The 57,671-nt window shown below is 39.8% G+C and carries 49 protein-coding genes (1 of these 49 running past the window's edge); 33 read left to right on the top strand and 16 right to left on the bottom strand.

Going from position 1 to position 57,671, the window contains the following annotated elements; genetic code table 11:
• The 3 genes from F8B77_RS14050 to F8B77_RS14040 form a co-directional block, all read left to right on the top strand.
• On the top strand, positions 1–84 hold the 3' portion of the coding sequence (locus F8B77_RS14050) for an argininosuccinate synthase (protein WP_130047191.1). The gene continues 1,128 nt to the left of window position 1, outside the view; the window shows 84 of its 1,212 coding nt (coding positions 1,129–1,212); the start codon falls outside the window, past its left edge; its stop codon occupies positions 82–84.
• Between the two features lie 267 nt (positions 85–351).
• Positions 352–2,226 (top strand): argininosuccinate lyase, encoded by a 1,875-nt coding sequence (gene argH, locus F8B77_RS14045; protein ID WP_151655935.1) that lies wholly within the window; start codon positions 352–354, stop codon positions 2,224–2,226.
• Positions 2,227–2,460: 234 nt separating this feature from the next.
• Positions 2,461–2,955, top strand: coding sequence for an FUSC family protein (locus F8B77_RS14040; RefSeq protein WP_151655933.1), 495 nt, complete (start codon positions 2,461–2,463; stop codon positions 2,953–2,955).
• 12 nt (positions 2,956–2,967) lie between these two features.
• Here F8B77_RS14040 and F8B77_RS14035 read toward each other — a convergent pair whose 3' ends face one another.
• The 3 genes from F8B77_RS14035 to F8B77_RS14025 form a co-directional block, all read right to left on the bottom strand.
• Entirely contained in the window at positions 2,968–3,246 is a 279-nt protein-coding gene (locus F8B77_RS14035) for a DUF3624 domain-containing protein (RefSeq protein WP_151655931.1), read from the bottom strand.
• Between the two features lie 103 nt (positions 3,247–3,349).
• Positions 3,350–4,816 (bottom strand): dihydrolipoyl dehydrogenase, encoded by a 1,467-nt coding sequence (locus F8B77_RS14030; protein WP_151655929.1) that lies wholly within the window; start codon positions 4,814–4,816, stop codon positions 3,350–3,352.
• 180 nt (positions 4,817–4,996) lie between these two features.
• A complete protein-coding gene (locus F8B77_RS14025; RefSeq protein WP_151655927.1) occupies positions 4,997–5,725 on the bottom strand; it encodes a glutathione peroxidase in 729 nt (242 codons plus the stop codon).
• Positions 5,726–5,905: 180 nt separating this feature from the next.
• Between F8B77_RS14025 and oxyR the strand changes: the two genes are divergently transcribed.
• Positions 5,906–6,802 carry a DNA-binding transcriptional regulator OxyR gene (gene oxyR, locus F8B77_RS14020; RefSeq protein WP_151655925.1) on the top strand — a complete coding sequence of 299 codons (897 nt, stop codon included), beginning with the start codon at positions 5,906–5,908 and terminating at the stop codon, positions 6,800–6,802.
• A 71-nt stretch (positions 6,803–6,873) separates the two neighbouring features.
• On the opposite strand, the gene F8B77_RS14015 is transcribed toward oxyR, so the two are convergent.
• Positions 6,874–9,372, bottom strand: a complete 2,499-nt coding sequence (locus F8B77_RS14015) for a penicillin-binding protein 1A (RefSeq protein ID WP_151655923.1) — start codon at positions 9,370–9,372, stop codon at positions 6,874–6,876.
• A 138-nt stretch (positions 9,373–9,510) separates the two neighbouring features.
• Here F8B77_RS14015 and pilM point away from each other — a divergent pair, with 138 nt between their 5' ends.
• The 17 genes from pilM to F8B77_RS13930 all read left to right on the top strand — a co-directional run bounded on the left by pilM (position 9,511) and on the right by F8B77_RS13930 (position 26,444).
• On the top strand, positions 9,511–10,509 hold the full coding sequence (gene pilM / locus F8B77_RS14010; protein ID WP_151655921.1) for a type IV pilus biogenesis protein PilM: 999 nt from the start codon (positions 9,511–9,513) through the stop codon (positions 10,507–10,509).
• Positions 10,494–11,063 carry a PilN domain-containing protein gene (locus F8B77_RS14005; RefSeq protein ID WP_151655919.1) on the top strand — a complete coding sequence of 190 codons (570 nt, stop codon included), beginning with the start codon at positions 10,494–10,496 and terminating at the stop codon, positions 11,061–11,063. The genes pilM and F8B77_RS14005 overlap by 16 nt, the downstream gene beginning before the upstream one ends.
• Complete coding sequence (locus F8B77_RS14000; RefSeq protein WP_151655917.1) at positions 11,056–11,634, top strand: type IV pilus inner membrane component PilO; 579 nt, start codon at positions 11,056–11,058, stop codon at positions 11,632–11,634. The genes F8B77_RS14005 and F8B77_RS14000 overlap by 8 nt, the downstream gene beginning before the upstream one ends.
• The gene (locus tag F8B77_RS13995) at positions 11,631–12,146 is read left to right on the top strand and encodes a pilus assembly protein PilP (protein WP_151655915.1); all 516 of its coding nucleotides are present in this window, start codon (positions 11,631–11,633) and stop codon (positions 12,144–12,146) included. The genes F8B77_RS14000 and F8B77_RS13995 overlap by 4 nt, the downstream gene beginning before the upstream one ends.
• A 20-nt stretch (positions 12,147–12,166) precedes the next feature.
• Positions 12,167–13,888 carry a type IV pilus secretin PilQ gene (locus F8B77_RS13990; protein WP_151655913.1) on the top strand — a complete coding sequence of 574 codons (1,722 nt, stop codon included), beginning with the start codon at positions 12,167–12,169 and terminating at the stop codon, positions 13,886–13,888.
• 224 nt (positions 13,889–14,112) lie between these two features.
• Complete coding sequence (gene aroK, locus F8B77_RS13985; protein WP_012551169.1) at positions 14,113–14,631, top strand: shikimate kinase AroK; 519 nt, start codon at positions 14,113–14,115, stop codon at positions 14,629–14,631.
• A gap of 38 nt (positions 14,632–14,669) precedes the next feature.
• Positions 14,670–15,758 carry a 3-dehydroquinate synthase gene (gene aroB / locus F8B77_RS13980; RefSeq protein WP_151655910.1) on the top strand — a complete coding sequence of 363 codons (1,089 nt, stop codon included), beginning with the start codon at positions 14,670–14,672 and terminating at the stop codon, positions 15,756–15,758.
• A 3-nt stretch (positions 15,759–15,761) separates the two neighbouring features.
• Entirely contained in the window at positions 15,762–17,261 is a 1,500-nt protein-coding gene (locus tag F8B77_RS13975) for an SPOR domain-containing protein (RefSeq protein WP_151655908.1), read from the top strand.
• An 83-nt stretch (positions 17,262–17,344) separates the two neighbouring features.
• Positions 17,345–18,175: an adenine-specific DNA-methyltransferase gene (gene dam / locus F8B77_RS13970; protein WP_130047183.1), complete on the top strand. Its 831-nt coding sequence runs from the start codon at positions 17,345–17,347 to the stop codon at positions 18,173–18,175.
• A gap of 148 nt (positions 18,176–18,323) precedes the next feature.
• Complete coding sequence (gene rpe, locus F8B77_RS13965; RefSeq protein WP_151655906.1) at positions 18,324–19,001, top strand: ribulose-phosphate 3-epimerase; 678 nt, start codon at positions 18,324–18,326, stop codon at positions 18,999–19,001.
• Between the two features lie 5 nt (positions 19,002–19,006).
• A complete protein-coding gene (locus F8B77_RS13960; RefSeq protein WP_151655905.1) occupies positions 19,007–19,690 on the top strand; it encodes a phosphoglycolate phosphatase in 684 nt (227 codons plus the stop codon).
• A 106-nt stretch (positions 19,691–19,796) separates the two neighbouring features.
• Positions 19,797–20,813 carry a tryptophan--tRNA ligase gene (gene trpS, locus F8B77_RS13955; protein ID WP_060992628.1) on the top strand — a complete coding sequence of 339 codons (1,017 nt, stop codon included), beginning with the start codon at positions 19,797–19,799 and terminating at the stop codon, positions 20,811–20,813.
• 84 nt (positions 20,814–20,897) lie between these two features.
• Entirely contained in the window at positions 20,898–21,476 is a 579-nt protein-coding gene (locus F8B77_RS13950; RefSeq protein ID WP_151655903.1) for an aminodeoxychorismate/anthranilate synthase component II, read from the top strand.
• Positions 21,477–21,784: 308 nt separating this feature from the next.
• Positions 21,785–22,999, top strand: coding sequence for an aspartate aminotransferase family protein (locus F8B77_RS13945; protein ID WP_130088140.1), 1,215 nt, complete (start codon positions 21,785–21,787; stop codon positions 22,997–22,999).
• Between the two features lie 151 nt (positions 23,000–23,150).
• Entirely contained in the window at positions 23,151–24,167 is a 1,017-nt protein-coding gene (gene astA, locus F8B77_RS13940; protein ID WP_130047179.1) for an arginine N-succinyltransferase, read from the top strand.
• A 12-nt stretch (positions 24,168–24,179) separates the two neighbouring features.
• The gene (gene astD / locus F8B77_RS13935; RefSeq protein WP_151655901.1) at positions 24,180–25,637 is read left to right on the top strand and encodes a succinylglutamate-semialdehyde dehydrogenase; all 1,458 of its coding nucleotides are present in this window, start codon (positions 24,180–24,182) and stop codon (positions 25,635–25,637) included.
• A gap of 12 nt (positions 25,638–25,649) precedes the next feature.
• Positions 25,650–26,444 carry a DUF1338 domain-containing protein gene (locus F8B77_RS13930; protein ID WP_151655899.1) on the top strand — a complete coding sequence of 265 codons (795 nt, stop codon included), beginning with the start codon at positions 25,650–25,652 and terminating at the stop codon, positions 26,442–26,444.
• 233 nt (positions 26,445–26,677) lie between these two features.
• On the opposite strand, the gene crp is transcribed toward F8B77_RS13930, so the two are convergent.
• A complete protein-coding gene (crp, locus tag F8B77_RS13925; protein ID WP_005421074.1) occupies positions 26,678–27,310 on the bottom strand; it encodes a cAMP-activated global transcriptional regulator CRP in 633 nt (210 codons plus the stop codon).
• A 245-nt stretch (positions 27,311–27,555) separates the two neighbouring features.
• Between crp and F8B77_RS13920 the strand changes: the two genes are divergently transcribed.
• Positions 27,556–27,957: an OsmC family protein gene (locus F8B77_RS13920; RefSeq protein ID WP_151655897.1), complete on the top strand. Its 402-nt coding sequence runs from the start codon at positions 27,556–27,558 to the stop codon at positions 27,955–27,957.
• Positions 27,958–28,036: 79 nt separating this feature from the next.
• On the opposite strand, the gene hslU is transcribed toward F8B77_RS13920, so the two are convergent.
• The 5 genes from hslU to priA all read right to left on the bottom strand — a co-directional run bounded on the left by hslU (position 28,037) and on the right by priA (position 34,260).
• Positions 28,037–29,371 (bottom strand): HslU--HslV peptidase ATPase subunit, encoded by a 1,335-nt coding sequence (gene hslU / locus F8B77_RS13915; RefSeq protein WP_151655895.1) that lies wholly within the window; start codon positions 29,369–29,371, stop codon positions 28,037–28,039.
• 18 nt (positions 29,372–29,389) lie between these two features.
• Complete coding sequence (hslV, locus tag F8B77_RS13910; protein ID WP_005421069.1) at positions 29,390–29,914, bottom strand: ATP-dependent protease subunit HslV; 525 nt, start codon at positions 29,912–29,914, stop codon at positions 29,390–29,392.
• A 190-nt stretch (positions 29,915–30,104) separates the two neighbouring features.
• Entirely contained in the window at positions 30,105–30,680 is a 576-nt protein-coding gene (locus tag F8B77_RS13905) for an SPOR domain-containing protein (protein ID WP_151655893.1), read from the bottom strand.
• 176 nt (positions 30,681–30,856) lie between these two features.
• The gene (gene cytR / locus F8B77_RS13900) at positions 30,857–31,864 is read right to left on the bottom strand and encodes a DNA-binding transcriptional regulator CytR (protein ID WP_151655891.1); all 1,008 of its coding nucleotides are present in this window, start codon (positions 31,862–31,864) and stop codon (positions 30,857–30,859) included.
• 194 nt (positions 31,865–32,058) lie between these two features.
• Positions 32,059–34,260: a primosomal protein N' gene (gene priA / locus F8B77_RS13895; RefSeq protein WP_167512826.1), complete on the bottom strand. Its 2,202-nt coding sequence runs from the start codon at positions 34,258–34,260 to the stop codon at positions 32,059–32,061.
• A 238-nt stretch (positions 34,261–34,498) separates the two neighbouring features.
• On the opposite strand from priA, the gene rpmE reads away from it, so the two are divergent.
• Together rpmE and F8B77_RS13885 are read left to right on the top strand one after the other, a co-directional pair.
• Positions 34,499–34,717 (top strand): 50S ribosomal protein L31, encoded by a 219-nt coding sequence (gene rpmE, locus F8B77_RS13890; RefSeq protein WP_122033730.1) that lies wholly within the window; start codon positions 34,499–34,501, stop codon positions 34,715–34,717.
• A gap of 198 nt (positions 34,718–34,915) precedes the next feature.
• Positions 34,916–36,163: a malic enzyme-like NAD(P)-binding protein gene (locus F8B77_RS13885; RefSeq protein WP_151655889.1), complete on the top strand. Its 1,248-nt coding sequence runs from the start codon at positions 34,916–34,918 to the stop codon at positions 36,161–36,163.
• A 91-nt stretch (positions 36,164–36,254) separates the two neighbouring features.
• On the opposite strand, the gene lamB is transcribed toward F8B77_RS13885, so the two are convergent.
• Together lamB and metJ are read right to left on the bottom strand one after the other, a co-directional pair.
• Positions 36,255–37,508, bottom strand: a complete 1,254-nt coding sequence (lamB, locus tag F8B77_RS13880; protein WP_151655973.1) for a maltoporin LamB — start codon at positions 37,506–37,508, stop codon at positions 36,255–36,257.
• A gap of 382 nt (positions 37,509–37,890) precedes the next feature.
• Positions 37,891–38,211, bottom strand: a complete 321-nt coding sequence (metJ, locus tag F8B77_RS13875) for a met regulon transcriptional regulator MetJ (protein ID WP_045101132.1) — start codon at positions 38,209–38,211, stop codon at positions 37,891–37,893.
• 184 nt (positions 38,212–38,395) lie between these two features.
• Between metJ and F8B77_RS13870 the strand changes: the two genes are divergently transcribed.
• The 7 genes from F8B77_RS13870 (at position 38,396) to F8B77_RS13840 (ending at position 50,006) form a co-directional block, all read left to right on the top strand.
• Entirely contained in the window at positions 38,396–39,562 is a 1,167-nt protein-coding gene (locus F8B77_RS13870; protein WP_151655887.1) for an O-succinylhomoserine (thiol)-lyase, read from the top strand.
• On the top strand, positions 39,562–41,979 hold the full coding sequence (locus F8B77_RS13865; RefSeq protein ID WP_151655885.1) for a bifunctional aspartate kinase/homoserine dehydrogenase II: 2,418 nt from the start codon (positions 39,562–39,564) through the stop codon (positions 41,977–41,979). Before F8B77_RS13870 ends, F8B77_RS13865 begins: the two co-directional genes overlap by 1 nt.
• 346 nt (positions 41,980–42,325) lie before the next feature.
• The gene (gene leuO, locus F8B77_RS13860; protein WP_151655882.1) at positions 42,326–43,315 is read left to right on the top strand and encodes a transcriptional regulator LeuO; all 990 of its coding nucleotides are present in this window, start codon (positions 42,326–42,328) and stop codon (positions 43,313–43,315) included.
• Between the two features lie 247 nt (positions 43,316–43,562).
• Complete coding sequence (locus F8B77_RS13855) at positions 43,563–45,413, top strand: AMP-dependent synthetase/ligase (protein ID WP_151655880.1); 1,851 nt, start codon at positions 43,563–43,565, stop codon at positions 45,411–45,413.
• A 348-nt stretch (positions 45,414–45,761) separates the two neighbouring features.
• Positions 45,762–47,483 (top strand): acetolactate synthase 3 large subunit, encoded by a 1,722-nt coding sequence (locus F8B77_RS13850; RefSeq protein WP_151655878.1) that lies wholly within the window; start codon positions 45,762–45,764, stop codon positions 47,481–47,483.
• The gene (gene ilvN, locus F8B77_RS13845; RefSeq protein ID WP_151655876.1) at positions 47,483–47,977 is read left to right on the top strand and encodes an acetolactate synthase small subunit; all 495 of its coding nucleotides are present in this window, start codon (positions 47,483–47,485) and stop codon (positions 47,975–47,977) included. The genes F8B77_RS13850 and ilvN overlap by 1 nt, the downstream gene beginning before the upstream one ends.
• Positions 47,978–48,110: 133 nt before the next feature.
• On the top strand, positions 48,111–50,006 hold the full coding sequence (locus F8B77_RS13840) for a sensor domain-containing diguanylate cyclase (protein WP_151655874.1): 1,896 nt from the start codon (positions 48,111–48,113) through the stop codon (positions 50,004–50,006).
• A gap of 369 nt (positions 50,007–50,375) precedes the next feature.
• Here F8B77_RS13840 and F8B77_RS13830 read toward each other — a convergent pair whose 3' ends face one another.
• The 4 genes from F8B77_RS13830 to F8B77_RS13815 all read right to left on the bottom strand — a co-directional run bounded on the left by F8B77_RS13830 (position 50,376) and on the right by F8B77_RS13815 (position 55,084).
• On the bottom strand, positions 50,376–51,038 hold the full coding sequence (locus tag F8B77_RS13830; protein ID WP_151655871.1) for a GntR family transcriptional regulator: 663 nt from the start codon (positions 51,036–51,038) through the stop codon (positions 50,376–50,378).
• A gap of 219 nt (positions 51,039–51,257) precedes the next feature.
• Positions 51,258–52,670 carry a pyruvate kinase PykF gene (gene pykF, locus F8B77_RS13825; protein WP_130043919.1) on the bottom strand — a complete coding sequence of 471 codons (1,413 nt, stop codon included), beginning with the start codon at positions 52,668–52,670 and terminating at the stop codon, positions 51,258–51,260.
• A gap of 384 nt (positions 52,671–53,054) precedes the next feature.
• Positions 53,055–53,456, bottom strand: coding sequence for a hypothetical protein (locus tag F8B77_RS13820; RefSeq protein WP_130047163.1), 402 nt, complete (start codon positions 53,454–53,456; stop codon positions 53,055–53,057).
• 83 nt (positions 53,457–53,539) lie between these two features.
• Positions 53,540–55,084, bottom strand: coding sequence for a long-chain-fatty-acid--CoA ligase (locus tag F8B77_RS13815; protein ID WP_151655869.1), 1,545 nt, complete (start codon positions 55,082–55,084; stop codon positions 53,540–53,542).
• A gap of 649 nt (positions 55,085–55,733) precedes the next feature.
• Between F8B77_RS13815 and F8B77_RS13805 the strand changes: the two genes are divergently transcribed.
• Both F8B77_RS13805 and F8B77_RS13800 read left to right on the top strand, forming a co-directional pair.
• The gene (locus tag F8B77_RS13805) at positions 55,734–55,883 is read left to right on the top strand and encodes a hypothetical protein (protein WP_151655867.1); all 150 of its coding nucleotides are present in this window, start codon (positions 55,734–55,736) and stop codon (positions 55,881–55,883) included.
• Positions 55,884–56,233: 350 nt separating this feature from the next.
• Positions 56,234–57,577: a tyrosine-type recombinase/integrase gene (locus F8B77_RS13800; protein ID WP_151655865.1), complete on the top strand. Its 1,344-nt coding sequence runs from the start codon at positions 56,234–56,236 to the stop codon at positions 57,575–57,577.
• Positions 57,578–57,671: the final 94 nt, after the last annotated feature.

Raw genomic sequence — 57,671 nt, 5'->3', positions numbered from 1 at the left:
GAAGTGTATGACCAAAGTCATGCTGAAGGCTTTATTCGTCTTTACTCACTATCAAGCCGTATTCGTGCATTGAATAGCAAATAATTTTCATGTTCAGTAACAATACTTAAACAAATTGATTTACACTAATCGAAGTGCATTTAATAACTAAATGCGCTTCGATTTTTTTTATCTAAACATTAGTACTTAGGGTAATGTGTGTACTGATGAATAAGTATGTAAATAAAGTGAATTAAACCTTTATTTTTACCAAGAATTACCGTAAGTTTGAACTATCAAGAAAAATACTGAATTGAATCAGAATTAATATTTGCAAAAAGCAGTGAGCACTGTGCATTTAGGAGAGACACCATGGCATTATGGGGCGGACGTTTTAGTCAAGCAGCAGACACAAGATTTAAACAATTTAACGATTCACTTCGTATCGATTATCGCCTTGCAGAACAAGACATTGTCGGCTCTATTGCATGGTCTAAAGCATTACTTTCTGTCAATGTGATTAATGAACTTGAACAGCAAAAACTTGAATTAGCTTTAAATGAACTTAAGCTTGAAGTAATGGAAGATCCAGAGCAGATTTTATTATCTGATGCGGAAGATATTCATAGCTGGGTTGAAACTCAGCTGATTGGTAAAGTGGGTGATTTAGGTAAAAAATTACACACAGGCCGTTCGCGTAATGATCAGGTGGCGACGGATTTAAAATTATGGTGTCGCCAACAAGGCCATCAACTGCTTCGTACTCTTGATTTACTTCTCAATCAACTCGTTACTGTCGCAAGCGAACATCAAGCAACGGTATTGCCTGGCTATACGCACTTACAACGTGCGCAACCGGTAACATTTGCTCACTGGTGTTTAGCTTATGTTGAGATGATTGAACGTGATTACTCTCGTCTTGAAGATGCGGTTAACCGTTTAGATACTTGTCCATTAGGCTCTGGTGCCTTAGCGGGTACGGCTTATCCAATGGATCGTGAGAAACTGGCTCGTAACCTTGGCTTTCAACGTGCAACGCGTAACAGCCTAGATTCTGTGTCGGATCGTGACCATGTGATGGAGTTAATGTCGATTGCTTCAATCTCAATGGTTCACTTATCTCGTCTTGCAGAAGATATGATTTTTTATAACTCTGGTGAATCAAACTTCATAGAGTTGGCAGATACGGTAACCTCGGGTTCCTCATTAATGCCACAAAAGAAAAACCCAGATGCGTTAGAGCTTATTCGTGGTAAATGTGGCCGTGTATACGGAGCATTGGCTGGCATGATGATGACAGTTAAAGCACTGCCTCTGGCCTATAACAAGGATATGCAAGAAGATAAAGAAGGCTTATTTGATGCGTTAGACAGCTGGTCTGATTGCATTGAAATGGCTGCACTGTGCTTTGAAGGCATTAAAATTAATAGTGAGCGTACCCTTGAAGCGGCAAAACAGGGCTATGCAAACTCAACAGAATTAGCGGATTATTTAGTAGCCAAAGGCATCCCATTCCGTGAGGCGCATCATATTGTCGGTGTTGCTGTTGTTGGCGCAATAGAGAAAGGGTGTGCACTAGAAGAACTTTCTATTGCAGAGTTAAAAGCATTCTCTGATGTAATAGAGGAAGATGTATATCAGATCTTAACCATTGAATCTTGTCTTGCTAAACGTTGTGCTCTTGGTGGTGTTGCACCAGAGCAGGTCGCTTATGCTGTAGAGCAAGCAGGTAAACGTTTAGAAGAGCGTGATTCAACGGGAGTGAAAGTACGTCCTGCTCGTTTAACTGATTTAGATGCATTAGAAGGAATGGTTGCGTATTGGGCTGGCCTTGGTGAGAACTTACCCCGTAATCGTAATGAATTGGTGCGTGACATCGGCTCGTTTGCTGTATCAGAGCATCACGGAGAAGTGACCGGCTGTGCATCTTTATATGTATACGATTCTGGTTTAGCTGAGATTCGCTCGTTAGGTGTTGAAGCAGGTTGGCAAAGCCAAGGTCAAGGTAAAGCGATTGTTCAACACTTAGTTGAGAAAGCTCGTGAAATGGCGATTAAGAAAGTATTTGTACTGACTCGTGTTCCTGAGTTCTTTATGAAGCAAGACTTTATTCCAACGTCTCGCTCACTGCTGCCTGAGAAGGTTTTAAAAGATTGTGACCAATGCCCTCGTCAACACGCATGTGATGAAGTTGCACTTGAGTTTAACCTTCAAGAGCAAGTGATCATAAAAACCTATGTTGCTTAATGAATGTTACAATAGTTATGCGATACGCTTAGCTATTTAGTCAAAATAAAAAAGAAAAAGTGGTGAACTTTTTCATTTGATACTAGTCTTATGAATACTGCTTTTTCTTAGAAAGATTCTAAGAGGCCCTGACATCTACATTGATGTCAGGGCTTTATTTTTATCTGAATTCCCATATATTCAGCACCACGCACTATAATAATTATTACGGTTATTAATTTGAAAATTAAGATAATGAATAATTTATTTATATTAATACGTTACACTCTAACAGTTTTCCTAGCATACAGCGCAGGATTTTATTTCAGTGATTTCTTTATGCCAGAAACTGCAATGATTGGTGGTTTATGGGCTGTAATCTCAGGATTTATTTTAGACGAAGACTTAAACAAGGCGACGTTATTTAATACTGCAAAAAATCGAATTGTAGGCACAGGGATCGGTAGTGTGCTATCTGCCGTTTATCTTTTATACATTCCCTTTAATGTGTTGACATTTACTGTATTGATAATGGTTTGCTCTTTTGTTTGCCTTCTTTTTTCATATAACCAATATATCAAATTAGCTAATATTACTATTGCTGTTATTGTGATCGTTTCAACCGTAACCGACGCTAATCCAATCATGAACTCTTTTTTACGTTTCATTGAATCAACTACAGGTGTTTTATCGGGAATTATTGCCAGTTTGATTTGCTTTTATTTAGTAAAAATAAAGTTAATTAGATAATCATATCGATATTTAAGTTGCGTCGTGATGAGTTGTTGACTTATTTTTTCTAGTCTTTTTAGTTATTAGTCGATAGTACCTCATCATAAAAAAATGCAAGATAAGTAAACTGCTAAAAAGAATACTGGCAATCAAAATTGCAATCGCTTCGATTTGGTAAGGCGTTGCTTGGAAGAATTCTAGCCATGTGAGCCAACCGCCAATAGAGAGAAAAGTAAGTTGTTTCATGCAACGGGGGCAACGACCAAGCTTTTGTTTAAAGATGTCTGAACGACAAGTTTTACATGACATGATGATAGATTCTTAGACTAATACGCAATGCTCTGAACTTTAAATGCAAAAAGACCAATGCGCAAACATTGGTCTTCTATTTTTTTAAAGGTTATTTTTTTGATTAACAGCCAGGGCCACAATCCATGCAGTGTTTGATCATTTCAGGACCTAAATGTAATTTGGCATTTAAATCACGAAGTGCAGTACGAACACCTTCTTCGATTACTGGGTGGTAGAAAGGCATATCTAACATCTCTGATACCGTCATCTTATTTTGGTGTGCCCAAGCCAATAAATGCGCTAAATGCTCAGCATTTGGTCCCATCATTTCTGCACCTAGGAAGCGACCAGTTCCTTGTTCTCCGTATACATGAAGAATCCCTTTATTACGTAGCATCACTCGTGAGCGACCTTGGTTTTCAAAAGAGACTTCGCCTGTTGCGAAACAACCACAAGTGCCTAAACGTGTTGTAATTTCTTTATACGTTTCACCAACCATCGCAATTTGTGGGTCAGAGAAAACCGCTGAGATTTTCGAACGGCGAAGGCCTGCACGGATCTCGGGGAAACGACCAGCATTATCACCAGCAATACGTGCTTGGTCTGCGGCTTCGTGCAATAACGGCAGTTGGTTACTTGCATCACCTGCAATAAATACGGTTGATAGTGACGTTTGCAGTGTGTAATGGTCTGCCGTTGGTACCCCACGAGCATCTAGTTCAAGAGAAGTATTCTCTAGACCTAATTTATCAGTATTTGGGCGACGGCCTGTTGCGGCTAATACATATTCAACAAGATTAGTTTCTAGTTCACCTTGTTTGTTGATGAATTTAATTTCAACGCGATCTTCACCTGACTCAGTAGTAATACGTTTCATGCTTTCTACTTTTACATCAGCATCAAGATAAAACTCTTCATTGAAGGCTTTGTTTGCATAAGCCATTACTTCTGGGTCTGTGACAGGACCAACTTGGCCACCTAGACCAAATAGCTTGGTTTCAACACCTAAACGGTGAAGAGATTGACCAAGCTCAAGGCCAATAACGCCAGGGCCAAATACCGCGACTGATTTTGGTAAATCATCCCAATTAAATACATCATCATTGATGATCAAACGATCACCTAACTCATTCCATACTGCAGGGTAAGCAGGGCGAGAGCCTGTTGCGATAACAATGCGCTTTGCAGTGACGATAGTGTGGTCGTCAACTTGTAACGTGTTGTCATCTAAAAATTTAGCGTAGCCAGAGATTTTATCTTCTGCTGGTATTTCATCAACGCCTTCTAAAACAAAGCCAACAAAACGGTCACGTTCAAATTTTACTCGGTCCATGACTTCACGGCCATTAATCACGATCTCACCTTGAGGGTGAATACCAAATTGAGGTGCTTTTTCAATTTGGTGAACGCTTTCTGCTGCTGCAATTAATAGCTTTGATGGCATGCAACCAACACGAGCACAAGTGGTACCGTAAGGGCCGCCTTCGATCATGACAACACTGTCAGTATGTGCTTTTGCTGCACGGTAAGAGCCTAAACCTGCTGTACCACCACCGATAACAGCTACATCTACATTGACTTGTTTCATAATAATTCTCTCGTAATCGCTTTATTTTGAGTGAACGAACCCCTCCGACTTTTATTATTATTTTTAAGTCAGTCAGATAATAGGTTAGTTTGAGTGTTTGGCGTTGCTGTGTTTTCTAATCTTTGAAGTGATTAACTAGCCCACAAAGTGGTGGGCTAGTTGATGGTCTATCTTAAGAGATTAACCTAGGAACGTTTCTAGCTCTTCGCTGCCACCGATGTGTTTACCGCCAATGAATACTTGAGGAACGGTAGTGCGACCAGAGATTGCACGTAGACTAACTGTTGTCGCGTCTTTGCCTAGTACCACTTCTTCATAGTTCAGACCTTTATCGATTAGGTTCTGTTTCGCTTTCATACAGAAAGGGCAGCCTGGTTTAGTGAATACTGTGATTGACTCTTGCTCTTTGTGTTCAGGAGCTAGGTAGTTCAGCATAGTATCAGCATCAGATACGTTGAACGGGTCGCCTGCTACGTCTTCTTCGATGAACATTTTTTCTACCACGCCGTTTTTCACTAGCATACTGTAACGCCATGAACGCTTACCAAAACCAAGGTCATTTTTCTCAACTAGCATGCCCATGCCATCTGTGAATTCGCCGTTACCATCTGGGATGAAGGTGATGTTTTCAGCTTCTTGGTCTGCTTTCCATGCGTTCATTACAAACGTATCGTTTACAGAAACACATAAGATGTCATCTACACCATTTTCTTTAAATACAGAATGCAGCTCGTTGTAACGAGGTAGGTGGCTTGAAGAACACGTTGGAGTAAATGCACCTGGAAGGCTAAATACGATAACGGTTTTGTCTTTAAATAGTTCTTCTGTTGTTACGTTAACCCAAGCGTCGCCTTTACGTGTAGGAAAAGTAACTTGAGGAACTGATTGACCTTCTTTAGATGTAAACATAATGATGTCCTTTAAATTTTAATTAATTTTAATTTCTTATTCGGGGTCTTCCCGGTTGATGTAGCTATTATGCAAAACCTTTCTTGATAGTTCTAATCGTTTGGTGTTATCGTTTCAATCGTTAAAAACTATCAAATAGTAATGTCATATTATGAATCAAAGCTATCAGGAGTGTAATACATGAATATCCGTGATTTTGAGTACTTGGTCGCACTTGCTGAACATAAACACTTTCGTAAGGCGGCAGAGTCTTGCTTTGTTAGTCAGCCTACGTTAAGTGGACAGATAAAGAAGCTAGAAGAAGAGGTTGGATTAACCTTATTAGAAAGAACCAGTCGTAAGGTGTTATTTACCGATGCAGGCTTACAATTAGTAGCTCAGGCTAAGCGAATCTTAACTGAAGTTAAGCTGTTTTCTGAATTAGCTAACCAACAAAGTAAGGGTATGTCTGGGCCATTGCATCTTGGCTTTATTCCTACGGTTGGCCCTTATGTACTGCCTTGGATCGTACCAACATTAAAAGAAAGATTTCCAGACTTAAATCTCTACCTACATGAGGCTCAAACGCATCAATTAGTTAAAATGTTAGAAGAGGGCAAGATTGATTGCATGATATTGGCCTCTGTTGATGAGACAAGCGCATTTATTGAAATACCAGTTTATGACGAGCCAATGGTGCTTGCGGTTCCAGCAGATCATAAATGGGCGGATGAAGGGACAATAGATATGTCTCGATTAAGTGGCGAGTCAGTTTTAATGTTAGGGGATGGGCATTGTTTACGTGATCAAGCATTAGGTTTTTGTTTTGCTGCTGGAGCTAAGGATGATGATCATTTCAAAGCAACCAGTCTAGAAACTCTGCGCAATATGGTTGCCGCGGGCAGTGGAATTACATTAATGCCTTACCTTTCAGTACCTAAAGAAAAAGTGCGTGATGGAGTGTGTTATTTGCCAGCAAAAGATCCTGTACCACATCGACAAATCGTATTGGCTTATCGTCCTGGTTCACCACTGCGAGCTCGCTATGAAGATTTAGCTAAAGAGATTGAAAAGAAAATGACAGAGGTTATAAGCTAAGTTGTATTGAGCGATAAGAAACAAAAAGGACGCTAAATTAGCGTCCTTTTTTATTGCTGTTAATAGCTAGGTTAGAAGAGAGTTTCGTCTTCCATTCCGTCGCCATCCGCATCATTCGATGAGTAGATTGTGTCTCGAAAATCTTGTTCTACGTACTCTTTCGGCTCAGTGCCGGCAGCAAAGTATTCCCACATACTAGTTTCATCATTTTTGTTGGTTAATAGGCCTGTTTCACGGTCTATTTTGACTTTAATGATGTTTGCTGGAAGGCGTTGCTGTTCTTCTGTCACACCTTCAAGCGCCACTTTCATAAAGTTGATCCATGCATAGATAGCCGTTTTACCACCCGCTTCACCACCAAAGGACATTTCTTCTTTGGCCATGTTGTCATTTTTTGTGGTGTAACCTAATCGGTGTGATGGATTATCAAAACCTACCCATGCTGTTGCGACTACATTTGGTCCATAGCCGTTATACCAAGCATCAACAGAGTCATTGGTTGTCCCTGTTTTACCACCAATATCACGACGTTTTAATACTTGTGCTCGCCAGCCAGTGCCGTTCCAGCCTGTACCTTTACGCCAGCTACCACCACCCCAAATATTGCTGTACATCATTTCCTTAGTTAAGAATGCATTTTGTGCAGAAATCACTTTCTTTGCATAAGGCGAGTCTTCATCATTTTGATCCGAGCAATCTGTTTGGCAAATGGTTTTTGGTGTCGCTTTATATACTTCATCACCAAAAGGACCGATGATATGGTCAATATAATAAGGTTCTACGTAATAGCCATTATTGGCAAATACAGCGAAACCTTGTGCCATTTGAACTGGTGTTAAGCTGCCTGCACCCAGAGCGATGGTTTCAGAACGAGGGATCTCTTCTTTTTTAAAGCCAAAGCGAGTGAGATAATCAATGGTTTCATCTAAGCCAACTTCACGTAATACACGAACGGCCATTACGTTTTTAGATTGAGCTAAACCAATACGTAGGCGCGCAGGGCCAACATAAGTTGGGGGCGAATTTTTTGGTCGCCATGCCGTACCTTGGCTTTGATCCCAAGTATTGATCGGGGCATCATTTACTAAGCTTGCTAATGTTTTACCGTGGTACAGCGCAGCAGAGTAAATGAATGGCTTAATACTAGAGCCGACTTGGCGCACAGATTGCGTTGCACGGTTAAACTTGTTATGAACAAAGTTGAAACCACCCACTAGTGATGTTATTGCGCCATCTGTTGGGTCCATGGCAACAAAAGCGGTATTGGCAGCAGGTACTTGGCTTAGTTTCCAAACCGTCGTTGTTACGTCATCGGTAGTTTCTTGGCTTAATGGGCGAACATACACTTGCTCTCCTGCCGCTAAAATATCTGCCGCACGATGAGGTGCTGGACCTTGACGTTTGTCTGTTTTAAAGCGACGAGCCCACTTTAAGCCATCCCATGGAATGGTAGCGATACCGTTGTTTTTAATATCAAGCGTTGCTGTTTTTCCTTTAACAGATAAAACAACTGCAGGCATTAGCTCACCATAAGAAGGTTCATTTCTTAAATGTTTAGCAATTGCATCTTCATCTAATGGTGTCGCTTTTGGTTCCCACACTGTTTTCACTGCGCCACGGAAGCCATGACGTTCGTCATAAGCCAGCAGATTATCAATTGATGCTTTGTTTGCTGCCGCTTGCATTTTTGAATCGACAGTCGTGTAGATATTCATGCCAGAAGTATAAGCTGCCTCCTCACCGTATTTATTTACCATCCATGCACGGGCGATTTCTGCAATATAAGGCGCTTGAAGCTCGATTTCGGCACCGTGATATTTAGACATAACAATTTCGGCTCTTGCGTCATCAAATTCTTGCTTGGTTATGTAGCCTTCATTAAGCATACGAGAAAGAACAACGTTTCGACGAGTAGTGGCGCGATCAACTGAGTAAATAGGATTCATTGTTGATGGGGCTTTTGGTAAACCTGCGATAATCGCAACTTCACCTAATGTCAGTTGGCTTACTTCTTTACCAAAGTACACGTGCGCTGCGGCGCCTACACCATAAGAACGGTAGCCTAAATAGATTTTGTTTAAATACAGCTCAAGAATTTCTTGTTTGGTGAGCAGTTGTTCAATATGGACAGCAATAAAGATTTCTTTAATCTTTCGCATTATTTTCTTTTCATTAGATAAAAAGAAGTTTCGAGCTAGCTGCTGAGTAATGGTACTCGCCCCTTGTTTTGCTGAGCCTGAAGCTAGAACAGCAAAAGCAGCACGAGTAATACCGATAGGGTCAAACCCATAATGGCTATAAAAACGACTGTCTTCAGTCGCGATAATTGCTTCAAGCAAATGAGGAGGCATCTCTTCTAATGTTAGAGGAATACGACGCTTCTCGCCAAATTGAGCAATTAATTTACCATCGCGGCTATATACCTGCATTGGTGTTTGTAGTTGTACATCTTTCAATGTTGCCACGTCTGGTAATTCTGGTTTCACATATTGGTAAAAACCAAAAATTGTTGTGACTCCAAGAATAATGCAAACCAATGTCGCTATAAGCAGTGCCTTTATGAACTTCACCTGATAATTCCCGTTTACTTTAATCTGTATTGTCGTTTCTAACCCATAACTGAGTAGTATAAATATAACACGACAAAAAATAACGCAAATTAACGCTTAATTTTGAGATATTTATTTATTACTTGGAGTTAAATCAGGATGATTTATCCCACTATCACAGGCTTGGATATCGGGCATCATAGCATTAAAGCTGTGTCAGCGAGGTTAAAACAAGGTCAATTAGAATTAATTGATAGCCATGAGGTATTACTGCCCGAATCTGCTTTTTTAGATGTTAATACTTTACATATCGAAGAGGTAATCCCTTACTTATGCCATTTAAAAAAGGGAATCAAACGAAATCAAAAAAAGGTCGCTTTTTCAATTCCTGATAACAGCATTATGAGTAAGGTTATCCAAGTGGATAGTCAGCTTGATGAAAAAGAAACTGAATTCACAGTAATGCATACATTTGAGCAGCAAACGCCTTTTTTGGCCGAGGAGCTGAACATTGATTTTGTTGCAATGGATCAGAAAGGGGTTAATAGCGAGCAAATATCAATGTATCAAGTTTTTGCAGCAAAAAAAGATTTGGTTGAGAGTCGTGAAGGGTGTCTAAAGAGAGCGGGTTTTTTACCTGTGCTTGCTGAGGTTCATTCCCATGCCTTATTAGCGCTGTGGCAACAAAGTATCACTCAATCTCCGAGTAAAAAAAATTGGATGTTGATTGATATTGGCCATTGTCAAACCACCTTCTGTATTACTTCTCCTAATCAGCACACTTATAGTAAACAGCTTTTGTTTGGGGCTTCACATCAAAAGAGTGGTATTGAATTATCCCCATTAACACCATTAAATGAAGAAAAATACACTCAATTTATTGCGTTATTGGCTGAGCATATTCACCGCCAACTCACGCTATATTCCTCTATTCATAATCATAAAGTTGAGGGGGTTTGGTTAACGGGAGGAGGTTCAATGCTCCCTGAATTATCGAATTTATTGAGTTATGAACTCTCTCTGCCGACAGAGCAGCTCAGTATTATGTCTTTATTTCATGGTACGAAAAGGCGAGAGGCTCAACTTAATACATTAGAAAATCAATATGCATTAGCTGCAGGGCTTGCATTAAGAGGTGTTGAGTGGCTTACCAAATAAACTTATTAGCTTGGCGTGAGAAAGAAAGAGAAAAGTACAAGCGTCGCTTTTTATTGATCTTATCCTTTGGGGTACTTTTATCAGTATCTTTTCAATGGGGATGGGCTAAGTACTTAAGCTTACAGCACTCAACTCAAATAAACCGTAATCAATCATTAGATACTCATATCAATTGGTTAAATAGCGAATTAAAAGAGCTGAATGAGATTGGAAAACAACACGAAGCAATACTAACTCGATTGGCGGTTGTTGAAGAGTTGCAACAAAATAGAAATAAAACGACGCAGTTATTAAATCTTCTTCCTGGGATTGTAACGGAAGGTATTTATTTAAATAAGGTGCGAATGCACGCAAGGTCGATTGAAATAAAAGGCTTTAGTGATAGCAATGCACGTTTAGCCACTATATTGGATAAATTAGAACGTTCGCTCGACATTGAGTCAGTAGAAATGCATTCAATTGTCTCTGGTAAACAGATATTTGGTCATGATGTAAGTAGCTTTGAACTCTCATTTAAATTACTTCCAATGGGTAAGGGTGACTCGCATGAGTGATTGGAGAGATCTTGAGTTAGATGAAATTACTGAGTGGCCATTGCTTCCTCAGTTATTAGTTATTGTTATTTTATGTTTTGTAGTTCAAGGGATGGGCTATTGGTTTTGGATAAAACCAATGATTCAAGATATTGAACAGCTAAAGCAAAAAGAGCTTAGCTTAAAAAGCACGGTGAAATATAAATATAACCAAGTGGCAGCAATGCCAAAAATGGAAAACCAACTGAATGAATTGAACTTGCGTTATGAATTTTTAGCACAACAACTTCCTGCTCAAAAAGAGCTAGCGAGCATGCTTTCAGGTATTAACCAAGTTGGGATTCAAAATAAATTAACATTTACACGAATTGATTGGGGTGAGAAACAAAATAAAGCTTTCCTTTATAAGTTGCCACTGAATATTGAGTTAACCGGTCAGTATCACGATATAGGTTCATTTTCTGAAGCAATGGCTGATCTTCCAAGGATCGTGAGTTTGGAAAATATTGATATGCAACGAGTCAGTACAGAGAGCAGTACATTGCATTTTCGCGTAATGGCTTATACCTATCAATTTAAGGGGAAGGAATGAGAAATCGGTGCTTTATAGCAGTGATGGTCTTTCTATTGGTTGGATGTAAAGCCAATACCGACCCACTTGATGTCTTTTATGTAGAGGCTAAAAAGCAAGGAGATGCAGAGGTTAAACAGCTTGAGGAGGTGACATTATTTGCGGTGACTCCTTATGCTCAACTCACTGGGCGATCGCCATTTGTCTTGCCAAAACAACCTGAAATTGCAACACAGCCAATAAAGAAAAAATCATGTTGGCAACCAAAATATAGAAAAAAAAATGGGTCACTTGAACGATATGCGTTGAGAAAATTACGATTAAAAGGCGTGATGGGCTCAAACGATAATATTACTGCATTAATACAAACGCCAAAGGGAAGCGTAGTGAAAGTTCATAAAGGGCAATACATGGGAAGCAATAATGGTCAAGTGGTTGATATTAAACCACAGTACATGACATTAAGGGAAACCTTGCCTGATGGCATGGGATGTTGGCAAAAAAGATACGTTAAATTAGCTCTAAAACATTAACGGGATACCAAGGAATACGTATGTTGCTAGGATGCAAAATAAGCAGTAAATTACTTTCTATTCAGCTATGTTTGCTGTTTATATTTAGTTTTTTCAGCCACTCTTCGTTTGCAGAAGATATAGAACTTAACCAACTCGTTAATGTGAACTTTCAGTCGACAAAGAAAAAAGAAGGAGTGATTTCGGTTGTTCTTGCCTCGGCAGCAGCCACGGTTGATTTACGAAAAGAAAAAGGGAAATTATTGATAGAGCTGCATGATACGAAAGTCAGTAATGACAAGTTGGTTATTTTAGATGTTGAAGATTTTTCGACATTGGTGTCTCGAATTGAAACCTTTCGAGAGTCTAAAAGTACATTGCTTTCAGTCGATATCAAAGGTGATTTTCAATATGACTACTTTTTAAAAGATCGTTCTTTACAGGTTGTGATTTCAAAGCCACAGCTTAGCGCAAAAACAACTAACACCCCTGATGCTCAAGAGAGCAAACCTATATCGATTAACTTTCAGGACATCCCGGTTAGGCATGTATTACAATTAATCGCGGATTATAATGACTTTAACTTGGTCGTCGCTGATTCTGTGAAAGGTAACTTAACGTTGCGATTAGACGGGGTACCTTGGCAACAAGTATTGGATATTATTTTACAAGTTAAAAACCTAGATAAGCGAGTGGAAGGTAATGTTGTTTTAGTTGCGCCTAAATCAGAGTTGGATGCACAAGAGAAAAAAGTATTAGAGCAAGCTCAAATGGCTTCAGAGTTAGGCGCACTCTCTTCGATAATTATTCCTATTCATTATGCAAAAGCCTCTGATATTTCAGAACTTTTGATAGGAGAGGGGGAGGTGACAATGTTGTCGAGCCGAGGTAGCATTACGGTTGATGAGCGAACTAATTCTTTATTGATAAGAGATCTTCCTGAAAATATAAACGTTGTTAAAGAGATCATTGAAAGCTTAGATGTACCAATTAAACAAGTTCAAATAGAAGCAAGAATTGTAACGGTAAATGAAGGTAACCTTGATGAGTTAGGGGTTCGTTGGGGCATAACCAATACCAATGGTAGCACCACAGTTGGCGGGTCAATTGAAAGTAATTTAGCGGCCGTAGGTCTTTATGATGGCGGTAGCGGTGGTGGCTTACCCGTTGATGATTTTTTAAATGTAAATTTAGGATTGGCTAATCCTGCGGCATCAAGCATCGCTTTTCAGGTTGCTAAGTTAGGGTCTGATTTATTATTAGATTTGGAGCTTTCCGCTTTACAGGCAGAGTCTAAAGCTGAGATTATTTCGAGCCCGAGATTAATAACCACCAATAAAAAGCCTGCTTATATTGAGCAAGGTACAGAAATCCCTTATTTAGAAGCGTCATCGAGCGGGGCAACATCCGTTTCGTTTAAAAAAGCGGTATTAAGTTTAATGGTTACGCCACAAATTACACCAGATAATCGCTTGGTTTTAGATTTAACGGTCACTCAAGATAGACCTGGGAAAGTGGTTAAAACCGGTACAGGTGAAGCGGTAGCGATTGATACTCAGCGAATTGGAACTCAAGTACTGGTCGATAATGGTGAAACTGTTGTTTTAGGCGGTATCTATCAACATTCGTTATCAAATAGTGTGGAAAAAGTACCATTACTTGGAGATTTACCTCTACTTGGTGCTTTATTCCGTCGTAGTTCTGAAAATATAGGAAAACAAGAATTATTAATCTTCGTTACACCAAAAGTTGTTATGGAGTAATAAGATAGGGTAACTTAGTATGTCCAATTTTGAGTGAAATGGAGTGTCAATAAATTTATTATGCTGAACTTTTCATCTAGCTATTGCAATCACTAGCTATAAACTGAGATAATTTTCGGTCTGATCACAAAATATCTGTGAGGAATATGGTGCCACAGACAAGCGTCTATGAAAGAGACAACTGTTGGCAATGTCGTTAATGAACTTTGCATAATTTCTAAAAAATGGCTGAAAAACGAAATATTTTCCTTGTTGGCCCAATGGGCGCCGGCAAAAGTACAATTGGTAGACACTTAGCACAGCAACTTCATATGGAGTTTCTTGATTCTGATACGGTAATTGAAGAACGTACAGGCGCAGATATCGCTTGGGTATTCGACGTTGAGGGTGAAGAAGGTTTCCGCATACGTGAAGAAGGTGTAATTAACGATTTAACCCAAGAGCAAGGGATTGTACTTGCAACGGGTGGTGGCTCTGTAATTAGTAAAGAGAGTCGTAATCGTTTATCTGCTCGTGGTGTTGTTGTATATCTTGAAACTACAATTGAGAAGCAACTAGCTCGCACACAACGCGACAAAAAACGTCCGTTGCTTCAAACTGATGAACCTCGTGAAGTGTTAGAAGCACTAGCGAAAGAACGTAATGCACTTTATGAAGAAGTGTCTGATTACGTTGTTCGCACCGATGATCAAAGTGCAAAAGTAGTTGCAAATCAAATCATCCAAATGCTTGAAGAGCGTTAATTCAAGTTATTTACTAAGACAGATACTGGGAACGAATCATGGAAACGATTCATGTAGATTTAGCAGAACGTAGCTATCCCATCTCTATCGGCGCCGAGTTGTTTTGCAACCCGGCGCATTTTTCATCTGTAATACCTGCCAAAAAACGTGTTGTCGTTATCAGTAATGTGACGGTTGCGCCGTTATATGCTCAACAAATTATCGACACCTTGAAAACGTTTGAATGCCAAGTATCACTGCTTGAATTAGACGATGGTGAGCAATATAAAAATTTAGATACTTTCAATAATATCCTTACTTTTCTATTAGAAGAGAACCACAGCCGTGATGTAACAATTGTGGCTTTAGGCGGTGGTGTTGTTGGTGATGTGGTTGGCTTTGCCTCTGCATGTTATCAACGAGGTGTTGATTTTATCCAAGTACCGACAACCCTTCTTTCGCAAGTGGATTCATCAGTTGGTGGTAAAACCGCGATAAATCATCCGCTGGGTAAGAATATGGTGGGTGCTTTTTATCAACCTAAAGCTGTTATTATTGATATTAATTGCCTTAAAACCTTACCTGAGCGTGAATTCGCCGCGGGAATGGCAGAGGTGATTAAGTACGGCATTATTGTCGATCGCGAGTTTTTTGATTGGCTTGATGAGAACATGGATAAGCTTTATGCATTAGATCATGATGCGTTGGTTTATGCCATTTCCCGTTGTTGTCAAATCAAAGCTGATGTCGTGGCAAAAGATGAAAAAGAATCAGGAATGCGCGCGCTCTTGAATTTAGGCCATACTTTTGGTCATGCGATTGAAGCAGAAATGGGTTACGGTAATTGGCTGCATGGCGAAGCGGTGTCTGCTGGTACGGTAATGGCAGCGGTAACTGCACAAAAAGAAGGGTTAATTTCACAATCTGATGTTGAACGTATTTGTTCTATTTTAGAAAAAGCGAAATTACCATTAAAAGCCCCAAAAGAAATGACAGTGGATGCATTTATGAAGCACATGATGCGTGACAAGAAAGTCTTGTCAGGTAAGTTACGCTTAGTTCTACCAACCTCGATTGGCAGTTCTGAAGTGGTAACTGGTGTTTCTGAAGATCTGCTTGCCGAAGTAATTGAGCAATGTAAGGCGTAAGATATGAGTATTGGTTATGATTTAACTGTATTGGAATTAGAAAGTCAGTTGGATGTGCTATCACGCATTCAATTTGTTTCTCGGTTTGGTTCTAATTTAGTGCATGTAGAAGGGGTTAAAGGCTCTGGTAAATCATGGCTGGCTCAACGATATCTTGAAAAGTGGTGTGATGATGCAAATCAAGCACTATTGATGTGTCATTCTAATCAATCGATTCAGCAGCAGCGTGGTATTATTTTAAAGCAAGTCGTTCGAGATCCGTTATTTAATGAATCTGATACGGTTGTTGATAGTATCGGTCGCATGTTGGCGGGAGAAAAATGCAATCTCGTATTAGTGATTGATGATGCTCATTTACTCTCTTCTGAGCTTCTTAGCGAGTTATGGCTACTAGTTCAAAAAGCCCAATCAACGCCAAATTGGCAAATCAATGTCTTGTTATTTTCAGAATCAGGTAAATTAACACCTGGATTGGCACGCATGTCTTATGGCCAAGATAATAAACCTGTTGATATTGATATAGAACCACTGACAGCAGAAGAGGCGGCGACATTTACTGAAATACTGGTTGTTCGTTTTGCTCCAAGTAGAGAAGATAAACTTCGCATCCGTAATTTAGTTGATAAAAGTAATTATTTGCCTGCCGAGCTTATTGCTTTGGGAGACAAAAAAGCAGAGCGCCGAATTATTATTCGCTCAGTGACACATTCGCCTGTTGGTATTTTAGGTTTGGCTTCTCTTTTATTGCTAGGCGCAGCAGGGACCTATTGGTGGTTGAATTATCAATCATCAGAACTGCCTGTTATTGAAACTTTAGTTGATGGTGATGAGCCGTTAGTCGTTACTCTTGATGATAAACTTAATGCTGAATTAGTTCAGGTTAATGATGAAGAATTACAAAGTAATAACTTGCCTGAAGACGATACGGGTTCCATTCCGCCTGAAGTAATCGACACGCCTATTGTTGTTGATTCTAAGGTTGAAGAAGGAAAGCGTGTTGTTGTGCCATCTGAGTTGGTGGACTCATTAATTAATGATAATGAGGCAATTGAGCCTGAAGTCGAAATGAACACTGACTTATCAAATTCAGCTCAAGTAGAGGTAGGTGAGGCGACGAAATCAACGGTTGCCATTGTAGAAGAAGATAAGAGTCAGATATCTCAATCGGATGTGCCTAAACCAGAAGAAGCGAAGGCGACTTTTGCTATTGCAGATAAAGAGCTTAAAGCGATTTCAGATAAGCGCTATATTCTTCAATTGGCGGCGTTAACCACTGAAACTGCAGTACAAGAGTTTCTGAATGAGCATCAAATTGAAGGCTCGGCTCGTATCTACCAAGCACTTCGTAATGGCTCTATTTGGTATATCGTTACGTTTGGTGATTATGCGTCTATTTCTGCTGCTCGTGGTGCGGTACAAAACCTTCCAAGTTCAGTTCAATCTTTAGGGCCTTGGGCTAAATCGTTAGTGCAAGTGCATCGTGAAATTGATTCTGTAAAATAAGCGCTAAGATAAACAGATCCTAGCTAAAAAATAGGGTACAATCCCCCGCTTTCTGAATTAAGGTAAAAAGGCGTAAAAGACGTATGAAAAAGCATCGCGCATTTCTAAAGTGGGCTGGCGGTAAATATAGCCTAGTAGAAGAAATTCAACGTCATCTTCCTGATGCAAGAAAATTGATTGAGCCCTTTGTTGGTGCTGGTTCTGTGTTTTTAAATACAGATTATGATCATTACCTTCTTGCGGACATAAACCCTGATTTAATCAATCTTTACAATCACCTTAAAGATGATCCTGAGCGTTTTGTTGAAGATGCTCGAGTGCTATTTCAACCAGAATATAATCAAAAAGAAGTGTATCTTGATTTGCGCATTGAATTTAACCAATGCACAGATACTTATCGTCGTTCTTTATTGTTTTTATACATGAATCGCCATGGTTTTAATGGTTTATGCCGTTATAATAAAAAAGGCGGTTTTAATGTGCCTTTTGGTTCGTATAAAAAACCGTACTTTCCAGAGAAAGAGATGTACTTTTTTGCCGAAAAAGCAAAGAAAGCAACGTTTGTCTGCGAAGGTTATGTTGATACCTTTAAGCGAGCACGCAAAGGTGCCGTTGTGTATTGTGACCCTCCTTATGCTCCGCTTTCAACCACTGCGAATTTTACCTCTTATGCAGGTAATGGCTTTTCTCTTGATGACCAAGCTGCATTAGCGGACATTGCGGAAAAAGCCGCGTTTGAGCGTGATATCCCAGTATTGATCTCTAATCACGACACCACATTGACTCGTCGTCTTTACCACGGTGCAACCCTTAATACTATTAAGGTGAAGCGTACGATCAGTCGAAATGGCGCCGGTCGTAATAAAGTTGATGAGCTAATGGCGTTATTCCACGCGCCTGAGTGCCGCGAGTAAATTAATCGTTACCCTTCAAAAATCCCACGAAAGACTCATTGAGCTTAAGACAGGTTTATAATTATCAGGTAGAATTGCGCCGTCGATTTAATCGATTGCGCCATATCGTCGTGGCGATACTGAAATAATTATTAACCTGAGGCTCAACATGAAAGACTTTTTGATCGCACCATCTATTCTCTCTGCTGATTTTGCTCGTCTTGGTGAAGACGTTGAAAAAGTATTAGCGTCAGGTGCTGATGTTGTTCATTTCGATGTAATGGATAATCATTATGTGCCAAATTTAACGTTTGGTGCACCAATCTGTAAAGCACTGCGTGATTACGGTATTACGGCTCCAATCGATGTTCACCTTATGGTAAAGCCAGTAGATAGCATCGTTCCTGAGTTTGCTAAAGCAGGCGCAACGATGATCACCTTCCATGTAGAAGCGTCAGAGCATATTGATCGCACGCTTCAATTAATTAAAGAGCACGGTTGTCAGGCTGGTGTGGTATTAAACCCAGCAACGCCATTATCTTGCCTTGATTACATTCTAGATAAAGTAGACATGATCCTACTTATGTCAGTTAACCCAGGATTTGGTGGTCAATCATTCATTCCTCATACTCTAGATAAACTGCGTGCAGTTCGTAAACTTATCGATGAATCAGGCCGTAATATTCGTCTTGAAATTGATGGTGGTGTGAAGGTTGATAACATCCGTGAAATCGCTGAAGCGGGTGCGGATATGTTCGTTGCGGGCTCTGCTATTTTTAATCAACCAAACTACAAAGAAGTGATTGATGAAATGCGTGCAGAGCTAGCAAAAGTAAAAGGTAATTAAGAATCATGTTTGAAAACATCAAACTGATCGCCTTTGATTTGGATGGGACGCTGCTTGATAGCGTTCCAGACTTAGCTCGTGCGGTTGACCTTGCTATGCAAGATGTAGGTTACCCAAGAGTAACGCTAGAACAAGCGTCTCATTGGATTGGTAATGGTGCAGATGTGCTTGTTTCTCGTGCACTAAGCCAAAGTGTCACAGTTCGAGAAGGGTTAGACTCTGAATTGGTTAAGCAAGCTCGCGCTCGCTTAGATCATCACTACCATGATGGTGGTCATGAGTTAAGTCACTTATATCCAAAGGTAAAAGAGACACTAGAAGCATTGCATCAGCAAGGATACACCTTAGCTTTAGTGACTAATAAACCTGCGCAATTTGTTCCAGAATTGCTTGAGCAGCATCAATTGGCTCATCTTTTTGTTGATGTTATTGGTGGCGACACTTTCGTTGAGAAAAAACCGAACCCATTTGCACTAAATTGGTTACTCGATAAGCATCAATTAAGCGCTTCTGAGATGTTGATGGTGGGCGACTCAAGAAATGATATTCAAGCAGCTCAAGCAGCCGGTTGCCATAGTTTTGGTTTAACTTATGGCTATAACCATGGCGAGCCTATCGCAGATAGTCAGCCTGATGTGGTGAGTGATGAATTTAATCATTTATTAGCCGTGATGAGTGTGGCAAGATAGTATTCATTGATAAGTACAAATAAAGACTATCAATACAATAGAATAACCATTAAATGATCCCATCGTGGATCATTTAATTTTTACAGTTAAACAAGGAATCATAACCATGAGCAAGCCCATCGTATTAAGTGGTGTTCAACCATCAGGTGAACTAAGTATCGGTAACTACTTGGGTGCTCTACGTCAATGGCAACAGATGCAAGACGATTATGATTGTCAGTATTGTGTAGTAGACCTTCACGCAATTACGGTTCGTCAAGATCCTAAAGCGCTGCATGAAGCGACACTCGATGCACTGGCAATTTGTCTAGCGGTTGGTGTTGATCCTAAGAAGAGCACGCTATTTGTTCAGTCGCACGTACCAGAGCATGCTCAACTTGGTTGGCTTCTTAACTGTTACACTCAAATGGGTGAATTGAATCGTATGACTCAATTCAAAGATAAATCAAAGCGTTATGCAAATGACATTAACGTAGGTTTATTTGATTACCCAGTATTAATGGCGGCAGATATTCTGCTTTATGGCGCACATCAAGTCCCTGTTGGTAGTGATCAAAAGCAACATTTAGAACTAGCGCGTGATATCGCTAACCGTTTTAACAATATCTACAGCCCTGAAGCGCCATTATTTACCGTGCCAGAACCGTACATTCCACAAGTGAATGCGCGTGTAATGAGCCTGCAAGATGCGACGAAGAAAATGTCTAAATCAGATGATAACCGTAAGAACGTTATTACACTGCTAGAAGATCCTAAGTCGATTCTTAAGAAGATTAATAAAGCACAAACAGACGCAGAAATGCCACCACGTATTGCCCATGACTGGGAAAATAAAGCAGGCATTTCAAACCTGATGGGTCTGTACTCTGCGGCATCAGGTAAAACGTTTGAAGAGATCGAAGCGCAATACCAAGGTGTTGAAATGTACGGTCCATTCAAGAAAGACGTTGGTGAAGCAATTGTGACTATGCTTGAGCCGATTCAATCTGAATACAAGCGTATTCGTGAAGATCGTGCCTACATGGATTCTGTAATGAAAGCGGGTGCAGAGAAAGCCTCTGAGCGTGCTGCTGTAACATTGAAAAAAGCGTTTGAAGCGGTTGGTTTTGTTACTCGCCCATAGTCTTTAGCTCTGATAAAATAGATTGCTCGTAGGGTTTCTCTGCGAGCAATTTTATTTCTTATTCATCTTTTTAAGTAGTTTTTTATGCTGTTAATGATCGACAATTATGATTCGTTTACCTATAACTTATATCAGTATTTCTGTGAGTTAGGTGCAGAGGTAAAAGTGGTTCGTAATGATGACATTGACATTGCAGGTATTGAGGCACTTAATCCATCTCATTTAGTTATCTCCCCTGGACCTTGTACGCCAAATGAAGCGGGTATTTCACTACAAGCAATCGAATATTTTGCGGGGAAACTGCCAATCTTAGGCGTGTGTTTAGGTCATCAAGCTATTGCTCAAGTATTTGGTGGTGACGTGATACGTGCGAAAAAAGTCATGCATGGAAAAACATCGCCAATTATCCATACTAAGCAAAGCGTATTTAAAGGGCTGAATAATCCTCTTACCGTGACTCGTTATCATTCATTAGTGGTTAAAGCTGAGACATTACCTTCATGCTTTGAAGTCACTGCATGGACAGAAAATGAAGTGGGAGAAATGGATGAGATCATGGGTTTTTGCCATAAAACGCTGCCGATTGAAGCGGTACAATTTCATCCTGAATCGATAATGACAGAGCAAGGTCACGATATCCTCTCTAATTTTATTAATAAATAATTAATATTTCCCCTGTTAACTAGAGCGATCTAGTTCACCCTTCTTACTTTTTCTTTTGTCTTTTTTTCTGCTTATTTATATGAAGATTTATGCATAAGCCTTGTGTCTTCTATTCTTATAAATTCGTTTACTTATCTACTCACCTGCTATAGCGTTATTCTATAACTATTCTAATAAACTGACTTATCAGTCAATATGATATAGGAAATGGAACTTTTTTAGTTCAAAAAAAGAATTTTGTGCTATTGAAAAGGTTAATGATTTGTAAATATTATGCTGAAAAACGGCATACGCAGAAGGAAAGTGTGATGACGACCAATTCACAAGTCGAACGTAAAGATTTTAATGATGTAATGATACCTTGTTATAACCCAATGGAAGTGATCCCCGTCAAAGGGGAAGGTGCTCGAGTGTGGGACCAAGCGGGCAAAGAGTACGTTGATTTTGCTGGTGGTATTGCCGTGAGTTGCTTAGGGCATTGTCATCCTATCATGGTTAATGCCTTACAAGAGCAATCACAAAAGCTGTGGCATCTTAGCAATGTGATGACCAATGAGCCTGCGATTCGTTTGGCCAAAAAACTCACAGAGGTGTCATTTGCTGAAAAAGTTTTCTTTGCTAACTCAGGTGCAGAAGCAAATGAAGCCGCTCTTAAATTAGCGAGACGATGGGCTGTCGATGTTCATGGAGAAGAAAAAAGTGAAATCATCGCATTTAAACAAGGCTTCCATGGTCGAACTTTCTTTACCGTAACCGTCGGTGGCCAAGCGGCTTATTCTGATGGTTTTGGTCCTAAGCCCGGTGATATCTCTCATCTTGAATACAATAATCTTGCAGAGCTTGAAGCGCACATGTCAGAAAAAACCTGTGCAATTATGATGGAGCCATTGCAAGGTGAAGGTGGATTAATCTCCCCTACATCAGAATTTGTAGAAGGTGTTAGATCACTGTGTGATAAATACAACGCACTGCTTATTTTTGATGAAGTACAAACGGGTAATGGTCGTACTGGTGACTTTTACGCGTACCAAGGCTTAGGCGTTACGCCTGATATTTTAAGTACTGCAAAATCACTGGGTGGTGGTTTTCCAATTGGTGCCATGCTAACAACGACAGATCTGGCTCAACACTTAAAAGTGGGTACTCACGGTTCAACTTATGGTGGTAACCCATTAGCATGTGCTGTTGCTGAAGCCGTTGTGGAAGAAGTGGCAAAGCCAGAAACATTGGCTGGCGTAAAAGAGCGTGAGCAATGGTTCCGCGATGGGCTAGAAGCGTTAAATGCAAAATACGATATGTTCGCAGAGATCCGCGGCAAAGGTTTACTACTTGGCGCCGCATTAAATGACGCATGGCAAGGCCGTGCTCGCGATGTTCTTGTAGCAGCAGGCGAACAAGGGCTAATGGTTCTTGTTGCTGGAGTCAATGTTGTTCGATTTACTCCGTCGCTAGTTATTACTAAAGAAGACGTAGAGCTTGGTTTTGAGCGTCTAGATAAAGCACTTGCGTCATTAAATAAATAGATTCACATAAGGAGTTGGGCAACACCAGTAGATAGGGTTGCCTTTCTTTTATTTAGAGTAATCATCTAGTGCTCACTCCAATAGATAGTCTTGAAGTTTTATCTATTGGACTTAGCATAGTCTACGCAACATCGCATCGGAGGGAATATTGATGCTTGTTATTCGTCCTATCACTCAGGAAGATTATCCTGCACTTCATCAGTGTGCTGTGGAATCAGGTCATGGTTTCACCTCGCTACCCGTTAACGAAGAGCAATTACGAAATCGAATTGATCACTCCATAGATAGTTTTGAAAAAGAAGTTCAAGAGCCTGGAACAGAAGGTTACCTAATGGTTGGCCAAGATTCAGTAACGGGGGAGGTTACAGGAACTACAGGAATAGAAGCTGCGGTTGGTTTGGATTCTCCCTTCTATAATTATCACATCAGTAAAGTGGTTCATTTCTCACGTAAGCTCAATGTTAATAATGTTGTGAAGGTACTGACTTTTGGCAGCAATTACACTGGCAGTACTGAGATCTGTACGCTTTTCTTACGCCCAGAGTTTCGTGAAGGCCTGAATGGTCGTTTAATGTCTAAAGCGCGTTTTTTAATGATGGCGGAACATCCGCATCGTTTTTCAGACACTATTTTTGCAGAAATGCGTGGTGTTTCTGATGCAGAAGGGGAGTCACCATTTTGGAAATGGCTGCAAAAACACTTCTTCTCAATTGATTTTACTGAAGCGGATTATCTAACGGGTATTGGATATAAAGGATTCATTGCAGATCTTATGCCTAAGCTACCAATCTACGTTAGCTTATTAAGTAAAGAGGCTCAGGCGGTTATCGGTAAGGTGCATGACAACACTAAACCTGCTCTAAGACTATTAGAAAATGAAGGTTTCCGCTGTCGAGGTTATGTCGATATTTTTGATGCAGGGCCGACGGTTGAATGTGATTTACGCAGCATTGAATCGGTGCGAAATTCATTTAAAGCTAAAGTGATCATCACAGAGCATAACAGCTCACAGCAGTATTTAATTGCAAACACATCGTTTGAGAATTTCAGAGCAACAGCAACCACCGCCGCTTATGATAAAGCGACTGATACCGTTCATTTAACGCAAGAAGCAGCAACGGCATTGCAAGTAGAAGTGGATGATTACGTACGTTTATTAGCTCAATAGAGGACAAAGGATATGACACATTGGATTGCAGGGGATTGGGTTTCAGGACAAGGTGAAACCATACAATCAGTAAGCCCATACAACAGTGAAGTGGTGTGGGAAGGAGACAGCGCAACCAAAGAACAGGTTGAGTCTGCTGTTAGTGCGGCACGTCATGCCTTTATTGAGTGGAAAAAACAGCCTTTTGAAGCGCGCCAAGCGGTTATCGAGCGCTTTGCTGAATTGGTAAAAGAGAATGCTGATAAAGTTGCTGAAGTTATTGCAAAAGAGACCGGTAAACCATTCTGGGAAACAAAAACCGAAGCGGGAGCTATGGTGGGGAAAATCGCGATTTCCATTCGTGCTTACCATGAAAGAACGCCACATAAAGAGCGTGAAGCAGCAGGGAGTAAAATTGTACTAAGACATCGCCCACTAGGAGTAATGGCTGTCTTTGGGCCGTATAACTTCCCAGGACACCTACCAAATGGTCATATCGTTCCTGCGTTACTTGCGGGTAATACCGTGGTATTAAAACCTTCAGAGCAAACACCATGGACCAGTGAAGTAATTATGCAGCTGTGGCAGCAAGCCGGTTTACCTAATGGAGTGATTAACTTAGTACAAGGTGCTCGTGAAACGGGTGAAGCACTGGCTAGCGCTAAAGGGATTGATGGGTTGTTGTTTACCGGCAGTGCGAATACAGGGCATATTTTACATCGCCAATTTGCAGGAGATACAGGGAAAATGCTGGCCCTAGAAATGGGGGGGAATAACCCAATGGTGATCTCTCATAATTTTGGAGATCGAGAAGCGACGGTTTATACCATTATTCAGTCAGCTTTTATCAGTGCTGGTCAGCGTTGTACTTGTGCTCGTCGTCTGTATGTGCCAAAAGGTCAAGCTGGAGATGAGTTAGTTGTGCGTCTTGTTGAAGTCGCAAAAAGCATTGTGGTTGACCAACCTTTTGCTGATAACGTGCCATTCATGGGACCGCAAATATCAGTCGCTGCGGCAGAGTTTATTTTAAATGCTCAGAAGAATTTACAAGCTTTAGGTGGTGAATCACTGCTTGAGGCGAAAAGCTTAGGCCACGCTTTTGTTTCTCCGGGCATTATCGATGCGACTAATGTAGCTGAATTACCGGATGAAGAATACTTTGGCCCATTATTGCAAATAGTACGCTATGAAACGTTAGAAGAAGCGGTAGAGCTTGCTAATGACACTCGTTATGGTTTATCGGCAGGCCTTGTTTCAACGGATGACAATGAGTGGGAATATTTTGTAGAGCATATTCGCGCAGGTATTGTAAATCGTAACCGTCAATTAACTGGAGCAAGTGGTGACGCGCCATTTGGTGGTCCGGGGGCATCAGGCAATATGAAACCAAGTGCCTACTATGCGGCAGATTATTGTGCCTACCCAATGGCCTCAATGGAAGGCGATGCCTGTGAAATTCCCGCTCAACTGTCTCCTGGTTTAACTTTATAAGAGGTGATAGGCATGAATAACGTAACGTCTTTATTTTCGTCATTATGGCAAGATTATATTACTCGTTTATCCCCGTCGGCAGGAAAGGTTCATCAGTTATTATCTAATGGCGATGAATTGATTAACGATCACATTGCATTACGTACGTTTAATTTGCCTAAGGTTGGCTTGCAAACGTTAGCCGCCCCATTTTTAGCAATAGGGTATAAAGCGTGTGAGACGTATGATTTTGAAGCGAAAAAACTCAAAGCACAGCATTTTGAGCATCCAGATCCTAATGCGCCACTTGTTTTTATTAGTGAGATTTTAGTTGAAGAGCTATCGCTTGAGACTCAGAACATTATTCATACTTTGGTTGAACAGGTGCCAGCGCATTATTTTGCGACCAGCGATTTTCTTTCAGCGGGCCGTCCTTGGGCGTTAAGTTTTGAGGAATATCAAATCTTAGCAAAAGAGAGTGAGTACGCTTCTTGGCTGGCAGCTCATGGTTATGGTGCTAATCACTTTACGGTTTATGTTAATCAGCTTGAAGCGTTTGCTGAAGTGGTTGATGTGAACCAACACTTACGTGATGCTGGTTTTGCAATGAACGAAGTGGGTGGTGAAGTGAAAGGCTCTCCTGAGGTTTACTTAGAACAGTCATCAACCATGGCCGATAAAGTGAAAGTGAGCTTTACTGAGGGTGAGTTTGACATCCCAGGTGGATTTTATGAGTTTGCTAAGCGTTATTCGCTACCTAATGGCAAGATATATACAGGATTTGTCGCTACATCTGCTGATAAAATTTTTGAAAGCACAGACAGTTAATACCAATCGTAGTAAATAACTGATCATCCTAACTGGTTAAAATGCTCGATAACTACGTTGAAATTTTTGATTGTAGAATAACTACTTATCGAAAAATTCCGCCTTGTTCTCAAGCATTTTTCCTGCGCTATTTCTGAACACTTACTTACTGTGATTGGTATAATTCTAAAATTTAGGCATAAAAAAACGCAGTTCAAGGGCTGCGTTTTTATTCGTTTAAGATAAGCGTTAAATTAACGAGTACCGTAAACTACGATTGTTTTACCGTGTGCAGAGATCAAGTTTTGCTCTTCAAGCATCTTCAAGATACGGCCAACAGTTTCACGTGAACAACCTACAATTTGACCGATCTCTTGACGAGTGATCTTAATTTGCATGCCATCTGGGTGAGTCATTGCATCTGGTTGTTTAGCTAGATTCAATAGAGTCTGAGCGATACGGCCTGTCACGTCTAGGAATGCTAAATCACCTACTTTTTGGCTAGTGATTTGTAGACGAGTTGCCATTTGAGCAGAAAGACGCATCAGAATATCTGGGTTTACTTGAATAAGCTGACGGAATTTCTTAAATGAAATTTCAGCCACTTCACAAGGGCTTTTAGCACGAACCCATGCTGAACGTTCTTGACCTTCTTCAAACAAGCCAAGCTCACCGATGAAGTCACCTTGGTTAAGGTAAGAAAGGATCATTTCTTTACCTTCTTCATCTTTGATTAGTACAGCAACAGAACCTTTTACGATGTAGTAAAGTGTCTCAGCTTTTTCACCAGCGTGGATTAAAGTACTTTTTGAAGGGTACTTATGAATGTGACAATGAGATAAGAACCACTCTAATGTTGGGTCTGTCTGAGGTTTACCTAGAACCATACTTTATACTTCCTCTGCGTTTGCCAAGTAGGCGATGTCCATTTTAAAATAACTGAGCCAAATATCAGTTTGGCCTATAGAATATGGTTATCGGAACAAGGCTGCATGTTCGTTGAGATAATTGATAAAATCATACCTTGTTTCGCCGTTGATTTCTTGACTTTGATCGTATGAAATGTGCGACCAAGGGCACAATTTCGTGAAATGGATCACGAGTTTTCTTTTTATGTAGTAAAGAGGCTTTTATGAACGCTGAAGTTAAATGGATTGAGGGATTTACTTTCCTAGGTCAATCTCAATCTGGCCACTCTGTGGTAATGGATGGAAATGGTGGTGAAAAAGCCCCAAGCCCGATGGAAATGGTGTTAATGGCCGCTGGTGGATGCAGTTCTGTTGATGTTGTAGATGGACTTAAATCTGCAAATCAAAAAGTAACAGGCTGTATTGCTAAGTTATCAAGCGCGCGTCGTGAAACTGCGCCAAAGCTGTTTACTTATGTGAATATTCATTTTGAAGTGAGTGGTGATAATCTGGATCCTGGCATTGTTGAGCAAGTTACTGCTGATTCATTACAGAAGTATTGTTCAGTATGTTTAATGCTAGGTGAAGGCATTGATATGACCCACTCTTGGGAAATCGTGGCTTAAAATAATGCGTTTCCTAAAGAGAAAGCCTCGCTAATTTTCATTAACGAGGCTTGATACCATCTAGCGTAAAGGCTAAAAATTAAAGAATGAAGCGACTTAAATCTTCATCTGCGACGAGCTTGCCTAAACGGGAACTTACGTATTCAGCATCAACAACTAAGCTCTCGCCGTGTTTTTCAGAAGCATCGTAAGAGATCTCTTCCATTAGGCGTTCCATCACCGTATGTAAGCGACGAGCACCAATGTTTTCTGTACTTTCGTTTACTTGGAAAGCGGACTCAGCAATACGAGTGATGCCATCTTCAGTAAATTCAACGCTTACATTTTCGGTTGCCAATAGGGCTATGTATTGTTCAGTTAATGACGCGTTTGGTTCCGTTAAGATACGTTTGAAGTCATTTGCTGTTAATGCTTCAAGCTCAACACGGATAGGTAAACGGCCTTGTAACTCAGGGATTAGATCAGACGGTTTTGCCATCTGGAATGCACCCGATGTGATGAATAACATATGATCGGTTTTCACCATACCGTGTTTAGTACTTACTGTGCTGCCCTCAACTAATGGCAGTAAATCACGTTGCACGCCTTCACGAGAAACATCACCTGAATGAGAGTTTGAGCCTTTACAGATCTTGTCTATTTCATCGATAAATACGATACCGTTGTTTTCTACGTTAAAGATGGCTTGTTCTTTTAGTTCTTCAGGATTAACCAGTTTCACGCCTTCTTCTTCTGTTAGTGCTTTAAGGGCATCAACAATTTTCATCTTACGCTTTTTGGTTGTATTACCGCCTGATAGGTTTTGGAACATACCTTGAAGTTGGTTTGTCATCTCCTCCATGCCAGGGGGAGCCATGATCTCTACACCAACCTGAGGTGCAGCAACATCCACTTCAATTTCTTTGTCGTCTAGTTTGCCTTCACGCAGTTTTTTACGGAAAGATTGACGGGTACCAGAATCATTATCACCTTCTTCGTTATTACCCCATGCATCACGCGCTGGTGGTAATAAAATGTCTAGAATCCGGTCTTCCGCTTGCTCTTCAGCTCGGAATTTTACTTTTTCAACGGCTTGTTGGTGTGTCATTTTGATAGCAACATCGGTTAAATCACGAATGATACTCTCAACTTCTTTACCAACGTAACCTACTTCAGTGAACTTAGTCGCTTCAACTTTAATGAAAGGCGCATTTGCTAACTTAGCTAAACGACGTGCAATCTCTGTTTTACCTACACCAGTAGGACCAATCATTAGGATGTTTTTAGGCGTAACTTCGGCGCGTAAATTTGGTGCCAATTGCATACGACGCCAGCGGTTACGAAGTGCAATCGCGACTGAACGTTTTGCTTTATCTTGACCAATAATATGGCTATCTAGTTCGTGTACAATTTCACGAGGAGTCATTTCAGACATGGGTATTCCTTATTTTGGTTAAGCGTTCAGTTCTTCAACGGTATGATTGTGGTTGGTGTATACGTCGATATCACCAGCAATAGTTAGCGCTTTTGTGGCAATTTCACGAGCATCTAAATCGGTATTCTCTAGTAATGCGGTCGCTGCAGAGCGAGCAAAATAGCCACCAGAACCGATAGTCAGTAAATCATTGTCCGCGTTGATTAAATCGCCTGTACCACTGATGATAAGCGAGGTGGTTTTGTCTGCCACAATTAACATGGCTTCAAGACGACGTAATGCTCGGTCACTACGCCATTCTTTGGCTAACTCAACCGCGGCTTTGGTTAAGTTACCTTGGTGCATTTCTAATTTTCGTTCACACAGGTCGAACAGAATAAAGGCATCTGCTGTGCTGCCAGCAAAACCAACAAGAACAGAGTCATTGTACAGACGACGTACTTTTTTTACGTTGCCTTTTGCGATCATATCACCTTGAGATGCTTGGCCATCGCCAGCAACCACGACTTTGCCTTCACGGCGTACAGAAACAATTGTAGTCACGAGTAAAACCTCTTATTCGACGGCGCCATTAATTAAAGTATGACATCATCTTCATGATTATTACTATTGTAATGGGGGGAAGGTGTAGGGTTTTCAAGTTGAATAGATAGAAAAAGGAGCACTCAATGCCCTCCTTTTTAAATGTGCGATGCTATTAGCGATTTTAGTCGTTGCACTTATTAATGAGTGATTACTGATCTTTCCAGATAGCGCAAGGTTCGATTTTAGCTCGTTGTAACTTATGGCGATCTTTTTCTGCATCACGTTTAAATTTATACGGTCCAAGAACCACTTTATACCAACTACTGCCTTCAGCATGACGGACGGTAGATGTTATGCCTTGGAAAGCAATATTCATCTTGCGCTCTTCAGCTTGTGAGCGTGATTTATAAGCGCCGCATTGCATGATGTAAGGAACTTCAGATACTTTTAGCTCTTTTTGTTCTACTTCAATTTCTTTATTTGGAAGTTCATCCATATAACTCCATTGCTCTTCTGGCAATGGTGGAATCTCTTGATTAGAACTTATTTTCTTTGGTTTAGCGGGAACGACTTCCGTTATAGTTTCTTTTTGCTCTGGCGCTGGAGAGTCATTTAAAAAGTAAAGGGCATAGCCAAATACCGCAACCAATAGGCCAGCAACGGCAACGGCTTTCCAAGGAGTAGAGCTCGGTGATGTCGGCTGCTTAACGCCTTTTTTCTTGGCTGGTTTTTTTGCCGGTTTCTTGGGGGTGCGTCCGCGTTTTACGTAATCTTTATTAGCCACAGTGCGTTACTTTATACAGAATTCAAAGAAGGTTCTTTATGGTAATCAGTTGTCGCTACTCATACCAGTATTTGTGTGAAAAAGTACGCAAAAAGTCACTAATTGGAGAAAACTATTGAGACAATCAATGACTTTGCTTTGTTGATTCCTCTTGTTGATATTTAAGGTTCTTATGATTAATGATTTTTTGGTGGTGCGGTGCTTTCTCTTATAACTAATGATGACTCTAATAATCGGGATCCTGAACGAACATTATGGCCTTTAAGTAGTTCTAGAAGCATAAGCATAGATTGACGTCCAATCTCATAGCGAGGTTGTGAAATAGTGGTTAATGACGGCTCGCAGTACTGGGAAAATTCAATGTCATCAAACCCCATTATGGAGATATCTTGAGGTACACGAAAACCCATTTGTTTTGCTTTTTGAATTGCACCAATGGCCATTATGTCGTTGTGACAAAATACAGCGCTTGGTGGTGAAGAGAGAGAAAGCAGTTGGCTAATTGCCTTCGCGCCTGCTGCAAAAGAGAAATCACCATAATGAATGTAGGCACTGTTCATAGTGATGCCTGCTCGGCGCAATGCTTGTTGGTAGCCTTGGTGTCTGAATTGACATAGGGCAGAATCTTCAGGGCCAGATAACTCGGCAATACGTTTATGGCCTAGTTTAGTTAAGTAATTCACGGCTTCAAATGCAGCGGTTAAATTATCAATATGAACGGTTGGTAATTCTAATTCAGGCGAGTATTCACAAGCCATAACAAGAGGGGGTAAGTTTTTTTGTTCTTGGCGACTGGCATTGAAAGGAAGATCCGAGCCTAGCAGTACCATGCCATCAACCTGCTTGGTATAAACAAGATTTACAAAAGAATGCTCGCGCTTTTGTTGCTGGCTACTGTCGCCAACCAAAACGATATATCCATTCTCGACGGCGGTATCTTCAATGCCTCGTAGAATATCGCTAAAGTATGGGTCGCAAATATCAGGCACAATGGTCACTATTGTTTTAGATTCATTACGGCGTAAAGTACGAGTGAGTGTCGTTGGAGAGTACCCCGTTTCAATGATGGCATTCTCTACACGTTTACGAGTGGTTAACGATACTTTTTCTGGTGTCATTAACGCTCGTGATACCGTAGCTGTTGATACCCCTGCCGATAGAGCAACGTCCTTCATTGTCGCCATAATAATTCTCTCCAACTAAAATCTAATGTTAAGTAAACGATTGCTCTGTTTATTTTAGAAGATATTTTATGTGTAAAATAAAGAATTAAATACGGGCGATCTAACAAAAATTACATCTACGTTGTGACTTGCCTCACATGGGGGCTGATTATCTTCCTCCTTAATGAAAAATAAATAGAATTAAAATCCTTACACTAACTAAGGTCTTGAGGCTCTATATCAAGCGTCCAGCGAACTTTTTTCGCTAATGGGAGCAGTTCAATCGCTGCCTTAGCTCCTCGTAACATACTCTGCATTACGGTTCTGTTTGGCGCTTGAAAAAGCAGTTGCCAACGATACTTACCTGCTCGTTTTGCTAATGGTGCAGGGATGGGCCCTAATACCGGCGTGGCGTCATGAAATTGTGGATGGCTCTCTAGTATGTCGCGCACTTGCCGTAAAAATTGCTCTACGTTATCACTATTATTTGCTTCTGCTCTGAATAGAGATAAATGAGTATAAGGAGGAAGCTGAGCAAATTTTCGCTCTTGTAAAGCATACTCAGCAAAGTGTCCATAACCTTGATGCAATAAGCTTTGTAGTAGCGAGTGTTCTGGATGGTGGGTTTGTAAAATTACTTCACCTGGTTTACTTGCGCGTCCCGCGCGACCTGCCACTTGAATAAAGAGCTGAGCTAAACGCTCAGGGGCACGAAAGTCACTGCTAAATAATGAGCTGTCTACATCAATTAAGCCGACTAGGGTGACGTTTGGGAAGTGGTGGCCTTTTGCTAGCATTTGAGTACCAATTAAAATTTGGTATTCGTTATTTTTAATCGCGTCTAAGTAATTCTCTAAGCTGCCTTTTTTGCGGGTGCTGTCTCGGTCAATACGAACGGTTTTATACTCAGGAAATAAATTCATGAGTTGTGTTTCAAGCTGTTCTGTTCCAACGCCAACAGAGATCAATTGAGTCGAACCACAACCCTGACATTGATGAATAATGGGTTGCTGTGAACCACAGTGGTGGCAACGAATTTCATTGCTGTGTTGATGAAAAGTATAATAAGCATCGCAACGTTTACATTCTGCCATCCAACCGCACTCGTGACACATGAGTGCAGGAGAGAAGCCTCGGCGGTTTAAAAACAACATGACTTGATTGCCCTCAGATAAGTGTTTTCTCATTTGAGCGATCAAGGGTGCAGATAACCCACTATTTAAATACAGACCTTTTACGTCTAATACGCCATGGCGAGCTGGAATTGCCGTACCTGCGCGTTTGGATAACGTTAGGTGGTGGTATTTACCGACTTTCGCATTGTGCAGCGTTTCGAGTGCTGGGGTTGCCGAGCCTAAAATAATAGGGATGTTATCTAAGTTGGCACGCATCACTGCAAGATCGCGAGCGTGATATCTCATGCTATCTTGTTGCTTATAAGAAGCATCATGTTCTTCATCGACAATGATGATCCCAAGATCATGAAAAGGCGTAAATAGAGCTGAGCGGGTGCCTATAATTATGCCAGCGTGATTGTCTCGTGCGGCTAGCCATGAATTTAAACGCTCAGTATCGTTTAAGCCTGAGTGAATGACATCGACAGGAACATTAAAGCGACGTTTAAAGCGATTAATGGTTTGTGGCGTTAAGCCAATCTCAGGAACCAAAACCAGAGCTTGGCGGCCTGCTTTTAGAATGGGCTCTAATAATTGTAAATACACTTCTGTTTTACCAGAACCTGTCACACCATCCAGTAAATAACAGCCGAACTCAGGACTTGCATTGACGGTTGCAATTGCAATAGCTTGTTCTTCATTGAGTTGTGGTTTCTCTTGGGTGACTTCAACATTGCGCTGCCAATAACTCGGTTTTGGAGCAAGAGATATCTCTTCTATCCAACCTTTATCTACTACTGCTTTTAATGTGGCCGCGGTTATCTCTTCTTCCAGCATTTGTTCATGGCTGCATGACTGATGACGAACTAAGTTCAGTGCTTTAGCTTGTTTTGGTGCTCGAGTCAGTTTATTAAGATCTTGGTTTTTTCCTAATTCGGTTATTTGCCATGCCTTTAAGGCTGCAAAACTTGCTTCTCGGCCTTTGCGCAACCAGGCTGGCATTGCATTCGCAAGGGTTTCACCTAGGGGATATTGATAGTAAGTACTGCCCCAGTTAAGCAATTTGTAGAGATGAGGAGGCCATAGCGATGCATTATCAAGTACCGCATCAATCCCTTTGAGCTTTTCTCGTGAGAATTCTGATTCATTGCTTAGTTTAACCACCACACCGATTAAGCGTTGACGTCCAAAAGGCACTTTTACACGGCCACCAATCACAGGAGCTTGTCCCGGTTTGATAAGATAATCAAAGGTGCGGTCAAGAGGAACAGGCAGTGCAATGTGGGCGATTGAATACGGCATGGCTAATATCAGTAAGGAATAAGATAGGGAATAGTCTACTCTTAGATAAGAATATCGCAACGGAGTAAAATAATCGGTGAAAAAAGTAACAGATTAGTTGATTGATCGCTCAGGATTCATTATTATACGCGACCTTAAGTAGGTGTAATCTGTTTACGCTTACTATTTTTGTTAAACTACGTGTGGTGTTCGGCTTAGATTCGGATGGCGACACGGCCTAAACTATAAGGTTTTCCCCATGAAAGTAGGTATCCACCCAGAATACAAAGCTGTTCAAGCTACTTGTTCTTGCGGCAACGAATTTGAATTCAAATCTGCGCTAGGCAAAGACACAATCCACCTAGACGTATGTGGCGAATGTCACCCGTTCTACACTGGTAAGCAACGTATCGTAGATACTGGCGGCCGTGTTGATCGCTTCAACAAACGTTTCGGTGCAATTGGTTCTAAGAAATAATTACCAATTTCCGATAAAAGAGGAGTCCTATAGGGCTCCTTTTTTTATGCCTGTAAAACAGCGTTTGACCATTTTATCCCTCATTCTTGTTGGTACGATGTGTATGCCAATACTATGAAGTTTGAATTAGATCAACTATTATATAATTCACTGTTTTGAAACAATCCTCTTATAATTATTAGCATTCAGGAAAACATCATGTCTGACGACTTTCGCGAACAAGCTCTCCATTATCACGCTTACCCAACTCCGGGTAAAATTGAAATAGCACTGACGAAGCCTGCAAATACTGCAGAAGACCTAGCTTTGGCGTATAGCCCAGGCGTTGCTGAACCAGTACGTGAAATCGCAAAGAACCCAGACGATGTTTATAAGTACACATCAAAAGGCAACATGGTTGCAGTTATCTCAAACGGCACTGCTATTCTTGGTTTAGGTAACTTAGGTCCTTTGGCTTCAAAGCCTGTTATGGAAGGTAAATCACTGCTTTTCAAACGCTTTGCTGGTTTGGATTCTATTGATATCGAAGTAAAACACCGCACTATCGATGAGTTTGTTGATACGGTTGCGAACATCGCAGATACTTTTGGTGGTATCAACCTAGAAGATATCAAAGCACCTGATTGTTTTGAGATTGAACGTCGCCTGATTGAACGTTGTGATGTACCTGTATTCCATGATGATCAACATGGTACTGCGATTGTAACAGCAGCAGGCTTGCTGAATGCGATTGAGCTACAAGGTAAGAAATTGGAAGATGCGATCATCGTTTGTCTCGGTGCTGGTGCAGCAGCAGTAGCTTGTATGGAGCTATTAATTAAGTGTGGTGCAATGCGTGAGAAGATCTACATGCTAGATCGTAAAGGCGTAATTCACACTCGTCGTGATGATATTAATGAATACAAACAACGTTTTGCTAATAACACGGATAAGCGCACGCTTGAAGATGTTATTGAAGGTGCAGATTTATTCTTAGGGGTATCAGGTCCAAACCTATTACCACCTGAAGCGTTAAAATTAATGGCAGACAAGCCCATTGTATTTGCATGTTCAAACCCAGATCCTGAAATTAAACCTGAACTTGCTCATGAGGTTCGTGATGATTTAATCATGGGTACGGGTCGTTCAGATTATCCAAACCAAGTAAACAATGTGCTTTGTTTCCCATTCATTTTCCGTGGTGCACTCGATGTGCGTGCAAGCGTGATTAACGATGAGATGAAGTTAGCTGCAGTTGAAGCGATTCGTCAATTAACAAAAGAGCCTGTACCTGCCGAAGTATTAAAAGCCGCAGGGGTTGATGCACTAGAGTTTGGTAAAGGTTACATTATTCCTAAACCAATGGATCCTCGTCTACTTCCTCGTGTTGCTAAAGCGGTAGCGCAGGCCGCCGTTGATTCAGGCGTAGCTCGTATTGAAATCCCAGAAGGGTATATGGAAGCGTAGTTCGCTTTTGATATTTTTGTAACCATAAAAAGGCTTCTAACATCGCTTGATGAAGAAGCCTTTTTTGTTGGGGGTTAGTTAAAAGATCTGATTACCACCAAGCTTCAACTTGGATACCAGCAACGTATTCACCATCGCCTTTTTCACCAAAGGTTGTACCTTCGTCGTCTGTAATGTATGAACCGTAAACACGGATTTCAGGACGAGCCCAGAAGCTATCTCCCATTGCCCATGCTTGTGCTACCGTTAATTTGCTACCCGCTTTATCTGTATCATCAGCAAGTGTTTCAGTGAAGTAACCTGCTTCAAAAATAGTGCGCATTGTGTCGTTCCATTTGTACATAGGACGAACAACAACAGAGGCTAATGAGTGAGTTCCTTGATCATAATCAGAATTTGCATATAGCGCTTGATGTCCCATTTCCCACGATTGACCAAAGCTTATTACACCCCAGTTAATTAAGCGATAACCTGTTACATCATTATTATCTCCAGAACGGTCGAACCAAGCACCGGCACCTAAACTTGCCATTTGAGCACCGTAAGAACTGGTACCAAATTGAACAACTGTTTGGTTAAAGCCATTGCTTAAACCTTGTTGTAAGATTGCAGATAGCAAAACACCATCATCGGCTTTTAGGTTTTGATCATCGCCAGCGGTTGCAAAGTTATATGCGGCAGCCACTTCTAAAGAAGCGTCAGCCCAAAGGTTTATGTTTGCTAAACGCATATCAAGAATGTAGGCATTTACATCTTCTGATTTATATTTTTCCTCATAATCAGCTTGATCTCCAGGGTTACCTCCTGGTTTTAGTACCCACTCTTTATCCGTATCACTTTTTTGAGAACCATTATCTTGCATTAATGCAATCGAGAATTTTTGGTCACCTACAGAGATGTTTTCAACACCACCACCAGTGCCTGATGTGTTTAAGAAGTAGAAATCTGTGATATGAATATCTTTACGTTGATAGTAAGTTTTACCAGCCCAAAGCGTAGCCTCTTTATCAAACTCTAAAACGCCTTTCGCTTTTACTGCAAACTGAGCAACATTGAAATCGCCATCTTCCCAGCCATTAGAGCCATCAACGCCAGATGCAATCATTGACTCTAAGCGCCACGTCTGTTCGCCAGTTTCTAGGTCTTGTGCAAAACCAAACTCAGAGTAGTTGTCATTTTCATTGCCCAAGCGACCTAATTTATTTTTTTCAAATGACAGATCACCATCACCGTTACCGCTGATGCCCGTACCAGCACGCATGTAACCATTAAAATCAACAGCAGAAGCGGTTGGAGCAAGTAGAGCGGCAGAGACTGTTGCAGCAAGCAAAGTATATTTGTTCATTTTCATCTTAAATCCCTTTTCCTTTAACAGGATATTTTTATTTAAGAATGTTTATTTAACCAAGGCAGTGTAGGGCGGTTTAATAAGCATTCAATTCAGTTGACGAGAGATAGATTAAAAAGAAATCACAATGTTTAACTCATTCTTTTTTTATAAAGAATAGGGCGTAGAGCTAGGGAGGAGAAAATTTGGGTACAGGTCGTCTATTGACGATAATCACATTTGGTAGGAGTGCTTGAATATATTTATGAGATAAGGCGCACGTAGAAAGATATTTTGAAATTGGAATTAATTAAGAAAAGAGGGAAATAAAGAAATAAAGGAAAAACAGGGAATGTGATCTAGCCAACAGTAGACCTTATTGGCTAGAAAGATTCAATATTTACTCGTCGTCAAAGGCTTCGAATTCGATGCCCATTGCGGTCATTAATGCTTTTGCTTCTGCAGGAATATCATCAGGACGGTCTTTACGCAAATCTTCATCCGTTGGTAAAGGTTGGCCTGTATAAGCGTGCAGGAAAGCCTCACATAATAGTTCACTATTAGTTGCGTGACGTAGGTTACTTACTTGGCGACGCGTACGTTCATCAGTAAGGATTTGCAGTACCTTTGTTGGAATAGAAACAGTAATTTTTTTTACTTGTTCGCTTTTTTTACCATGTTCGGCATAAGGACTTAAATAGTCACCATTCCAATCAGCCATTGTTCACCTTCGTTCAGAATTATTGATGTTGAGTTAGAGTCTCTAATTCTAGCGATATTTACGGCTATAAGCAAAGATATATAGACGTCTAGAAGTATTGACGTCTCATTTTGTGGTGGTAAAGTAGAAGAATATAACTTATGGATTAGATTATACCACTGCTTAGCAGTTTGGAAGGGAAATTATGAGCGAGAGAAAACCGGCAACTATTGCAGTTCGTACTGGCATTGAAAGCGATTCACAACATAATGCGGTTGTGCCTCCTATCTACTTATCAACTAACTACAGCTTCCCTGAATTTGGTGATGTACCAAAGTACGATTATGCTCGCTCAGGAAACCCAACTCGAACACAACTAGAGACCACCTTATCTGATTTAGAGTGTGGTGCTGGTGCGGTTGTGACAAACTGCGGTACTTCAGCTCTTAATCTAATGGTTTCAGCTCTGCTTGGTCCTGATGATCTTATTGTTGCCCCTCATGACTGTTATGGTGGAACGTATCGCTTATTTAACACTCGCGCTAATAAAGGTGACTTCCAAACCTTATTTGTTGATCAATCGGATACTAAGGCTTTAGATGCCGCCATTGCAAAAAAGCCTAAACTTATTTTATTAGAGACCCCTTCTAATCCATTAGTTCGAGTGGTAGATATTGCTGAAATTTGTCAAAAAGCCGCAAAAGTAGGTGCTTTAGTTGCTGTTGATAACACTTTCCTTTCTCCTGTCTTACAGCAACCTTTAACGCTTGGTGCTGACTTTGTCCTTCACTCGACAACTAAATACATTAATGGTCATTCTGATGTTGTTGGTGGCGTATTAATCGCAAAAACACAAGCGCACGCAGATGATCTCGCATGGTGGGGGAATTGCATTGGTGCAACAGGCACTGCATTTGATAGCTACTTAACCTTACGTGGTATTCGTACCTTAGGTGCGCGTATGCGAGTGCATGAAGAGAATGCAATGGAGGTGCTTAAGTGTCTTCAAGAGGAAGCATTAGTAGGCACAATTTATCACCCAAGTTTACCTGAACATCCAGGCCATGATATTGCTAAACGCCAACAAGCAGGATTTGGTGCAATGTTAAGCTTTGAGCTTAATGGGTCATTAGAGCAACTAAAAGCGTTTGTAAAAGAGCTTAAATATTTCTCTTTAGCTGAATCACTTGGTGGAGTAGAAAGTCTCATTGCCCATCCGGGTACCATGACCCATAGAGCGATGTCTGATGAAGCGCAAGCAGAAGCCGGATTGGCTCCAACACTATTACGTATTTCCGTTGGATTAGAAGACAGCCGAGATCTGATTGCTGATCTTAAACAAGCCTTCCTTGTAGCAGCAGGAGTGAAATAATGACAGGAGTCGTTACGCGCCAGTTACATAAATTTGGTGGTAGTAGCCTTGCTGATCCGGAGTGTTACCGTCGTGTCGCTACCATATTAAAAGAATATTCTCATGATCATGATTTAGTGGTTGTCTCTGCTGCGGGTAATACAACGAACCGAATTTTAGAATGGTTTGAGGCACTATCAAAAGATGGCCGATTAGCGCATGAAGTCTTAGAGTCTTTACGCAAGTACCAACAAGAGCTGATTTCAGAATTACTTAGCGCTAATAATGCGGAACCATTACTTGAACTACTGCATAAAGAACTGATTGCTATTGGTCAATTGCACGCGCCATTAACTGACGTTCAACAGGCCGATGTTCTTGGGCATGGTGAGGTATGGTCATCTCGACTGCTTTCTGCGTATTTAAATCAAATTGATCTACAAGCTACTCCGCTCGATTCTCGTACTTTTTTACGCGCAGAGCGAGCTGCTCAGCCAGAGGTCGATCGCACACATTCTTGGCCATTATTCAAAGAGAAAATTGCTCAGCATCCTCATGGACGTATTGTGATAACCGGGTTTATGGCTTGCGATCAAAAAGGAGAAACCGTTCTGCTTGGTCGTAATGGTTCTGACTATTCAGCAACCGTCATAGGCGCATTAGCTGAAGTTTCTCGCGTTACCATTTGGAGCGATGTAGCTGGGGTATTTAGTGCTGATCCTCGTAAAGTCGAAGATGCGTGTTTATTGCCATTACTTCGTTTAGATGAAGCGAGTGAGTTAGCTCGGTTAGCTGCTCCTGTATTGCACAGTCGAACATTGCAACCTGTTGCTCAGAGTGCGCTTGATTTAAGTTTACGCTGCAGTTATCAACCAGAATCTGGTTCGACTAGAATTGAGCGAGTATTAGCTTCAGGGCGTGGAGCTAAAATTGTTACGTCACTTGAAGAAGTGTACTTAATTCAATTAGGCTTTGGGCGAGGGCAAGATTTTGAACGTGCAAAACAAGAGGTCCTTTCCCTTCTTACTCGCTCTCAGCTTCAGCCTTTGGCTTTAGAAGCACAAGCGGATCAATTTACATTATTACTTGCTTATACCTCAGAAGTCGTTAATGAAGCATTAGACGTATTACAGAGCTCAGCCGTTCATGCTGAGATTAAACTCAAAGAAGGCTATTCGATGATCGCTGCCGTTGGGGCTGGCGTGACAAGCAATGCTATTCATAGCCATGGTTTCTATCATCAGCTAAAAAACTGTCCACTTGAGTTTGTGTGCGAATCAGAATCTGGGTTAAGTTTGGTGGCGATATTACGCACGCTAGATACTACGCCTGTGATCAATGGCATTCATACGCATTTATTTCAGGCTCAGAAGCGGGTTGCACTGGTTTTATGTGGGCATGGCAACATTGGGTCTCAATGGTTATCTTTGTTTACTGAACAAAAACGTAATCTTGAAAAGCGTCATGGGATGCAGTTTTCTCTTGTTGGCGTAATTGACCGTCACCGCCATTGGCTGGATTTTGATGGATTAGAGAGCGCTGCGATAACGAAACGTTTTGATGATGAAGCAATTGCTTATCAAGAATTTTCTTGGATAGAACAGCTTGGTGCAATACAGGGTTACGATGATGTGGTGGTATTAGATGTCACAGCAAGTGCCGAGCTATCACAGCAATATACAAAAATTGCAGAGCAAGGTATTCATCTTATTTCGGCCAATAAAGTTGCAGGCTCGGCACCAAGTGATGAATATCAAGCGGTGATTGATGCATTTGCTAAAACTGGCCGTCATTGGTTATATAATGCAACCGTAGGCGCAGGCCTTCCGATTAATCATACAGTAAGAGATCTACGAGAAAGTGGTGATGAGATCCTTGCGTTATCCGGTATTTTTTCAGGCACCTTATCTTGGTTATTTCAGCAGTATAATGGTGATGTACCGTTTACAGAGTTAGTTGATCTCGCATGGCAACAAGGATTGACTGAACCAGATCCAAGGAACGATTTAGATGGTTCTGATGTCATGAGAAAGCTAGTTATCTTAGCTCGAGAGGCAGGGTTAAAAATTGAACCGACTCAAGTGAAAGTCGAATCTTTAGTGCCCACTGAATTAAAAGAAGTCAGCTTAGACGATTTCTTATCAAAAGGAGAACTCATTAATATAGAGTTGCTCGAACGCTTAGAAAAAGCCAAAAAAGAACAGAAAGTATTACGTTATGTTGCTCGTTTAAATAAAGATGGCAGTGCGACAGTAGGCATTGAAGCCTTGTCTGAATATCATGCTTTAGCAAATTTATTACCTTGCGATAATATCTTTGCTATTGAAAGTAAATGGTATAAAGATAACCCATTAGTTATCCGAGGTCCTGGGGCAGGAAGAGCGGTAACAGCCGGAGCTATTCAGTCAGATTTAAATCGTATCTCTGCGCTTTTTTAATACCTTAAATAACCGTCTTATTATTTGAGCCATGTTGTATAACATGGCTTTTTTGTACTTATTGTAAGAACAAACGGATTTAACGCGTTTTTAGGTTATTTTATATTTTTTATCAGGTCCTTGTTTTATAGAGGGTTAGCTGTAATTAAGTTAAATTAAGCATAAATTAAAATTAAAATATTTTGCATGCTATAGATTTTGTAAATCTATTCAGTAATGATGTCCCTGAGTTGGCTAACATATATACGATAAATAGTTCAAACATAACAATAATAAGCGTAGCCACTTATTCTTTAGCTATTAATTTTTTGAATTAATTGATTCACTGCCGATTGAGAGAAACATAATGAATACGCCAAAAATCACCCCAATGCTTGGAGATATGGCAGGAAATAGTGTCAGTTCAGAACAAGTGCTGCGAAGTGTCGATTTGAATCTATTGACTGTATTTGATGCTGTGATGCAAGAGCAAAATATTACACGTGCGGCTCGCAATTTAGGAATGTCACAACCAGCAGTAAGTAATGCGGTTTCTCGATTAAAAGTGATGTTTAATGATGAGTTATTTATTCGTCATGGAAGAGGCATACAACCGACACAACGAGCTCGTCAACTATTTGCTCCAATGCGCCAGGCATTACAATTAGTAAAAAATGAATTGCCAAGCTCTACATTCTCCCCTGAAACTTCAGTAAGACAATTTAAACTCTCCATTTGCAGTCCATCGGATATTCGTTTTGCTCCGAGTCTTATGCGAGAGATTCAACAAAAAGCGCCTTATATAAACCTTAAGCTATCTGGTGAGCATGAATCTGATATCGCTCAAAAATTACGTTACCAAGAAGTCGATTTCGTTATTGATTATGTGCACTTTGATCAGCCGGGATACATGAGTACCGAGTTATTTACTGATGAACTTGTGGTTGTAACCTCTGTAAATCATCCTCGAATCCAAGGAAGCATAACAAAAGAACAATTAGCGAGTGAGAAACATGCGGTGCCAGCTCGTCTTGAAAATACCAAAGGTTTTGCCGATCATATTTACATGGACCCAATTTATGAGCAAGTTTATAAAGGGGCGAGTATCAGCAATATTCTTTATGTCGTGTCTCAATCAGAGTTGATTACCATAGCACCACGATGGCTAGCAAACTCAATGCCAAATCGTGCTCAGTTATCGATTATTGACTTGCCATTAGAATCAAAAAGTATCAGTGGTTACTTAAGCTGGCACGATTCATTCCAAAAGGACAAAGGGCATATTTGGATGCGTGATCAACTAATGCTTATTTGTGGTGAAGAAGTCGTAGCATCAAGTAAAGGAATGATGTTTTAGTTTACGTTATTAGAAATAGTATAAGTGTTTTAGGCAGTGTATTTATACTGCCTTTTTTGTCGGTGCTCATACGATATAAATGAAATGTAGCTTTTAAATAATTAAATTGTTAATAGCACACTCGTGAAATGGGTTTCACACAACAATACTTACATTTTATACAGAGAAACAGTTGCCTTTTTTGCCACCAATTGTACACTTTGTGCAGATTATAGCTTACAAGTGTAAGCCTAAAGGTGAATTCGAGATGACTATCCAAAACCCACATATTGTAAAAGAGATCCGCCAACATATTGCTAATAAGCCAAATACTACCGCATTGCGTGAACGTAAGTGCAGTATTTTAATTGATACTGAGTGCGAAGCGTGGAGTGATATTACTTGGGGGCAATTTGGTGAGCAAATGGATACATTATCATTAGCCCTATTAGCTCATGGATTGAAAGTACAAGAAAAGGTAGGGATATTTTCAAATAATATGCCTCGTTGGACGGTTGCCGACTTTGCAACGATGCAATTGCGTTCTGTACCTGTACCTATTTACCCAACAAATACACCAACTCAAGCGGCCTACATTATAAATGACGCTGATATTCGTATTTTATTTGTTGGTGAACAAGCTCAATATAATGCCGCCGTGGTTATCTTTGAGCAATGCCCTCAATTGACTCATATTGTAGCATTGAGTGATGATATTGATTTAAATGATCATCAAGCGGGTATCTCGTGGAATGATTTTGTTTCTAAAGCTGATGATATACATAAAGAGGAGCTTCAAGCTCGTCTAGATAGCGCTGAAATGGATGATTTACTGACATTGATTTATACCTCAGGTACAACCGGTGAGCCAAAAGGCGTGATGTTAGATTATATTAATGTCGGTTCACAGCTAGAGGGGCATAACACAAATTTAGCATTAACAGAAAAAGATGTGTCACTGTGTTTTTTACCTTTATCTCATGTGTTTGAGCGTGCATGGACGTTCTATGTGCTTTATAAAGGCGCAACAAATTGCTACCTACCAAATACAAACTTAATCAAAGAAGCGTTGATTGAAGTAAAACCAACAGTAATGTGTGCTGTTCCTCGTTTTTATGAAAAGATTTTCTCGACGGTTCATGAAAAAGTATCTCGTGCACCCGCTCATCGAAAAGTGATGTTCACTTGGGCTGTAAACATGGGGGCTAAAATGTCAGCATGTCAGCAAGAGCAACGTGAGCCATCATGGCTACTTAAACAATCACATAAGATTGCAGATAAACTAGTATTGTCAAAACTACGCATGATTTTAGGTGGTAAGATCAACTTTATGCCATGTGGTGGTGCAAAGTTAGATGCGACAATTGGACGTTTCTTTCATGCGCTAGGGGTGAATGTGAAGTTAGGTTATGGCATGACAGAGACGACCGCTACAATATCGTGTTGGGAGGATGGTAAATTTCATCCAGATTCTATCGGAACATTAATGCCTGGTGCTGAAGTTAAAATTGGTGAGAGCAGTGAAATTCTTGTTCGTGGTCCAATGGTGATGAAAGGCTACTACAATAAACCTGAAGAGACAGAAAAGAACTTTACTGAAGATGGCTTCTTAAAAACCGGTGATGCAGGTGAGTTTGACGCAGAAGGTAACTTATATATCACTGACAGAATTAAAGAGTTAATGAAAACGTCTGGTGGTAAATATATTGCACCACAAGTGATTGAAGGGGCGATTGGCAAAGATCACTTCATTGAACAAATTGCCGTCATTGCCGACACTCGCAAATTTGTATCTGCACTTATTGTTCCTTGCTATGACGCTCTAGAAGAGTACGCGAAAGAACTAAATATTGCTTACCATGACCGCATGGAACTAATAAAACACAGTGAAATCGTAGAGATGCTTGAAAAACGCGTAGCAAATTTACAAAAAGAATTAGCTCGTTTTGAACAAGTTAAAAAGTTTACTTTGTTGTCTAAAGAATTTTCGATGGACAAAGGCGAACTAACGCCAACTCAAAAACTACGTCGTAAAGTGATCAGTGAGCGTTATCAAGACGAGATTGAAGAAATGTACGATGAGAAACAAGATCAAAAAGGGAAGAAAGATAAATCATAACTAATCTTTGCCCTTCTGGATAATAAAAGATACCAGTCTTATATAGGCTGGTTTTTTTATATAAAAAAATACCACTTCATCTATTTTATTTTATATAAAATCAGAGCTTTAGTCTTCAACGTTAAATATATCGATGATTTTAATAAAACACCTCTAGACCAAAGTGCTAATAAAAGGTTAAAGTTGTTTCGTGATGGTGGTTTTTTGTTATCAATAACTGTTATCTACATAGGATTTTAATTTAATTAATATCGGTTTAGGCTAAAAATAAGCCCTAACTATGTAAACCATTAACTTATCGATAATTCATTTCGTATAAGTCGAGGGTTTAAATGTCGGGAGATAAATATGGAAATGTTATCTGGCGCAGAGATGATCGTACAGTCTCTGATTGATGAAGGTGTTGAGCACATTTTTGGTTACCCTGGTGGCTCAGTGCTAGATATTTATGATGCACTACACATGAAATCTGAGGATATTCAGCATGTGTTGGTAAGACATGAGCAAGCAGCTACGCACATGGCTGATGGATTTGCTCGAGCAACAGGTAAACCGGGTGTGGTTCTTGTTTGTTCAGGCCCTGGTGCAACCAATACGATTACAGGAATAGCAACCGCCTATATGGATTCTATTCCGATGATTGTGCTTTCTGGAAACGTACCAAACAACATGATTGGCACTGACGCTTTTCAAGAGTGTGACATGGTAGGTGTTTCTCGCCCGATAGTTAAACATAGCTTTTTAGTTAGAAAAGCCGAAGACATTCCTGAAATTATAAAAAAAGCATTTTATATTGCTTCAACAGGCCGTCCTGGACCTGTTGTTATTGATATCCCAAAGGATGTCATGAGCCCTGCGTTTAAATTCCCTTATCAATACCCGACGTCGATGTCATTGCGATCTTATAATCCAACGACAACAGGACATAAAGGTCAGGTTAAAAAAGGCCTTAAAACCCTTTTAGCTGCAAAAAAACCAGTGCTGTATATTGGTGGTGGTGCTGTTATCTCATCAGCAGAACAACACGTTATTAAATTAGCAGAATCACTTAATTTACCTGTAGTCAGTACGCTTATGGGCTTGGGTGCTTTTCCTGGTACTCATAAAAATGCATTAGGCATGCTAGGTATGCACGGTACCTATGAAGCCAATATGGCGATGCACAACGCTGATCTAATTTTTGGTGTCGGAGTGCGCTTTGATGATAGAACAACCAATAATTTAGAAAAATATTGTCCTGATGCCACTATCATGCATATTGATATTGACCCTTCATCTATTTCTAAAAATGTCCGAGTTGATGTGCCTATTGTTGGCTCGGCAGAAGCCGTTTTAGAGTCGATGCTGAAATTGCTTGTTGAGCAAGGTGGAAGTAATGATGAGGCAGCTTTAGATCAATGGTGGAAAGAAATTTCAGTATGGCAAGATAAAAAATGCTTATCTTATGATATCTCACCTGACCGTATTAAGCCTCAACAAGTCATTGAAACCTTACATCGACTAACGAATGGTGATGCTTATGTCGCGTCTGATGTTGGTCAGCACCAAATGTTTGCTGCGTTATATTACCCATTTAATAAGCCGCGTCGTTGGATTAACTCTGGTGGCCTTGGCACCATGGGTTTTGGCTTACCAGCCGCACTAGGAGTGAAGTTTACTCACCCTGATGAAGTGGTTGTGTGTGTCACTGGTGATGGCAGCATTCAGATGAACATTCAAGAGCTATCAACAGCATTGCAATATGGTATCCCAGTTAAAATTATCAACTTAAATAACCGTTTCTTAGGCATGGTTAAGCAATGGCAAGATATCATCTATCAAGGTCGTCACTCTAATTCTTACATGACATCAGTACCTGATTTTGCTGCGATTGCAGAAGCTTATGGCCATATTGGTATTCGAATCAACCATCCAGATGAGCTTGAATCTGGATTAGAGAAGGCGCTGTCATTAACAGAACGGTTGGTGTTTGTTGATATAAATGTAGATGAAACAGAGCACGTATATCCGATGCAGATCAAAGGTGAAGCAATGGATAATATGTGGTTAAGCAAAACGGAGAGAACCTAATGAGACATATTATTTCACTATTATTAGAGAATGAACCGGGTTCTTTATCACGTGTTGTTGGCTTATTTTCTCAGCGTGGTTATAACATTGAATCGTTAACCGTATCACCAACAGAAGATCCAACGCTTTCTCGCTTAAATATTACGACAGCAAGTGATGCAATGGAACTTGAACAGATCCAGAAACAATTACATAAATTAATTGATGTAATTAAAGTTCAAGAAGTGACGGAAACTGAACATGTTGAGCGAGAGTTATTATTGGTTAAAGTGAAAGCCAGTGGTTTTGCAAGAGCTGAAGTAAAACGTACAGCAGATATTTTTCGTGGACAGATTGTTGATGTAACCAGTTCTCTATATACCATTCAGCTTGCTGGAACGTCAGAGAAACTCGATGCATTTATTACGGCCGTCGCAGAGGTAACTGAAGTCGTTGAGGTAGCAAGAAGTGGCGTAGTAGGCATTGCTCGTGGAGAAAAATCACTAAGGGTGTAACCCTGTAATTGTTTCCCTTATTTAGTTACCATTGTTTAATAAAGCCTTCTTTTATCATACAAGAAGGCTTTATTGTTAATGCTATGAAGCTACATGGAATGGAAAGTTGTAAAGTGATTGTATGGAATAATATATGCATAATAAGAAAGTAAAAATAACAGTGTATTCCGCATGTCTATATTTGTGTTTATCTATAATAACAGCACTGTTTTTTTATAATGATTTCCTGAAGAAAAAAACAGTTGTTATTGAGCAAATCAAAAAAGAATCGACTCGACAATTGGCTTATAGCCATCATGAATTCAATGAACTTTCTAATCGTATAGCTAACACATTAGATCTCGTTTCTAAAAGTCGTCCTTTATATGATTATTTTTTATACCCTTCCTTACGTGTTCAGCAAGCGGTTGAATCCTCTTGGCTTCGTCTTATGGAGGTTGAAAAGTTCTTTTCGAGGCTGGAGTTAGTCAATGAGAATGGAGGCAGTTTATTTTCATTTACTTATGATGCGAATACTGGAAAAACCATAAAACAGATAACCGGTGAGCAAGCAGTAACCGATTTACACTTAAAGACACTTACCCAGCTACCTGAAGGGCGTATTTTCTCTGAAGGGGTTATTCTTAATCATAAATTAGCAAGCTCAGGAATATATAAACCAATGATGCAGATATCTATCCCTATTGATATCTCCGGTGTAAGAAAGGGGTATGTATTAGCTGAGTTAAGTGATTCTAGTATCGTTAATGTCGTAAGGTTTTCACCAACACTTAGTATCTCACCTTCTATTGTTAATCAAGATGGTTATTATCTTTTAAGTGATAAACCTGAAGAGATATTTGGCCATTTAGTTAATGGTAGAGAAGACAAAACACTAAAAGAAGAAAAACCAGAACTGTGGAATATCATTTCAGAGGTGCAAGTTGGCAGCACTTATTTAAACGGTAGCATTTATTCTTTTTATCGTTTTTCTATTGATAAAAGATACCCTAATAAAGGCGCTTATTTTTTACTTTGTTATCCTGAGAAGGCGCTTGAAAACTCTTTTTATTACCTAAAAGTAGAGGTGGTAGAAGAGGCTGCCATTGTTTTTCTATTGCTCGGCTTAATTGTTATCCCTCTGGGTATTTTATTAACGTTATGGGATAGGTCAAACCTAGATAGCCAGTTAGCAAAATCGGCATTGGAGGGAATGTCAGCAGTTGTTATCACCGATAAACATCAGCGTATTCTTAAAGTAAATACGGCATTCACTTCAATTTCTGGTTTTACATCAGATGATTCTATAGGGAAAAGTACTTTTGATGTATTGGTGTCAAACTGTGAACAATTTCAGAAAAGACTGAATAATTGGAAACAAGTGGAAGAACTTGGAGCGTGGCAAGGTGAAATTGACGTATTAGGTAAGAACCAAGAAGAACTAAGTTTATTAGTTAGAATGCAATCAGTTATGAACAAAAGAAACGAAGTTCAGTATTATATTATTTCTTATATTGATATTACACAGCGAAAACTATTAGAAAAAGAGCTACGTTATCTAAGTGAAAAAGATTCACTTTCTGATTGCTGGAATCGACGTAAATTTGAATTTGAATTAGAAAATCAGATGCTATTAACCAATCGTTATTACCCTGTGCACCAATGCTGTTTAGCCATTTTAGATATTGATTGGTTTAAACGTATTAATGATACTCTTGGACATGAAATTGGTGATGAAGTCATTAGGTTGGTTGCCAGAGTATTGAAAGATGGCAGCCGAGAAACTGACTTTGTGGCTCGAATAGGTGGTGAAGAATTTGCGATTATCATGCCGCATACGGAATTAAAAGATGCAGACATGGTCATTAACCGACTTCGTATTGCCGTTTCTCGTTTAGATGAGTACCAAGTAACCATTAGCGGAGGTTTAACGGACATTAATCACTCTAGAGAAAACGCTTACAAGTGCGCAGATCTTGCTTTGTACGAGTCAAAAGCGAATGGAAGAAATAAAGTATCAGTCTGTACAAGCGTGGCTGATTTAGCCTAAGTTTACGATTTACTCATTAGACTAAAGTCTAAGTTTGTCTATACTTACTTTCATCAATAAATAAGTCTGTAGTAGGATACTAATATCAACTCATCGTTGGTATGAAAGCATAAAAAGGAGAGTTCAACAGGCTAAGTATGATGTGAGGTTTCTATGTTTACTGACTTTTTAGTAAGGCTTACTGTGGGTAGTTTGGCTATTTTAGGGTTTCAACTGAGTGCGATTTATTTTTTATTAATGGTATTGCTGATAGGTACTCACAATAAAGAGTTTTTTGGTTGGTAATATCCGAGTTATAAATAGATATAGTATAAAACAAAAAAAACCAGACGATAGCGTCTGGTTTTCTATTTTAGTCACAAATGAATGTTAGGCTTCAAATGAGCCTGATAATAAATCCATGGTAGTGGCATAGTGCTTTTCTAGTAATTCAATCGCTTGATCTTCATTACGAGCTAATGCCAGTTTCATAATACTTTCATGCTCTTTTAGGATAGCAGTATATTCCTTACACGCTTGGTTATAGTTACTTTGAAGGTGGTGGTAGCGTTTAATCTGGTTTGTTAACTCTTGGTGGAATTGGTGCATAATTGGCGCATTAGCTCCCTCAAGAAGGGTACTATGAAATGCTGAATATCGCTCTTCCCATTCAAGCATAACTTCTAATGACGGTTCAGCTAGATTTACTTTGCTTAATTTATGGAAAGTCGTAAGAACACTTAGCTCCCACACTTCATCACCATTGTTGATGGCTTTTGACAGTAGAACCTTACCAACAACAGACAAACCTTCGAATAATTCTTTTAGTTCTTCTGATGAAATCGCAGCAACCCAACAGCCTTTTTGAGGTTGTAGCTTTACGTATTTATTCCAAGATAATTGAACAAGTGCTTCGCGGATTGGAGATGCGCCAACGCTGTAGCGTTCTTTTAATTCGGCAACAACTAATTTTTGACCAGGGTGCAGATCACCATTAAGAATATCTTGGTGGATCATTTTTGATACTTTATCAGTAAGGGTTGGGCTAGACACTTCGCTACTCTCTTTCTAAATCGTGATTGCAATGAATGATGTCAACTTGGCTTATAAATATAATTGATGACCAAGAATGAAATATACCATCTTTAGTTCTGTTAATGGCTCGTTGAGTATAGCGTATTGTATCTTTTCTGCCAATAAAATTTCATAAAAAAAGAGGGCCTAAGCCCTCTTTTATCGAATGTCGTATAACCGATTATAAATTCAGATGAATTATAATACGTGTACCGATGCTGTGTTTGTTGTGCCTGATGGTACTAGAGCACCAGAAACCATAACAACGATGTCGCCTTTGGCGCCAATACCAGACTCAAGAGCTAGTTCTTTACCGCGTAGGTAGAATGCATCAGTGCTGTCGATAGAATCAACAACCATTGGTGTAATACCTTTAGAAAGACAAAGCTGTGCAGCTGTCTTAGTATTAGTCGTTACAGCGATGATTTTAGCTGTTGGGAAGTATTTACGGATTGAACGAGCTGATTTACCCGCTTCAGTAGCAACAACGATAACAGGAGCGTTTAGTTTCTCTGCTGTATCTACTGCACCTTTACATACAGCTTCAGTAATACGTAGGCGTGGGCTGTCTAGACGAGAGCCTAGCTCTGCTTTTAGTGCCGAATCTGTACGAGCACAGATTTGAGCCATGATAGTTACCGCTTCAACAGGGTATTTACCTTTAGCTGATTCACCAGAAAGCATTACTGCATCTGTACCATCCATGATTGCGTTCGCAACATCACCCGCTTCTGCGCGTGTTGGACGTGGGTTTTTGATCATAGAATCAAGCATTTGAGTTGCAGTGATTACAACTTTACGTGCACGGTTACATTTCTCGATCATCATCTTCTGAGCGAAGATTACTTCTTCTACTGGGATTTCAACACCAAGATCGCCACGAGCAACCATGATACCGTCAGAAGCTTCTAGGATTGAATCGAAGTTATCAACGCCTTCTTGGTTTTCGATCTTAGAGATAATTTGAATGTTCTCGCCGCCATTAGCAACAAGAAGTTCACGGATTTCTTTAACGTCTTCTTCTTTACGGATGAAAGAAGCAGCAACGAAATCAACACCTTGCTCACAACCAAATTTAAGGTCAGCTTTATCTTTTTCAGAAAGAGCAGGAAGTTGAACAGAAACACCAGGAAGGTTAACACCTTTGTTTTCGCCCAGGTCACCGTTATTAAGAACTTTACATTTAACTTCAGTTTCAGTTGTCGCAACAACTTCCATTTCGATTAGACCGTCATCAACAAGGATAGTGTTACCAACTTCAAGATCTTTAGCAAAACCTGGGTAAGTAACAGCAACAACGTCTTTGTTACCAACAACAGAAGTATCTGTTGTGAATGTGAAGTCTTGACCTGCAACTAGAGCAACATCGTCGCCGTTTTCTAGTTTGATTGTACGGATCTCAGGACCTTTAGTATCAAGAAGAATAGCAAGCTGCTTGCCAGTGTTTTTCATTACTTGACGTACGTTATCAATACGTTGGCCGTGTTCTGCGAAGTCGCCGTGTGAGAAGTTTAGGCGCATAACGTTCATGCCAGCATTGGCTAGTTCAGTTAGTTTTTCAACAGATTCAGTTTTTGGGCCGATCGTACAAACGATTTTGGTCTTTTTCATGTGAGAAATCTCTCCAGATGAGTATATTTAAAATGATAAACGCAGTAATGCTCAGCCAATGTTTGAAGTGTTGAAAAATTACAACAGTTTGTTCTTCATAAAACACGATAGCTAAGCATTGAAATTCAATAATTACCTGTATTTTAGCTCGAAAAGAGTAATGGATTATTGATTCAGGTAAACAATTTGTACTTTAATCGCAATATTAAAAACAAATTTACATTACTCGACATAATTTCGAACATGTCTTTTCGTAAGTTTCTATCTATTTTGACGCAAATTCTAACAGCAAAACCCGTGAAGATCACTTTCTAGTTAGTATGATCTTTGGCAAATATTTATTTTATTACTCAAAATAAAAAAGGCGCATTAAGCACCTTTATATTATTGATTTTCAATTGGTTGATATGCTTTAAGTTTTTGCATACCTTTAGCTAATTTAACGAACCAAGTACCAATAGCAAGAACAGAGATTACTGCACCAACAATTGGAATTGCAGCATAAACTTTATCAAGGACAGAACTGTCTACCCAATAATCGAGACCTGCAGCCATACCACTCATTGTTGCAGCCGTTACTGCTAAAACAACGAAAAATGTAAGAAAAAGGAAAAAGCTTTTAATGATCGCGTAGTAATGACTATCGATAACTTCATCATTAGTGCCTTTATTCATTTGGTAGCCGGCATAAATAATCGCAACAATACCTGAAGCCATAAGAGTAATTGGAGTTAGTAGGCTTGCGATATAAGCAAACCAAATACCATTGTCTGTTTTTTTTGACATAATATTTGTCCAGTAATGAAATGAATACTTGCAAGTATATACCTTATTTTTATTATGGGAATATACTTGCGAAGTTGTGATGTTTATTTCAGCATTCTTTTTAAGATTTTTCCTGTCGCTGTCATTGGCAGTGCTTCAACAATAGCAAGATGTTTAGGACATTTATAATCAGCTAGCTGTTCTTTACTCCACTTGATTAACTCTTTTTCTGAAATAGAGTGACCCTCTTTTAAAATCACAAATGCTTTAACCTCTTCGCCAAAACGAGGATGCTCAACACCAATAACAGCAACAAGGTGAACTGAAGGGTGCTTCATATATACTTCTTCTACTTCTCTTGGGTAAATATTGTAGCCACCGCTAATAATTAATTCTTTTAAACGGTCAACGACATAGATATAGCCTTCATCATCGAAGCGAACAATATCACCGGTATGAAGCCAGCCATCTACAATTGTTTTCGCTGTGTCTTGTGGTTTTTTGTAATAACCTTTCATTACATTATGGCCACGAATAACTAATTCGCCTTCTTGGCCAATTGGAACCTCCTGACCATTTTTATCTACTACTTTCATCGTTACACCAGGTAATGGTTGTCCAATGCTTCCCGGCTTACGTTCAAACTCTAGATGATTAAATGCAGCAACAGGTGAAGATTCTGATAAACCGTAACCTTCAATAACCGGTACTTGTAGCTTCTCTTCAAATTGCTTTAATATTTCTACAGGCATGGAGGCACCACCTGAGATTGCTACCTTCAGAGTTTGTGCTATTTCTTTAAGATAAGCGCCTGGGTGTTTTTCTGCATAAGCTAATAGACCGATAAACATGGTTGGAACCCCCGCTAACTGTGTCACCTTATGCTCATGTATCTGTTGAATTACCGTCTTCGGTACAAAGCGAGGAATAAGAACTAAAGCGCTACCAGCAAGGATAGAGGTGTTCATTATCAGTGATTGACCAAAAGTATGGAAAAGAGGAAGTATAGCAATACTAATATCAGTGCCCTTTTGATTGGTTAATGCTTGGCAAGCCTGTGCATTACATAGCATGTTACTTTGGCTTAATTCAGCCCCTTTTGCAGCCCCGGTTGTTCCTGATGTGTATAGAATTACACAACTGTCTTCAGCAGAACGATATACAGTTTCAAAGGTTTTTCTGCCTGTTTCTAACCATTGATTGAAAGAGTGCGCAGCTGTCGGTTTTTGAGAGTTTGGTGTGGTTTCGATAAGGATAAAGTGTTCACAAAAATCGGCTTTTGTGTAGCCTTCGTAACCAAATTGGCCGATAGGCATTGCATCAGAACCTTGATATGAAATCAGAGCTACGGCATCAGAGTCTTTTAAGTGGTAAGCCACTTCTTCGCCTTTTAGCATGACATTTAAAGGAACAACAACAGCACCTATTTTTTGAACCGCATAATAGGCAATAACGAATTCTGGCGTATTAGGGCAAGAGAGGGCGATTTTTTCGTTTGGTTTAATATTTAACAGACTTAGATGATCCGCAATGGCGTTCACTTTTTGATTTAATTCTTGATAAGTAATTTTCTGATCTTGAAGGATTAAAGCGATATTGTTTGGACGAAAAGTGGCGTTGCGCTCAAGATTATTGGCTAAATTGTACATAGTTAACCTTTATTGTTATTAGTAAATATTGAATGTCTGGAAGTGTATATCAAGAAAGAAATAAAAGCAGAGAGGGAAAAAATATTTTATTCGTTTATTAAGAATAACAGCAAAGGTTGAGATACCAATGCTCCATTTTGTGACTAAAACGTATAAGAAGCCCAAGATATAAAGAGTTTAATGCATAGAGATTGGTCTCTGAGTAATACCCATTCGTTGGCTCATATTCCACCGCATACATATCTATATCATAAGCTGCTCGAATTTGAACGCCACCTAATACTTTTGGTGTGTATTCAACACCAAACCCAAACTTAAAGGCTGCTCCGTTATTGTCGGTTAATTACTCTTCATTTTGATTTAAATCTAAACTCGGCATACCAACCAAACCAAAAGGTCTAAGACCATTATCAAAGGTGTATCCTAAGTTTGTTGCTAAGGAAATAGACGCTGGCTTCATTGAATTGATAGCTCCATGATCAAAGCAATTATCAATCAGTATAGGTAGCTTTATTGAATATCCAAATAATTAATGCTTATTTGTGAACCATTGATAGTGCAATTGGTTCTTTGATAGTGCTATTTGCTATTTTTCATTGAACGAGAGATCTTGAATAATAGTATTCGAATAATTTCTAGGATGGAGTATATGAATAAAAAAGGATTATTAGCGATTGTTATTGCATTGATTATTGCTGCCGTATGTACTTCAGGACTGATGAGGGCAGCAATAGAATTATCTATATTTTTACTCTTGGTGGGCTATTTATTCATCATCAAGAAAAAGAAGATAAATTAAAAAAGAAAAAAGGCTGACAAGTAAAAATACTTATCAGCCTTTTCTAATTTGGTGGCCCCTCCCAGATTTGAACTGGGGACCGAACGATTATGAGTCCGAAAAGATTCATTTTCATAGACGTTCATTGTTATGCAAAATTCATTACAATCAATGAGTTATTTTTATTTTGCATTTCATTGCGTTTCATAAAATGTTACTCAAATTCCCTCTTGTCTGACCCATTATCTGACCAGAAATAAGTGTTTCTTGATTCAGATGATATTTTGTCAACATGGTTTCTGGCTAGTATCTCATTATGTCTTTTTCAAATTGACGGTACTTTTGCTGAAAACAACAAGGGAAATTTAACGATGTTAACAGCAACCCAAATTCAATCCGCTGTAAATAAGTCCTCATCTTACTATCTATGGGATCAATCTGGTCAAAGAGGAACTGGAAGGCTAGGTGTGAAAGTTTTGCCTTCGGGTAAAAAGCAATTTGTTTTTCGTTATTATCAACAAAGAAAAGAGAGGTTCATCTCTCTGGGTTTATTTAGATCTCGCACTAATGGCATGACTTTAGTTGAAGCAAGAGAAAAAATGCAGGAATTTTCTGCCTTATTAATGCAGGGTAAAGATCCTAAAAAACATATCGAGCAACTAGCGATTGAAGAGAAAAAGATTGAAGATGAACATAATGAGAAGGGGACATTAAAAGAGCTTTTTCATAGTTATACTGAGCGGATGAAAATTGATGGTAAACGTACTTATAAAGCGGTATTAGTTAGCCTAGAAAAAGAGTTTTATCCATATATCTCATCAGACACAAAAGCTTGTGATGTAACAACAAATCAAATCAAATTTGTGATCAGTAAAATTATTCAGCGTGGTGGTGAGACTGTAAGTAACCGTGTGCGCAGTTATATAATGGCAGCATTCAATCATGGTATGAAGTTTGACAATGATCCTCGATATTTTTCATTACATTCGACATTTGATATTAAATTTAATCCTGTAAATCCTATTCCTAGGCAAAAAAATGCTGAGCGAGTAGGCGAACGCTTTTTAGATTGGGATGAATTAAAGAGATTTCTGATTGATTTAAATAGTGATTATGGTTCTTTTAATATGGGGAAAGATTTCCGCAATTTAGCTCAACTATGTATTTATCTCGGAGGGCAGCGTCCATATGAAATCATTACGCTGTCATGGTCCAATGTAAATTGGAAAGAGAGATTTATTATTATTGAACAAGGATTATCAAAAAATAATAGGGAGCATACGGTGCCACTAAATGAATTGGCATATCAAGCTTTACTTAATCAATATGAGTTAAGTGGCGATGGTAAATATATGTTTCCAAATCCTAATGATGCAACTCGTCATGCACTTACCAGCTCATTTGGTCGCTCAATAACTCGTTATCGTGAAGAAAAACAGATGGCACATTTTTCGCCAAGAGACTTGAGACGCACATGTAAAACATTAATGGGAGCCTGTCGGATCGATAAGCAAACACGAGACAGGTTACAAAATCATGCATTACAAGATGTAAGTTCTAAGCACTATGACAGATATGATTACTTTGATGAGAAACTGGAAGCGCTCATTATTTGGAATGACAAACTAAAGGATTTGATCGATTACAAACCGCCATCACTTGCGCTAGTACCGTCATTGTCACTAGGGAAAGTAACCTTAACATTGGCGAAGTAACATTGTTGATTGAAAGCCCTACTGGGCTTTCATTTTATATCTTTCTCTAGGCTCATTTATTTGTATTAAATTTTAGATGCTGATTATGGATATA

This window comes from Aliivibrio finisterrensis, from assembly GCF_008933155.1.
Classification (GTDB): Bacteria; Pseudomonadota; Gammaproteobacteria; order Enterobacterales; family Vibrionaceae; genus Aliivibrio; species Aliivibrio finisterrensis.
The sequence above is the reverse complement of the archived record's forward strand: the minus strand, read 5'-3'. Positions and strand labels throughout refer to the sequence as shown.

What these genes read in the sequence shown, in the direction of transcription:
- argH (WP_151655935.1), top strand. Translation starts at nt 352, where the DNA reads ATGGCATTATGGGGCGGACGTTTTAGTCAAGCAGCAGACACAAGATTT.
- F8B77_RS14040 (WP_151655933.1), top strand. Translation starts at nt 2,461, where the DNA reads ATGAATAATTTATTTATATTAATACGTTACACTCTAACAGTTTTCCTA.
- F8B77_RS14035 (WP_151655931.1), bottom strand. Translation starts at nt 3,246, where the DNA reads ATGTCATGTAAAACTTGTCGTTCAGACATCTTTAAACAAAAGCTTGGT.
- F8B77_RS14030 (WP_151655929.1), bottom strand. Translation starts at nt 4,816, where the DNA reads ATGAAACAAGTCAATGTAGATGTAGCTGTTATCGGTGGTGGTACAGCA.
- F8B77_RS14025 (WP_151655927.1), bottom strand. Translation starts at nt 5,725, where the DNA reads ATGTTTACATCTAAAGAAGGTCAATCAGTTCCTCAAGTTACTTTTCCT.
- oxyR (WP_151655925.1), top strand. Translation starts at nt 5,906, where the DNA reads ATGAATATCCGTGATTTTGAGTACTTGGTCGCACTTGCTGAACATAAA.
- pilM (WP_151655921.1), top strand. Translation starts at nt 9,511, where the DNA reads ATGATTTATCCCACTATCACAGGCTTGGATATCGGGCATCATAGCATT.
- F8B77_RS14000 (WP_151655917.1), top strand. Translation starts at nt 11,056, where the DNA reads ATGAGTGATTGGAGAGATCTTGAGTTAGATGAAATTACTGAGTGGCCA.
- F8B77_RS13995 (WP_151655915.1), top strand. Translation starts at nt 11,631, where the DNA reads ATGAGAAATCGGTGCTTTATAGCAGTGATGGTCTTTCTATTGGTTGGA.
- F8B77_RS13990 (WP_151655913.1), top strand. Translation starts at nt 12,167, where the DNA reads ATGTTGCTAGGATGCAAAATAAGCAGTAAATTACTTTCTATTCAGCTA.
- aroK (WP_012551169.1), top strand. Translation starts at nt 14,113, where the DNA reads ATGGCTGAAAAACGAAATATTTTCCTTGTTGGCCCAATGGGCGCCGGC.
- aroB (WP_151655910.1), top strand. Translation starts at nt 14,670, where the DNA reads ATGGAAACGATTCATGTAGATTTAGCAGAACGTAGCTATCCCATCTCT.
- F8B77_RS13975 (WP_151655908.1), top strand. Translation starts at nt 15,762, where the DNA reads ATGAGTATTGGTTATGATTTAACTGTATTGGAATTAGAAAGTCAGTTG.
- dam (WP_130047183.1), top strand. Translation starts at nt 17,345, where the DNA reads ATGAAAAAGCATCGCGCATTTCTAAAGTGGGCTGGCGGTAAATATAGC.
- rpe (WP_151655906.1), top strand. Translation starts at nt 18,324, where the DNA reads ATGAAAGACTTTTTGATCGCACCATCTATTCTCTCTGCTGATTTTGCT.
- F8B77_RS13960 (WP_151655905.1), top strand. Translation starts at nt 19,007, where the DNA reads ATGTTTGAAAACATCAAACTGATCGCCTTTGATTTGGATGGGACGCTG.
- trpS (WP_060992628.1), top strand. Translation starts at nt 19,797, where the DNA reads ATGAGCAAGCCCATCGTATTAAGTGGTGTTCAACCATCAGGTGAACTA.
- F8B77_RS13950 (WP_151655903.1), top strand. Translation starts at nt 20,898, where the DNA reads ATGCTGTTAATGATCGACAATTATGATTCGTTTACCTATAACTTATAT.
- F8B77_RS13945 (WP_130088140.1), top strand. Translation starts at nt 21,785, where the DNA reads ATGACGACCAATTCACAAGTCGAACGTAAAGATTTTAATGATGTAATG.
- astA (WP_130047179.1), top strand. Translation starts at nt 23,151, where the DNA reads ATGCTTGTTATTCGTCCTATCACTCAGGAAGATTATCCTGCACTTCAT.
- astD (WP_151655901.1), top strand. Translation starts at nt 24,180, where the DNA reads ATGACACATTGGATTGCAGGGGATTGGGTTTCAGGACAAGGTGAAACC.
- F8B77_RS13930 (WP_151655899.1), top strand. Translation starts at nt 25,650, where the DNA reads ATGAATAACGTAACGTCTTTATTTTCGTCATTATGGCAAGATTATATT.
- crp (WP_005421074.1), bottom strand. Translation starts at nt 27,310, where the DNA reads ATGGTTCTAGGTAAACCTCAGACAGACCCAACATTAGAGTGGTTCTTA.
- F8B77_RS13920 (WP_151655897.1), top strand. Translation starts at nt 27,556, where the DNA reads ATGAACGCTGAAGTTAAATGGATTGAGGGATTTACTTTCCTAGGTCAA.
- hslU (WP_151655895.1), bottom strand. Translation starts at nt 29,371, where the DNA reads ATGTCTGAAATGACTCCTCGTGAAATTGTACACGAACTAGATAGCCAT.
- cytR (WP_151655891.1), bottom strand. Translation starts at nt 31,864, where the DNA reads ATGGCGACAATGAAGGACGTTGCTCTATCGGCAGGGGTATCAACAGCT.
- priA (WP_167512826.1), bottom strand. Translation starts at nt 34,260, where the DNA reads ATGCCGTATTCAATCGCCCACATTGCACTGCCTGTTCCTCTTGACCGC.
- rpmE (WP_122033730.1), top strand. Translation starts at nt 34,499, where the DNA reads ATGAAAGTAGGTATCCACCCAGAATACAAAGCTGTTCAAGCTACTTGT.
- F8B77_RS13885 (WP_151655889.1), top strand. Translation starts at nt 34,916, where the DNA reads ATGTCTGACGACTTTCGCGAACAAGCTCTCCATTATCACGCTTACCCA.
- lamB (WP_151655973.1), bottom strand. Translation starts at nt 37,508, where the DNA reads ATGAACAAATATACTTTGCTTGCTGCAACAGTCTCTGCCGCTCTACTT.
- metJ (WP_045101132.1), bottom strand. Translation starts at nt 38,211, where the DNA reads ATGGCTGATTGGAATGGTGACTATTTAAGTCCTTATGCCGAACATGGT.
- F8B77_RS13870 (WP_151655887.1), top strand. Translation starts at nt 38,396, where the DNA reads ATGAGCGAGAGAAAACCGGCAACTATTGCAGTTCGTACTGGCATTGAA.
- F8B77_RS13865 (WP_151655885.1), top strand. Translation starts at nt 39,562, where the DNA reads ATGACAGGAGTCGTTACGCGCCAGTTACATAAATTTGGTGGTAGTAGC.
- leuO (WP_151655882.1), top strand. Translation starts at nt 42,326, where the DNA reads ATGAATACGCCAAAAATCACCCCAATGCTTGGAGATATGGCAGGAAAT.
- F8B77_RS13855 (WP_151655880.1), top strand. Translation starts at nt 43,563, where the DNA reads ATGACTATCCAAAACCCACATATTGTAAAAGAGATCCGCCAACATATT.
- F8B77_RS13850 (WP_151655878.1), top strand. Translation starts at nt 45,762, where the DNA reads ATGGAAATGTTATCTGGCGCAGAGATGATCGTACAGTCTCTGATTGAT.
- ilvN (WP_151655876.1), top strand. Translation starts at nt 47,483, where the DNA reads ATGAGACATATTATTTCACTATTATTAGAGAATGAACCGGGTTCTTTA.
- F8B77_RS13840 (WP_151655874.1), top strand. Translation starts at nt 48,111, where the DNA reads ATGCATAATAAGAAAGTAAAAATAACAGTGTATTCCGCATGTCTATAT.
- pykF (WP_130043919.1), bottom strand. Translation starts at nt 52,670, where the DNA reads ATGAAAAAGACCAAAATCGTTTGTACGATCGGCCCAAAAACTGAATCT.
- F8B77_RS13820 (WP_130047163.1), bottom strand. Translation starts at nt 53,456, where the DNA reads ATGTCAAAAAAAACAGACAATGGTATTTGGTTTGCTTATATCGCAAGC.
- F8B77_RS13815 (WP_151655869.1), bottom strand. Translation starts at nt 55,084, where the DNA reads ATGTACAATTTAGCCAATAATCTTGAGCGCAACGCCACTTTTCGTCCA.
- F8B77_RS13805 (WP_151655867.1), top strand. Translation starts at nt 55,734, where the DNA reads ATGAATAAAAAAGGATTATTAGCGATTGTTATTGCATTGATTATTGCT.
- F8B77_RS13800 (WP_151655865.1), top strand. Translation starts at nt 56,234, where the DNA reads ATGTTAACAGCAACCCAAATTCAATCCGCTGTAAATAAGTCCTCATCT.